A 56,150-nucleotide genomic window follows, 5' to 3' on the forward strand; every position below is an offset into this window, starting at 1 on the left:
AATTCGTGTATGACGACAGGGAGTGTGTGAAGACAGGAATTGCCGGTGAACCGATGACTTCTCAGGACAAAAACAAGCCGCAAGTGGCAAACCCGACCGCCGATCTCGACGAACAGGCGCTTTTCTATCACCGCTATCCCCGTCCCGGGAAATTGGAAATTCAGGCCACCAAGCCGCTCGGCAACCAGCGCGATCTGGCCCTCGCCTACTCGCCCGGCGTCGCAGCACCCTGTCTTGCGATCAGGGACGACCCGGCCGCCGCCGACGATTACACGGCGCGCTCCAACCTCGTCGCAGTCATCTCCAATGGCACTGCGGTTCTGGGTCTCGGAAACATCGGGCCGCTCGCCTCCAAGCCCGTCATGGAAGGCAAAGCCGTTCTGTTCAAGAAATTCGCCGGCATCGACGTCTTCGACATCGAAATCGATGCACCTAGCGTCGATGATATGGTTTCGACCATCTCGGCACTGGAGCCGACTTTCGGCGGCATCAACCTCGAGGACATCAAGGCACCGGAATGCTTCCAGGTGGAAGACCAGCTCCGCGCCAAGATGAACATTCCGGTATTCCACGACGACCAGCATGGCACGGCGATCATCGTCGCGGCTGCGATCCTGAACGGCCTGGAACTGGCCGGCAAGTCGATCACGGACGTGAAGATCATCGCATCGGGTGCCGGTGCCGCAGCACTCGCCTGTCTCAATCTTCTCGTTATCCTCGGCGCCAAGCGTGAAAACATCTGGGTGCACGACATCGAAGGCCTCGTCTACAAGGGCCGCAACGAGTTGATGGACCCTTGGAAGGAAATCTACGCGCAGGAGACCGACAAGCGCACGCTGTCCGAGAGCATTGGCGATGCCGACGTGTTCCTCGGCCTGTCGGCTGCGGGCGTTCTGAAGCCGGAACTGCTGGCGCGCATGGCGCCAAAGCCGCTGATCATGGCGCTCGCCAACCCGAAACCGGAAATCATGCCGGAAGAGGCCCGCGCCGCCCGTCCCGACGCGATGATCTGCACCGGTCGTTCCGACTTCCCGAACCAGGTCAACAATGTCCTGTGCTTCCCCTACATATTCAGGGGTGCGCTTGATTGCGGCGCCACCACAATCAACGAAGAGATGAAGATGGCGGCTGTGCGCGCCATCGCCGCACTCGCCCGCGAGGAAGTTTCGGAGGTCGCTGCGAAAGCCTATACAGGCGAGACCCCGACCTTCGGTCCCGATTACCTGATCCCCTCGCCTTTCGATCCGCGTCTGATCCTGCGCATTGCTCCGGCCGTTGCCAGGGCCGCCGCCGACAGCGGCGTCGCGCGCCGCCCGATTGCCGATTTCGACACCTATCTCGACCAGCTGAACCGCTTCGTCTTCCGCTCCGGCTTCGTCATGAAGCCGATCTTTGCAGCCGCCAAGACCGCATCGAACAAGCGCGTGATCTTCGCCGAGGGCGAGGACGAGCGCGTACTGCGTGCAGCGCAGGTCCTGCTCGAAGACGGCATCGGCGAGCCGATCCTGATCGGACGCCCGCAGATCATCGAAACGCGCCTCCAGCGCTACGGACTGCGCATCAGGCCAGGCGTCGACTTCCAGCTGGTCAATCCGGAAGACGATCCGCGCTACCGTGACTATGTCGACGATTACTTCGCGCTCGTCGGCCGCGCCGGCATCAACCCGGAAGCCGCCCGCACCATCGTTCGCACCAACACCACTGTCATCGGCGCGCTGGCCGTCAAGCGCGGTGAAGCCGATGCCTTGATCTGTGGCGTCGAAGGCCGCTTCGACCGGCATCTGCGCGACGTGCGCCAGATCATCGGAAAACAAGAGGGCGTCCGGGACATCTCGGGCCTCAGCCTTCTGATTTCCCAGCGCGGCGCCATCTTCTTCACTGACACCTTCGTCACGGACGATCCATGTGCCGAGGAGATCGCCGAGATGACGATGCTGGCGGCGCAGGAAATCCGCCGCTTCGGCATCGCGCCCAAGGCGGCGCTTCTGTCGCATTCCAATTTCGGCTCCCGGCCCTCGCCCAGTGCCTCGAAGATGCGCAAGGCTCTGGAGATCATCCGCACCGAGGCACCGGACCTCGAGGTGGACGGCGAGATGCAGGGCGGCTCGGCACTGTCAGAGGTGCTGCGCAAGCGCGCCATGCCGGAGAGCACGCTGACCGGTGAGGCAAACCTTCTGGTCTTCCCGAATCTCGATGCGGCAAATATCTCGCTCGGGATCATGCGGACCATGATGGATGCCCTGCATGTGGGGCCGATCCTGCTCGGCGCAGCCATGCCTGTGCATGTCCTGTCGACCTCGGTCACGTCGCGCGGCGTCGTCAACATGGCGGCACTCGCCGTCGTCGAGGCATCCCAGCCAGCCGGCTGACGGGAACATCTCCGGCTACGCCTCCATATGCCGGTTGCCGCGAGATTTGCCATCTGGACAAGCCAAAGCGGCAACCCCGACACTGCCTCCCCTCGGAATCTAGGGGCGGCGAATGGTTCAGGCAGGCGCGTATTTCGACATCTTGGATTGGCTGGACCGGCGGGAGACATGGGATCCCCCGGCCTTTCTGGCACGGCTGCAGGCGGCCTATGGCACAGGGCCGATCACCTATCTGGACGCTGTGACCAGCAACGGCCGCTTGCGGCCACAGCGCATTCTCCACAGCCAGCGGCGCGATATCCAGCTGATCGCACGCAGCCTTCAACGCAAGCCGGCCCAGGAGCAACTGTTGCGGGTCTTTTCGGCGCTCGAGCCGATGCAGCTTGTATCCTGGCAGAACACCGGGAACTCCGACCAGGTAATGCTGGGCTATCCGCTGCCGAGCCTGCCAGGCCGGCACAACTGCCTTCTCGTGGAAAGCTCCGCTTCCAGACAGGACGTCTCGGCCTGGTGCCGCGTCCATGATCGCGACCTCCTGAGCCTGGGCGCCATCTTCAACGGCCGAATGGCCCGGTCCAAACGGCTGGCCCCTGGCGGAAAGGTCCGCAAACATCCACTCACCCGCCGTGAACGCGAGACGCTGGCCTGGATCGCGGCCGGAAAAAGCTACTGGGAGACCGCCGTCATCCTCGGAATTTCCGAGCGCACAATCCGCCATTTCATGGCCAATGCCCGCCAGAAACTCGACGTCGTCAACAATGCCCAGGCCGTCGCCGAGGCTGTCTGGCAAGATCTTATCCCCCGTCTTGCGGAGCACCAGCTGCCGTGAACCGAAACCAACCCGAAACAATATCATAGATTGCATTGTTGAAACTGGACGCCACCGCCAGTTTCAGACGCCTTTGCGGAACCGCATGCTGCCAGCTCCATTCAACAAGAAGGAGAACCGCATGATCAGGATCATCAACGGCACCCGGCGAAACCAGTTTCCCGAAGACATCGATGCCATGCACAGGCTGCGCAAGCGGGTCTTCCATGACCTCCTGGGCTGGGACGTCCAGGTGCGTGACGCCTGGGAGATCGATGACTATGACCGAGCCAATCCGCTCTATGTTCTCTCCTATGGCGAGGAGGGGCGGCTGCGTGGCGCGCTGCGCCTTTTGCCGACACTGGGGCCGAACATGCTCGATGATACGTTTCCGGTCCTGCTCGGCGACCGTCCTGAGATCCGCAGCGCCGAGATCTGGGAATCGAGCCGCTTCTGCATCGACCCGGAAATCTCGCAGGATCGCGCCAGCAACCAGGTGACGATTGCCGCCGCCGAACTCATGTGTGGCGTCGGCGAATTGGGGCTGACCTCCGGCCTCAGCCACATCGTGACCGTCACAGATGTTTTCCTGGAGCGCATGTTCAAGCGGATGGGCTGCCCGGGCATTCGCATCGGCGAGCCGAAGCGCATCGGCATCGTCCAGGCGGTCGCGGTTTCCTGGGAGGTCTCCCAGGACCTGCTCGACCGCATGAAGGCCATCGCCGCGATCGACGGCAGCGTGTTGGAGCACCGGATGACGCTGACCGCAGCCCAGGCCGCCTGACCGACGAAAGGCGGTCGCTGCACGGCAAGCCGCGACCGCCAACTCAACTGTCATTTTACTTTGGGGACCGCTCCGCTATCCTGCCGGCGATCAGGGTCGTTTCGTCCCTGCACGCGACAACGGAAATACGAATTTTGCCGATCAGAATAGTCAGATCCATCACGATGATCGTCGTTCTGGGCAGCCTGTTGCCGAACGCGGCAAACGCTTCGGCGCTGTGTGAGCGTCTGCGCGATCGGCTAGTCCTCCTCCAGGAGGGCGGCACCTCGCCAGAGATCAACAGCTATGCAAGTGCGATTGCCCAGCAGAACATAGAATTGCGCAAGGCGCACCAGGACCAGCGGCGTCTCCGCTGCCTGACCTCCTCAATCGTCCAGATCAGGCCCGACGGTGGCAATGACTGCAGCGAACTGGCGCGGGCGATTTCCCGGATGGAATCCAACCGCGACATCCTTGCGGCGAGACTGGCGGATCTTCGCGAGAACCGCGTATCCGATGCGCGTGCGGCTCTGGTAACCGCACTCGAGGCGAATGGCTGCGGCTCCGACGAAACAGCCTACCCGGAAGAGGCAGGGCGCATTCCCTATCTGGACACCTTGCCGGAACCCTATCGCCCGGACCGGCAAGCGGAAGCAGCATATTCCAACGAGCCACCCCAGATCTCGTTGATGCCCACCGGCAATGTCCGCACGCTTTGCGTCCGAACCTGCGACGGCGGCTTTTTCCCCATTTCGTCCCAGACATCGCCGATGAATTTTGGCCGGGACGCGGCCCAGTGTCAGCAGATGTGCCCCGGTACGGAGACCGAGCTCTTCTTTCACGCGCCTGAACGCAGCGAGACGCTCGATATGGTCTCGGCCGTCACCGGCCGCCCATATAGGGACCTGCCCAATGCATTTGTCTACCGCAACCGCCAAACGGGCACGGACCCATCCTGCAGCTGCAACATGCAGCTTTATTACCAGCGCATGACGCCACGCCAGGCGGTTCCCGACTACCAGTCGTCCATCCTGGAGATCAGCCCGAATAAGGCACCAGCACCGGCGGCGATACCACCTGCACCAGAGCGCGACCTGGACGAGGCGAGCCTGAGCGTGCGTCGGGTCGGACCGGCTTTTCTGCCCCCGGACAAGGGCACCATAGACCTCAGGAACCCTGCGGCGCCCGGCCCACAGCCGCTACAGGAGTAAGCGGCGCGGAGGCCCGCTCGCCCCAATGGTCCTCGAAGACGAGGTCTTCGAGTGCGAGGCGCTGGCGCCATCCCTTCACCTCCAGTTCGGGCGCCGAATAGAGTTCATCGACATATCCAAGGCAGAGATAGCCGATGATCTGGATCCGGTCCGGAACGCCGAGGATGACCTTTAGCTCTGCCTCGTGGAAAATGCTGACCCATCCGAGGCCGACACCTTCCGCCCGCGCAGCAAGCCAGAGGTTCTGGATTGCGCAGACGGTCGAGAAAGCGTCCATCCGGGCATCATGGGTCCGCCCGAGAACCACAGGCCCGGCGCGTTCCGGATCGCAGGTGACGCAAATGTTGAGCGGTGCCTTGCGGATGCCTTCGAGCTTCAGGGCGCGATAGGCGCTGCGACGTTCCTCGGGAAACATTTGCTCTGCCTCGGCATTCGCGCGGGCGAACGCCTCCCACACCGCAACGCGCGTTTCCGGGCTCCTGATCAGCAGGAAATTCCAAGGCTGCATGAAGCCGACCGACGGCGCCGCATGGGCCGCCCCGAGCAGCCTTTGCACCACGTCATCCGGCAAGGGATCGGGCAGAAACTGGTCGCGAACGTCGCGCCGCGTATGGATGGCCCGGTAGACAGCGGCCTTGTCTTCCTCGACAAAACCCGCTGCCCGGACGAGAAATTCGTTCGGATCGTCGTGCATCGCAATCCCCACAATGCGCAACCGCCCGCCGTCCGCGCAGGCTCGGTCTATCTTGCCAGGCCGGTCTTCTGACTGGGCATCATCCAGGACGCACACCTTCCCGGATCGCTCCAGTGGTCGGGTTTCCCCTTGCGCATCATGTCCGCCTCACAGCGTTGGGCACGTGCCGGAATTGCGCCGGCTTCCCGATTCTCCTGCCTTCGGCAGGCACCTGACTGATGGCTTGTATCCCGAAGCGGCAAGCTTCGACAGGCCAAAAACGACAGGGTCAATCCTCGATGGGGAAGTAACGGACGAACGCGAAGGCCGTCCCGTCCGGCGACCAGTTCGGAACGTTGATCGAACCCTGCCCGCCGAAGAACTCGAACAGCGTCTCGACATTTCCGCCATCGGCATCCATCAGCCGAAGCCGGACCTGCTTGTCGCGGGGATGGCCGGATACATCGGCGTCATAGGAGAGGAACAGGACCTTGCTTCCGTCTGGCGAAGGATGCGGGAACCAGTCGCCATAGCCATCGGAAGTAAGCTGCTCCAGTTCCGTGCCATCGGTGCGCATCCGCCAGATCTGCATGGTGCCGGTGCGGCTGGAATTGAAATAGATCCACTGGCCGTCGGGCGAATAATCGGGACCGTCATTGTGTCCCTCGCCAAATGTCAGCCGCTGCTCAGACCCGCCCTTGGTCGGGATCGTGTAGATGTCGAAGGCCCCGTTCCGTTCGCCGCAATAGGCAAGTACATTCCCGTCCGGTGACCAGCCGTGCCAATAGGACGGCATATTCGCCGTCACCTGACGTGGCTCGTCATCGCCATCGCCGAGCAGATAGATGCAGGACTTGCCATGGAGTGTATGGTCGGAAAAGACGATCGAAGCGCCGTCAGGTGAAATTCCGTGGTCGTTGTTGAGCCGGACGGCAAAACCGGTATCGATCAGTTCGGGTGCCGGATCATCTTCGTCGAGCGGCAGTGCATAGATGAGACCGTCGCCATTTATGACGAGGAAATCACCGTCGCGCGACCAGTTGGGCGCCTCGACGAGGTCTTCCGTCTCCCAGACAACCTCGCATTCGCGTGTCGCCATGTCGTAGATTTCGACCGAACTGCGCATCCTGGACTCCCTGTTCGCCGTAAAGCCAGCTTCAGTGGCTACGACAAATAAACTCGCTTACCCGCGCAGCGCACGTGGGCAATGTTGATAAAGGGCCGCAAAAGCCAACAATTTAACGCTCACGCGCGATCCCGGAAGCGGTTCGTGATCGGATAGCGACGATCGCGTCCGAAATTCTTCTTGGTGATTTTGACGCCCGGCGCCGACTGGCGGCGCTTGTATTCGGCGAGATAGAGCAGGTGTTCGACCCGGTGCACCGTCCCAAGGTCGTGGCCGCGCGCGACGATCTCCTCAACGCCCATTTCCTTCTCGACAAGGCATTCGAGGATGTCGTCAAGGACGGGATAGGGCGGAAGCGAGTCCTGGTCGGTCTGGTTCGGACGCAGCTCCGCAGAGGGCGCCTTGGAGAGGATGTTCTGCGGGATCACCTCGCCAGACGGCCCCAGAGCGCCCGGCGGCACGTTCTGGTTCCTCCAGGCCGAGAGTGCATAGACTTGCATCTTGTAGAGGTCCTTGATCGGATTGAAGCCGCCATTCATGTCGCCATAGAGCGTGGCATAGCCGACAGACATTTCCGACTTGTTGCCCGTTGTCACGACCATCGAGCCGAACTTGTTGGAGACCGCCATGAGGATCGTGCCGCGTGTACGGCTCTGCAGGTTTTCCTCGGTGATACCGCTCTCGGTGCCCTCGAACATCTCGGAGAGCGACGACAGGAAGCCTTCCACCGGCTCCTGGATGGGCACGATGTCGTAGTGGCAACCCAGCGCCTTGGCGCAGGCCTCGGCATCGGCAAAGCTCTCCTGCGAGGTATAGCGATAGGGCAGCATGATCGTGCGCACCCGCTCCTCGCCGAGCGCATCCACGGCAATGGCCGCACAGATGGCCGAATCGATGCCGCCAGACAGTCCGAGCACCACGCTCTTGAACCCGTTCTTGTTGACGTAGTCTCGGAAACCCAGCACGCAGGCTCGGTAGTCTGCCTCTTCCTTCTCGGGTATGCGCGACATCGGACCCTGGTCGCAGCGCCAGCCGTCATCTGAGCGTTTCCACGTGGTGACGGAGAGCGTCTCCTCGAATTGGCTCATCTGAAAGGCGAGCGACTTGTCGCCGTTGAAGGCGAAGCTCGCGCCGTCGAAAACAAGTTCGTCCTGGCCGCCGAGCTGATTGGCGAAGATGAGCGGCAGCCCGGTTTCGATGACCTGACGCAGCGCCACCTGATGGCGCACGTCGACCTTGCCGCGGTAATAGGGCGAACCATTCGGCACGAGCAGGATTTCGGCACCCGTTTCGGCCAGTGTCTCGCAGACCCCGAGATCGTTCCAGATCTCTTCGCAGATCGGCACGCCGATGCGCACGCCGCGAAAATTGACAGGACCGGGCATTTCGCCTTCCACGAAGACGCGCTTCTCGTCGAACTCTCCGTAATTCGGCAGGTCGATCTTGTCGCGGAAGGAGAGGATGCGGCCACCATCGAGAATGGCGACGGAATTGTGCCGTCCCGCCTCGCCCTGGCGCGGAAACCCGACGATCACCCCCGGGCCGCCATCAGCCGTGTCGTTGGCGAGCGCTTCCACGGCCTGCAGACAGGCGGCGAGAAAGGCGGGCTTCAGGACGAGATCTTCCGGCGGATAACCGGAAATGAAGAGCTCCGTCAGCAGCAGCAGGTCAGCCCCCTGCCCGGCGGCATCGGCGCGTGCCGCACGCGCCTTGGCGAGATTGCCGGCGACGTCGCCGACAACAGGATTGCACTGTGCCACCGCGATACGCAGGACGTCGGAGATTTTCTTTGCTTCGCTCATGACACCGATTTAGCCCCTCGCAGATCGGATCGCAACGTCGCTTCTCGCAGTCGTCATCTGCCATGTCCGCAGCGGCTGACCAATCCCCCCGGAATTGTGGGAACCAAGCTTCATGCGTCACGGTTCATGTAGCATTCATGACGTTTGTGTGACACCTATGCGAAGCTTTCATGACACCGCCCATGCCCCGGAGTTCGACGTGGTTCAGACCAACCCGAAATCGATTGTTGCGAACATGTTCAACGCCGTGGGCGCGACCCGTGAACGGGAGTCCGGCGCGTCCATTATCGTGCAGTTGCTCATTCAGTGGGTCAACACGGCGCTGATTGCTGTCGCGATCGTTTTCATCAGCGAGGTCCTTGCCCGCGGAAGCGTGACCGACATCATCGAATACATGACCTCGTTCAACCGACCGGGTCTGGTCGCCACAGGCGTAGTCTTCCTCGTTCTCCTCTTTGCCGACGCCATGATCGGCAAGGCCCATCAATCGGCGCTCTTCGTCGGCCCCCTTCTGCTCCTGCCTGCCTTCTTTTCCGGACAGAAGCAGCAGTTCCTGTCGGACCCGCTCTTCCCGAGCGATCTCCTTTTCGGCCGCCAGATCCTGGAACTCCTGCCAGCCATGGTCGCAGCCGAGCCCTTGAAGGCCGTTGGCCTGGCGGTCGGATGCGTTGTTTTCATCGTCGCCTTCGCGGCACTGATCTGGAAGAGCCGCAAGGTCTTTCCCAAGCTGAACCTGTCGGGCCGCGGAACGCGCCTTGCCCTGTCCCTCCCGCTTCTCATCGGGTTTGCATCCCTAATGGATCCGATGACGTTTTCGGCTTTCCGCGATCGCCTCAACATCGTGCCCATGATGTGGGACCAGAAGGAAAACTATCGGCACAACGGCTTCCTCATGGCGTTTGCCTTCAACGTGCCAATGGCAAACGTCAGCGCGCCCGACGGCTACAGCAACCTGGCCATCACCGACATGCAGACCGATCTCTTGCCGGCTTCCTTCTTCTCCGGACGCCAGGCCGATGTGATCGTCGTCATGAGCGAGTCCCTCTGGGATCCGACCAGGATGAGCAGCGTGCGCTACTCCGCCGATCCCATGCCGACCATCCGCGCGGCTCAATCGGGCCAGGTCTTCTCGCCCGAATTCGGCGGCATGACCGCCAATGTCGAGTTCGAGTCGCTGACCGGCTTCTCGAATGCCTTCCTGCCCTATGGCAGCATTCCCTATCAGCAGTATATTCGTCGACCGGTTCCCTCGCTCGCCACGTTTTTCCAGTCCAAGGGCTACGTGACCAAAGCCTTCCATCCCTTCCAGGGCTGGTTCTGGAACCGCACCAACGTCTATCAGTCGCTGGGCTTCGAGGAGTTCCACTCGCAAGACAACATGCCGGCCATGAGCAAGCGCGGCATCTTCGCCTCTGACGAAGACCTGACGCGCTTCATCATCAAGGAAGCAGACAATACGGATCAGCCGTTCTTCTTCTTCGCGGTCACCCTTCAGGGCCACGGCCCCTACGAGCATAACCGCTACAAGAAGAACACGATCGCGGTCGATGCGCCCACACTCTCCGAGGCCAGCACCAACTCGCTTGCGACCTATACGCAAGGGGTGAAGGAAGCCGATCAGAGCCTCAAGGCGTTGATGGACTGGGCCAAGAAGCGCCGTCGAGAGACAATCATCGTGCTCTTCGGCGACCACCTGCCGCCGCTGAATGCCGTCTACACGGAAAGCGGCTACATGGCGAACGTGGTCGCGACCCGCAAGGCATCGGTTGCCACCATGAAGCGCGAGCACGAAACGCCGCTCGTCATCTGGTCATCCAAGCGCGGCGCACAGAAGGATATCGGCTCGGTGAGCCCGTCGCAGCTGCCCTACTACATCGTCCGCATGGCTGGCTATCGTCACCCCTACTATACCGGCATGCTCGGTCGTGTCGCGGAACGCTATTCGGTCATCGACCGGCACCAGCTGATCGGCCGCAACAACAAGGCTCAGGCCGACTGGGCGATGTCCGGTCAGGTGGATCCGCTGATCCGTGACTACCGCCTGCTGCAGCACGATGTCATGTTCGGCGAGGGCTACGGAGTGGAGAGTTTCTTCCCCGAGCACACCAATCGCCAGCAGGCAGCACCGAGCAGCTGAGCTCGCGCGGCTCCCGGTCGCGGATATCCATAGACATGATTTGATGGGGGGCGCTATTGCAGCACTCCCCATATTTGGCGTAGACTTTTTTTATTGACCCAATCCGACCGCTGGACAGTATTTGCCCAAACTGTTCTTGGCATGGCCAAGCAGTTTACCCAAGTCCTTGATCAAATTCGAAGTTTTGAGCCGAGCCGTTACCATGCAGCTAATGACGCGTGCTGAAATTGCAGCACATCCCCTCTACCCGGACATTGAAAAGCAGATCGCACAACATCTCATTGGCATCCACATCCGGACTCCACGCATGTCCCGCCTCAAGGCTTCCCATCGGAAATGGCTGATGACACAATCCGTCTTTGCACTGGCGCTTCGCCGGAGCGAAGATGACCCGCTGTCCGGCCTGACGGCGACGCGTTTCGTTGAGACCGTGATGCGCCTGGGTGCTGCCAGCCGCAACACCGCCACCGGCTACCTCGCCGAGCTGGTCGCCTACAAGTTCCTGCGGGACGTGCCGGATGTACCGGACAAGCGAGTGCGCGTTCTGGAGCCAACAGAGCTCAGCCTCAACGGCATGCGCAGCTGGTTCAACGGCCACCTCGCCTGCCTTGACAGGCTCGATGGCGGCAATCGTGAAATGACCTCTCTGGCCGAGGAGAGGATATTCCTGATCGCCCAGCCGATCGGAGCCGACATCATGGTTTCGGATCCCCTCTGGCTGGCCCCCCCTGACACGATTGGCCATTTCCTCTGGTCCGACCTCGGTGGCATCATCCTCCACGACCTCTTCTCGCGCCTCGACAATGTCGACCGGACCGCACCCGCCATCTCCTGTGGCCCGGTGACGCTGGTGGAACTGAGCGAGATGTATCAGGTCTCGACGACCAACTTGAAGCGCATGTTCAAGAAGGCCGAAACCGACGGCCTGCTCGCATGGGAGCAGCCGCGCCGACGGGGCGAGCTGCTGCTCACCAGCCGCTTCATCGAAGACTATTTCACCTGGCAGTCTGCAAAGTTCGTGGCCATCGACCAATCCTACCATCTTGCTCTGGCGCAACTGGGCAAGATCGAGAACGCAGCCGCCGCCTGACGCGCCTCAGCTGCTGCCCGCCGGGTATTGCGGTAATCCGTCGTCGATCTCGTAGAAATCGCCCTTGTCGGCGCAGTAGATGTGATAGCCTCCTTCGAGCCCTGTCGGATTGGGAAACAATCCGGCCATCAGCGACATCCTTTGCTCGCCGTCCGCCTTCCAGTAGAGTGGTGAGCCGCAATCCCGGCAGAAGGCGCGCTCGGCGCCGGGGCTCGCCCGGAACGCTCCGATCCTGTCGCGCCCGCTGATCTCGACCTCGCTCAGGGCGGCATCCGTCGTTGCATAGTAAAGACCCGTCTGCCGCCGGCATTGCGTACAATGGCAATAGCTGACTGGCCCGAGTTTACCCGTGACCGTGATCGTTACTGCGCCACACAGGCAACGCCCTGTCTTGTCTTCCGTCATGCTCACCTCCAAAACGAGAACCGGGCGAGCTTCGATGAAGCCCGCCCGGTCGTCAAACTCGGATTACTGAACCTATGTGTCAGCCGTTCGCAACCATCATGCGCTTCTCGTCACGACCGCTCTTCATCCGCTCGGCGAGCAGGAAGGCGAGTTCAAGCGCCTGGTCGGCATTGAGGCGCGGATCGCAATGGGTGTGGTAACGATCGGCCAGATCATTGCCTGTCACGGCACGCGCACCGCCGGTGCATTCGGTGACATCCTTGCCAGTCATTTCGATATGGATGCCGCCCGGATGCGAGCCTTCCGCACGGTGAATCTGGAAGAAGCTCTCGACTTCCGACAAGATCCGCTCGAACGGGCGCGTCTTGTAGTTGTTGAGGGTGATCGTGTTGCCATGCATCGGATCACAGGACCAGACGACCTTGCGGCCCTCGCGCTCGACGGCGCGGATGAGGCGCGGCAGGTGCTCTGCGACCTTGTCGTGACCGAAGCGGCAGATCAGGGTCAAGCGGCCGGCTTCGTTCTGCGGGTTCAGGATGTCGATCAGGTTCAGAAGATCGTCCGCCTGGAGAGACGGGCCACACTTCAGACCGATCGGGTTCTTGATGCCCCGGCAATATTCCAGATGTGCATGTTCCGCCTGGCGGGTACGGTCGCCGATCCAGATCATGTGACCGGACGTTGCATACCAGTCACCGGACGTGGAATCGACGCGCGTCAGCGCCTCTTCATAACCGAGAAGCAGGGCTTCGTGGCTGGTGAAGAAATCGGTCTCGCGCAGGCTCGGATTGTTCTCCGAGGTGATGCCCACGGCCTTCATGAAGTCCATGGTCTCGGAAATGCGGTCGGCGAGCTTGCGGTAGCGCTCGGCCTGTGGCGAGTCCTTGATGAAACCGAGCATCCACTGATGCACGTTCTCAAGATTGGCATAACCACCCATGGCGAAGGCGCGCAGCAGGTTCAGCGTGGCCGCCGACTGGCGATAGGCCATCAACTGGCGTTCCGGATTCGGAATGCGTGCGTCTTCGGTGAATTCGATGCCGTTGATGATATCGCCACGGTAGCTCGGCAGCTCGACATCACCGATCTTTTCCATGTCGGACGAACGCGGCTTGGCGAACTGGCCGGCGATACGCCCGACCTTCACCACCGGCAACTGCGCACCGAAGGTCAGGACGACGGCCATCTGCAGGAAGGCGCGGAAGAAGTCGCGGATGTTGTCGGCGCCATGTTCGGCGAAGCTTTCGGCGCAATCACCGCCCTGCAGCAGGAAGGCTTCGCCTTCAGCGACCTGGGCCAGCGACTTCTTCAAGCGACGGGCTTCGCCCGCAAAGACCAGCGGCGGATAGGTCGAAAGCTGATGCTCGGCAGCCTTCAACGCGTCGAGGTCCGGATAGGACGGAACCTGCTTGATCGCCTTCTGTCTCCAGCTGCTCGGGGTCCAATTCTGCGCCATGGTCGTCACCTGTCTAATACTGGTTGCGGCAACCTCCCGGCCGCATGGGATGGGGGCTTATAAACGGTTAATCACCGCTTGGAAAGGCGTTGTTTAGGCTCTTCGGAACCTCATGGGCCACCTGCGACGACTGGGAATGCTTTGCAAAAGCAGGCGCAGTCTCGTGACTTGGAAACCCGAGATTGAATTTACCTTCACGTAAACGTAATCTCCGAACCGGCATTCGGAACGGGAGGTTCGACATGAGACCGCATCATATGGAACGATCGGACATTGCCTTCGAGGCGTCGGACCGCTTTCCGTTGCACGCAACGCTTTTCCGCGGATCAGGGGATGGCCCCCTCGCCCTGATTTCCTCCGCCGCGGCCGTGCCGCGCGGCTTCTATGCCAAATTTGCAGAGCACCTCGTCTTGCGCCACGGCTTCCGGGCGGCATTGACCTATGACTATCGCGGCGTCGCCGGCTCCCAGGCGCCGAGCAGTTGGAAACGCCCGCTCCTGATGCGCGACTGGGCCCATTTTGACATGCCGGCCGCCCTTCATCGGCTGGAACTTGAAGCACCGGACCACCGCATGGTCGGCATCGGCCAGTCCTTCGGCGGCCAGGTTCTGGCGCTGGGCGGACGGGCCGAGAGATTTTCCCGCTATCTGATGGTCGCGACAATGACCGGCTACTGGGGCAATACCAAGCCGCGCTTCCGGGTCTTCAGCCAGATGAATCTCGTCGGCGTGCCCTTGGCAGTCCTACTCGGCAAGGTGCCCGGTCGGGCTGGTCTCGGGCAAACGCTGCCCGGCAGCGTCTATCGCGAATGGGCACGTTGGGGTCGGCATCCCGACTATTTCTTCGCCGATCCAACGATGGATGCGGCGCGCCGTTTCGCAGAGGTCCAGACGCCCATTCTCGCAATCGGCCTCACCGACGACCCCTGGGGCACGCCGAAAGCACAGCATGCCCTGCTGAAGTACTACAGCCGGGCACCGACCGAGATTCGCTGGATTTCACCGATTGAGGCCGGCGGGGCGGTCGGCCATCTCGGCTTCTTCCGCTCAGCCTTCCGGGACACATTGTGGGACCCCGCGATCGACTGGATCAAGCAGAGCTGACTACCGCAGCGCAACACGGTTACCCACACAATTCACAGCCTGCAACCCGGCCGTCCTTCAGCAATATCTTGCAAAGCGCGGCCTTCATGACAGCATGCGATGTCAGCAGGCGCACCGCCATAGCACCGTGCCCGCACATGCCAGAGGTTAGCTCCGCGCAAGCCTCGCCCTCTACCTCGATCCACGGGGGCGTAATGTTGTGTTTGGGAAGACTTTGTAGCTTCCCGTGTGATCATGAGGATCGTGTGATGGCGTATGATTGGACCGGCGTCCAAACCCGCAAAAACCGCAGGCTTCGTATAGCACTGCTTTCTTTGCTGACCCTTGCTGCGCTATCGGCACCTGTCCTGGGTCTGGATCTCATCTCGATACTCTGATTTCACCCGGCGGACCTCCGTCGAGGCCCGCCTGACCAGGCTCGGTTCGGATGAAACGGCGACGGGTCAGACCCGCTCGCCGTTCCGGACCCGATAGCTCGGATTGTACATGGTCACCAACTCCTCCGCGGCGGTCGGGTGTACCGCCATGGTGCGATCGAAGTCGTCCTTGGTGCAACCAGCCTTGAGCGTGATCCCGAGAAGTTGCGCCATTTCGCCGGCGTCGTGGCCGAGAATATGGGCGCCGACGACCTTGCGGTCGGCAGCATTAACGATCAGCTTCATGATCATCTTTTCGGCCCGACCGGAAAGTGTCGCCTTCATCGGGCGGAATTGGGCGCGATAAACCTCGATCTCCTCGAATTTCTTCGCGGCGGCCTCTTCGGAAAGTCCAACAGTGCCGATTTCCGGCTGCGAAAAGACCGCGGTTGCGATCAGCTCGTGATCCGGCGAGGTCGGATTGTTCTTGTATTCCGTTTCGATGAAGCACATCGCCTCGTGGATCGCGACAGGCGTGAGCTGCACCCGATCGGTCACGTCACCGAGTGCAAAGATGCTCTGCACGTTCGTGCGAGAATACTGATCGACCACGATCGCGCCACGTTCGTTCGTCTCGACGCCTGCGGCCTCGAGCCCGAGCCCCGTCGTGTTCGGATCGCGTCCAAGCGCCAGCATCACCTGTTCGACCACGAGACGACCATTGTTGATCGTCTCAACTTCGAGGTTCCCCGCAGCCGACTTCGACACCTTCTGCACATGGTCATGGCAAAGGATGCGGATGCCCTTGTCGACCATGGCCTCGTGCAGCCCACGGCGCATGTCCTGATCGAAGCGGCTGAGGATCTCCGCGCCGCGATAGATCAGCGTGGTCTCGACGCCGAGCCCGTGAAAGATGTTGGCGAATTCCACCGCAATATAACCACCCCCAGCGATCAGGATGGACCGCGGCAATGTCTCGAGGTGGAAGGCTTCATTGGAGGATATGCAGTGCTCATAGCCCGGCAGCGCGGCATGCGGGTTGGGGGCGCCACCAACGGCGACCACGATGCGTTCGGCCGTCACCTCCCGGCCGGACTTGACCAGACGAATGCTGTTCGGGCCGGTGAGCTCGGCGCGTGTCTCCAGGATCTCCACACCGGCACCATCCAGCCCCTTGCGGTAGAGGCCCTCCAGACGATCGATTTCCTTGTCCTTGGCCGCGATCAACGACGGCCAGTCGAACGAGCTCTTGCCGACGGTCCATCCGTAGCCGACCGCATCCTCGAAATGCTCGTGGAACTGCGAAGCGTAGACGAACAGCTTCTTCGGCACACAGCCTCTGATGACGCAGGTTCCGCCGAAACGGTACTCTTCCGCGATCGCCACCTTCTTGCCGAGCGAAGCGGCCACGCGGGCACTGCGAACCCCGCCTGAGCCACCGCCGATGACGAAGAGGTCATAGTCGTACTGGCTCATGGGATCTCCTTGCCCGCTCGGGCGCTTGCTGAAACTGCATCTGATATAGGAAGTGGAACCACAAAAAGAAAAGCCCGGGACGACGCCCGGGCTCGAATATCCAATCGGATTCTATTAGGGCTTCGGCGCTTCGGCCGCTGCCGGCTGCTCGGCCTGAACCTGGGCAAGCAGGGCGGCATTCGCCTGCTGCTCGAGATCGCGGGCAATGCCGGCGGTCCAGATATCGGCAGCTTTCAGAAGTTCACGCGTCGCGATCGGGCCGTCCTTCAGAAGCTTCTTGCCGGTTTCGCTACCGTAGAACGCCGTGATCTGGTTCAGTTCTTCAGCCGTGAACGCCTTGGCGTAAACAAGCGCTGCTTCGCGTTCCAGGTCGGCACGGCGAGCGGCGAGCTTGAGGGCTTCTTCCTCGACCTTGACAGAGATGACGTCCTGCAGGTTCGGGTAGGCCTGGATGAGCTGGGCCGTCAGCCGATCCATGATGCTTGGCAGGATCGCGTCGAAGCGGTTCGTGACGCCGAGCGCGCTGATCGCCTCGCGTGCCGACTGCAGGTGCTCGGCCGGCACGTCCTGTGCCTTCGCCGAAACGGCACCAAGCGCAAGGCTACCGGCGATGACGGTGATCGAGGCGAGGCGGCCCATACCCGTAAAGCTGATCATGAAATTCAATGCTCCTGTTAGTTCTTCGGCTCCATCACCCTTGCCCCCGCCGGTCCGGCGATGATCGCGAGCGATGCCAAGTTTATGAAAAGGCCGTGTTCCACCACGCCGGGGATTTGATTGAGCCGGCTTGCAAGAGCGTCTGCATCAGGAATGCGGCCAAAAGATGCGTCAAGAATGAGGTGTCCACCATCGGTCATGAACAGGCTTTCGTCGGAACGGGTCCGGAGCATCATCGGCCCGCTGAGACCGAGATCCGCGGCGAGCCGTTCGATTGCAAGCCGGGTGGAGGCCTGCCCGAACGGGTTGATCTCGATCGGCAAAGGGAAGGCGCCGAGCGTGTCGACCAGCTTTGTCTCGTCGGCGATGACGATCATGCGCTTTGAAGCCGCAGCGACGATCTTTTCACGCAGCAGCGCACCACCGCCGCCCTTGATCAGCCTGAAACCGGTATCGATCTCGTCGGCGCCATCAATGGTCAGATCGAGCTCGGGCAATTCGTCCAGTGACTTCAGCGGCACGCCGAGTTCGACGCAGAGACGCGCGGTGCGCTCCGACGTCGGCACGCCTTCAACATTCAGGCCCCCGGCAACCTTTTCCGCCAGCAACCGAACGAATTCTTCCGCGGTTGAACCAGTTCCGATCCCGAGACGCATGCCGTCTTCGACATGCTCCAGCGCCGCAGCTGCGGCCTTGATCTTCATTTCGCGGGCGTCCATGCGCCGAAAGCTCCCGTCCGTTTCGTTGGATGCTGTTTACACGCCTCCTTGGCCGAGTGAAAGCCCCGCATCGCCATGCGGCGTTGCCTTTTCAGAGGATTTCCCCTACCCCCGGCGGCACTGATCAGTTCGCAAGGGAGCTTCGTCTTGACCGCAACGACCATCGTCTTCGACCTCGACGGAACCCTGATCGATACGGCACCCGATCTTGTCGAAAGCCTCAACCACACGATTGCAACGCGTGACCTGCAGCCGGTGGGCTACGAAGACCTCACCCATCTCGTTGGCCAGGGCGCACGCGTTATGATCCAGCGCGCATTTGCTTTGCGCGGTGCGCCATTGCCGGACGAAGATATCCCTGCCCTGCTCGATTGCTTCATCGATCACTACGAAGCCGGCATGCCGGGCAAGAGCCGCCCGTATCCGGGCCTCGTCGAAGCCCTCGACCGATTGCGCGCGGCAGGCTTCAGGATGGCCGTCTGCACCAACAAGATGGAACGCCTGGCGCTTCCCCTGGTCGAGCGCCTGGAGCTCACCTCCTATTTCACGGCAATCGCGGGCGGCGACACTTTCGCCTTTCGCAAGCCAGACCCGGCGCATATTCTCGCGACCGTCGAGCGGGCTGGCGGCACGCCCGACAAGGTGCTGATGATTGGCGACAGCATCAACGACATCCTGGCGGCCCGAAATGGCGACATCCCCTCGATCGCCGTGGATTTCGGTTATTCGGACGTGCCGGTGGAAGAACTCGGCGCCTCTCATGTGATCGGGCATTTCAACGAACTGACCGTCGAACTCGTTGAGCGGCTGACCCGCTGAACCATTCTCGAAAACGAGAAATGGCGGACCAGCGGCCCGCCATTTCATGTTTTCGGCTTTCGTCCGGTACAATCAGGCGCGCGGCGCGCGTGCATCCGTCGTCGCCTTGAAGGCCTTGGCAGTGTAGCCGTCACGGCCGTAGACATCGTCGAAATACTCGACGACACCGTCACCGTTCGGCCAGGCCGTGAAATAGGACACATAGACCGGGATCTTCTGCGGCACTTGGACGGCGCGGTTCTGACCCGATGCGATCTGCTTGCCGATCTCCTCGACCGTCGTGCCCATGACGGCCGCCGCCATCACGCGCGGCTCGGCCAGACGAACGCAGCCATGGCTGAGTGCCCGCATATCCCGACTGAAATAGCTCTTCGACGGCGTGTCATGCATGTAGATGGCATGTTCATTGGGGAAGAGGATCTTCAACTCGCCCAGCGCATTGTCGCCACCCGGCGGCTGGCGGACATCGACGGCATGGGTGGCATTCCAGTCAATCTGGCTCGACGCAACCTTGCGGCCTCCATAGGACACTTCATAGCCCAGACGGTCGAGATAGGACGGATCGGCCCTGAGCTTGGGCAGCATTTCGTTGACGATGATCGACTTCGGAACGCCCCAATAGGGATTGAATTCGACAGTCTGGATCTGGTCCTGGAAGAAATAGGTCTGGTTGGCCCTCGACCCGACGACCACCCGCATCGAAACCTCTTCCTTGCCTTCGTTGAAGTAGGAGGCACGGAAGGAGGGTGCGTTGATGAAGACGTAGCGCGATCCGAGATCGGCCGGCAGCCAGCGCACGGCTTCCATCGCGACCTGCAGCTTAGCGATCTTCTCGGCATTGCTGTGTCCGGTCATGGCGCGAATGGTGGCAGGTCCGACGACACCATCCGGCTTCAGCCGCTTTTCCTTCTGGAACGCTTCGATCAGCGCCACCAGTTCGGGCGTGTATTCCGGTGTATTGGTGTAGGCAGAAAGCGTGGCCGCGTGGCCGGTCAGGATAGCATCGGACGCCACCTGCTTCAGGGCACCCACCACATTAGCGAGTTCCGGATTGCTCTGCCCGGGCTTCAGCAGCGTGCCCGGCGCAATGGTGATCCGCTGCGTCGAGGCCTGCGCATCCTCGACCCGCAGGCGGGCCAGCTCGTCGCGCAGGGCAACGAATTGCGGGCTCTTCGGATCGCGATTGCGCAGATAGGCGGCGACATCGGGGCTCTTCCGCAGCATGTCGAGCACCGGGGCAAGGTTCACACTCTTGCGCTTGAAGTCGTAGTACCCGGAGATTTTATTGGGATCGATCCGGCCGCGCCCCGTATCTTGCACATAGGTCAGGACCTTTGCCGAAAGGGCGATCTCGAACGCCATCAGCTCGCGCTGACGCTTCTCCGGATCGGCGGCATCGACTGTCTCGGACGGCAGGGTCACCGCATAGTCATCGGGAGAAAGACCAACCGCATCGGCCGAAGCGAGCGCCTCGATCATCGCATGGCCGCGCTCGGAAACGACCTCGCCATCCGTCCAGATCAGCGGCGCATTGGCCTTGCCATAATAGGCCTCGACGGTCTTTGCGACCTCGTCCGTGGCCCGCACGGAAACCTCGGAAAGGAAACGACGTGCGCCCAGGACCTCTTGGGTCGCAGGTGCCGCAGCGGTGCCAGCGCCAGGCTCCGCAGCCGGCAGCTTGATCTTGATGGCGCGCTGCGCCTCCGGCTTATAGGTGTGGTACTGCGGGCCAGTCACCTTCGGCAACGGCTCGGGATCTCCCATCTCGAGCCCGCCGCGGGCCTGTTGCTCCAGCGAGGCGGGAGCAGACTGCTGCTTGGTCTGGCGACCCGGGCCGCCGCGGAGCAGATCGAGAAGCGTCGTAGCAGTGGCCTCACCCGGCAAGGTCCCGACGGCAGTCGTCGCAGCGAGGAGCGCTGTGACTACGAATTTTGTCTTTCTCGTCATTCTCTGTTCCATTTCCCGGTCGAAGTCTCGACGGACTTGCGGCACATGCGGATGTTGCGCGGATCACTAGCCCATCGGCTTTTCATTGAAAAGTTGAACGGTGACATAGACCTCCGCCCGGCAACGGCAACCTAGCGTAACCCGACCCGTGATCGCAGCCACCGCCGCGACGCAAACTAAATGGAAACATTCGTTAAATTTTGATTGATGTTAACAAGGCCTGTACCGTGCCGCCCCGTATGCCCCCAGAAATCGGCAGACAATTTGTCGTGACACGTGCTGAAAACGACACAGCTGCAGGTCAAGAACGCCCCCGCCGACTCGGCGCAGAATTACTTGACACCGACAGTCCAATTATATTGATCGGCTTGCAAGCGGCCTGCAGCCACCTAAATGCAGGAAGAATTCGCGGCGCCAGCCAGAGCAACTGTCAAAGGCAGGACATCAGATGAAAAACCGTACTGAAACCGACACTTTTGGCCCGATCGAGGTCTCCTCCGATCGCTATTGGGGCGCCCAGGCGCAGCGCTCACTCGGCAACTTCAAGATCGGCTGGGAGAAGCAGCCTCTGCCGGTCGTTCGCGCACTCGGCATCGTCAAGCAGGCAGCCGCACGCGCAAACATGGCGCTCGGCAAGCTGGACCCGGCCATCGGCGACACCATCGTCGCGGCGGCGCAGGAGGTGATCGACGGCAAGTTGAACGAGCACTTCCCGCTTGTCGTCTGGCAGACCGGTTCCGGCACCCAGTCCAACATGAACGCCAACGAGGTGATCTCCAACCGCGCGATCGAGATGTTGGGCGGTGAAATGGGATCCAAGAACCCGGTTCATCCCAACGACCATGTCAACATGAGCCAGTCGTCGAACGATACCTATCCGACGGCCATGCATATCGCCGCCGCCGAGCATGTCGTCCACCACCTGCTGCCGGCCCTGAAACACCTGCACGCGGCTCTTGACGCCAAGGCCAAGGCCTTTGACCACATCATCAAGATCGGCCGGACCCACACGCAGGATGCAACGCCGCTGACGCTCGGCCAGGAATTTTCCGGCTACGCTGCCCAGGTCGCGTCGTCGATCAAGCGGATCGAGATTACACTGCCGGGGCTCTACGAGCTCGCCCAGGGTGGAACTGCCGTCGGAACAGGGTTGAATGCACCCATCGGCTTTGCCGAAAAGGTGGCCGAGGAAATTTCGAAGATCACTGCCCTGCCCTTTGTCACCGCACCGAACAAGTTCGAGGCGCTCGCGGCCCATGACGCCATGGTCTTCGCCCATGGGGCAATCAATGCGGCGGCCGCCGCGCTCTTCAAGATCGCCAACGACATCCGCTTCCTCGGTTCCGGTCCCCGGGCCGGTCTCGGCGAACTGGCCCTGCCGGAGAACGAGCCCGGCTCCTCGATCATGCCCGGCAAGGTCAACCCGACCCAGTCGGAGGCGATGACCCAGGTCTGCGCGCACATCTTCGGAAACCAGGCGGCCATTACCTTTGCCGGCAGCCAGGGCCATTTCGAGCTCAACGTCTACAATCCGATGATGGCCTACAACTTCCTGCAGTCGGTCCAGCTCCTGGGCGATGCCGCGGTCTCCTTCACCGACAACTGCGTCGTCGGTATCGAGGCCCGCGAGGACAATATCCGCAAGGGCGTGGAGAATTCGCTGATGCTGGTGACCGCGCTCAACAGCCGCCTCGGCTATGACACCTGCGCCAAGATCGCCAAGACCGCCCATAAGAACGGCACGACCTTGCGTGAGGAAGCGGTCGGCGGAGGTTACCTCACCAACGAGGAGTTTGACCAGTTTGTGCGTCCGGAACTGATGATCGGACCGCAGTGACAAAACGGCAATGCGGCGGCGATATTCGATCTGCCGCATTCGCGCGCCCGCTCAGCGCTGCAACACTTCAAGACCTGTCCGGCGAATATCCTTTGCCCGGAAGAGCGCCATGTCCGCCTGATGCAGCAGGTCGGCCATGGCCTCGTTGCCGCGGCGAATGGCAATCCCGAACGTGACGCGCAGAGTACCGCGTGCCAGGGAGCCGACCTCCAGCTCGGCCACGTCGCGCCTGATGGTCTCGCAACAGGATGAAACAGTGGCCGGCGCATCTCCCGCGAAGACCAGCACGAAAGTCTTGTCGGACATCCGTGCCGCCACCTGCCGGGGTGCAAAATGCTGGCGCACCACATCGCCCACGGCGACGAGCGTGAGATCGATGGTTTCGCGCTCAAGCCCCGCCAGCGGTGCATTGGTTGCTTCCAGCTCGAAAACCGCAACCACGACTTCCGCGCCGCCACCGATCTGTCGTGCAAGATTTGCCAGTTGCATGCCATAGGCGGCACTGCCGTTCAGGAGGCCCGTCAGGGGATCGAGCCCCGGCTGGCCGTCGACGCGTTCGGCGAGCGCCGAGATCTCTCCGACCATGCCGCAGACGGCCCGTGTCACGACCGCGATTTCGTCGTCGCCATGTTTGTTGAGGTGTTCGTCCACGAAGGGGCCACCGATACGATAACGGCTGATCGCGAGCGCCAGATTGCGCAGTGGCCGCGTCAGCCACCACATGGTCACGAGACAGGCGATGGTGCCGGCGAGCGTGGCGCCGAGCACGACGAGTCCGATCGTCAGCGCATCGGATTGCGGCGCCGTTCCGAAATTGATCAGGAGCGCTATCAGCGGAACATGGATGCAGACAAAGCTGATCAGGAATATCTTGGCGACGATCGACCGATGCCATTTCGCTCGGTTGGCGTAGTCCATTGGCATGCCTTGTTTCGCTCCTGCTCTGTCGAACCCAATGACGCTGTTTGCGCGAAGGCGCTTTCCCAGAAGGTCACCCGTCCTGTCAATGCGCAGCGTAAGGCTTTCGGCGCATTGAAATCTTAAGCCCTTGCCCGTAAACCACCGGAATTTCCAGCTTATGCCGCGAAAGGCCCCGTGATGGCAGACGATCTGTTCCCAATTGGCGAAGACCTGACCCCCTATCGCAAGATCACCTCCGACCATGTTTCCGTCGAGACCTTCAAGGGTCAGGAAATGCTGACCGTCGAACCCGAAGGCTTGCGCCTGCTGGCCGAGACCGCGCTATCGGACATCAACCATCTCCTGCGTCCCGGCCATCTGAAGCAACTGGCCTCGATCCTCGAGGACCCCGAGGCGACCGACAACGACCGTTTCGTCGCATTCGACCTCCTGAAAAACGCCAACATTGCCGCCGGCGGCATCCTGCCCATGTGTCAGGACACGGGCACCGCAATCGTCATGGGCAAGAAGGGTCGTCGCGTCTGGACCGACGGGCAGGACTACGCGGCACTTGCCGAAGGCGTACGCGACGCCTATGAGCGCCGCAACCTGCGCTATTCGCAGCTGGCACCGATCAAGATGTTCGAGGAAAAGAACACCAAGACCAACCTGCCGGCCCAGATCGACCTCTATGAAGAGGGCGAGGATGCCTACAAGTTCTTGTTCATGGCCAAGGGCGGCGGCTCGGCCAACAAGACCTTCCTTTATCAGGGCACGCCCTCGCTTCTGACCCATGACCGCATGATCGACTTCCTCAAGGAGAAGATCCTCACGTTAGGGACGGCAGCCTGTCCGCCCTACCATCTGGCGATCGTCATCGGCGGCCTCTCCGCCGAAATGACCCTGAAGACGGTCAAGCTGGCCTCGGCACGGTATCTCGACGACCTCCCGACCGAAGGCTCGGAAAGTGGCCATGCCTTCCGCGACATCGAGATGGAACAGGAAATCCACAAGCTCACCCAGTCGATGGGTGTCGGCGCCCAGTTCGGCGGCAAGTATTTCTGTCACGACGTCCGTGTCATCCGCCTGCCCCGCCACGGCGCCTCTCTGCCGATCGGCCTCGGGGTGAGCTGTTCCGCCGACCGGCAGGCCAAGGGCAAGATCACCAGGGATGGCATCTATATCGAACAGCTTGAAACCGATCCGTCGAAATACATGCCCGACATCGACGATACCGCGCTCTCCTCATCGATGGTCAAGATCGACCTGAACCAGCCGATGAGCGCGATCCTCGCAGAACTGACGCGGCATCCCGTCAAGACACGCCTGTCGCTGACTGGGACGATCATCGTCGCCCGCGATCTCGCCCATTCCAAAATCCGCGAGCGGCTGGAAAAGGGTGAAGGCATGCCCGACTACATGAAGAACCATCCGGTTTACTACGCGGGCCCCGCAAAGACCCCGACCGGTTACGCCTCCGGCTCCTTCGGCCCGACGACAGCCGGCCGGATGGACAGCTATGTCGACCAGTTCCAGTCCTTCGGCGGCTCCATGGTGATGCTTGCCAAGGGCAACCGCTCGCGCGCCGTGCGCGAGGCCTGCAAGACCCATGGCGGCTTCTATCTCGGCTCGATCGGTGGCCCGGCAGCCCGCCTCGCCCAGGACTGCATCCGCAAGGTCGAGGTTCTGGAATATCCCGAGCTCGGCATGGAAGCCGTCTGGAAGATCGAGGTCGAAGACTTCCCGGCCTTCATCGTAACCGATGACAAAGGCAATGATTTCTTCCAGGAATTCAATCTCGGCTGATTTTTCGACAATGACGAGAGAACTGCCGTTGCGGAGGGCAAGCGCCGCAATGGCAGTTATTACTTGTTTCGCAGATACTTAAGGAAAGAAATCGTCAATCGCCCATTTCGAACCGACGACTTATCATTGCGCGACAGTTAAACATTTTCCAATCATTTACCCCTACTTTTATCCAGGCTCTTCACGGGCTGAGTGACGATCACTGGAGTTGGCCGAATGACGACGGCGCCACCGCCAAAGACGCAGGCACCTGACGTTGCGGCACACATCACCTACGCCATGCGCTCGATGGGGGTTGCCCCCATTCCGCGGAACTATGAGCTGTTCTACGAAGCTTATATCGGCTCCAACCCGTCGCTCACCCGCGAACTTGCCGCTCTTGGCGGCAAGGCAACACAAGACGAACTCGACGCCATCGGCGAGCAGTATTTCGGCCATCACCAGACGCGTGTAATCGAAAACGCCCATGGCAAGCTGATCGGCGAACTGGACGGGCTCTTGCGGACCCTGCAACAGGAACAGAACTCGCTGCAGAGCTACAACCGCCTGCTGGGCGAAACCTATCACCGCATCAATTCGAAGAGTGCCAACAGCACCGACATCCTGCGGAGCGCCATCAATATACTGACGGAAGCCACCGGCTCGACCATGGCCCACGGCCAGGAGACAGTGGTTCAGATGTCGCAGCGCTCTCAGGAAATGGACGAGGTCCGGCGCGAACTCGACGAATACAAGCGCATTGCCAATACGGATTCGCTGACCCGCATCGCCAATCGCCGCGCCTTCGACGAGAAATTCGCCGCCGTCTACACGAGCGGCGCCAGACCTCTGGCCGCACTCGTCCTGGCCGATATCGACAATTTCAAGAAGGTCAACGACGCCTACGGCCATCCCGTAGGCGACAAGATCCTGGCAACCGTCGCCACCGTCATCCGGAACAATGTCCGCAAGGACTGTTTCGTCGCAAGAACCGGTGGGGAAGAATTTGCCATCATCGTCGAGGGCAACACCGCTGACGAAATGTTCCAGATATGCGAGCGCATCCGCACCGCTCTGGAAACGACACCCTTCAAGAATTCGAAAACCGGGGTCAATTACGGCCCGATCACCATATCTCTGGGCTTCGCCATGGCTGCGGATGCCGAGGATGCCGGCGAACTTTATTCCAGGTCCGATATCGCCCTCTACTGCGCCAAGAATACCGGTCGCAATCGCACGAAGGCTTATGAGGACGGCATGAAAAAGGAATTCGCCAAGAGCTGGCTGATCTATAAGCGCTGAGCGACGGCGGCGCTACCACATGGTCTTGGCCGCTCGCGCGGGCCACTCACGATCATAAGTCTCACGATCGAAGTCCGCCTGGGCTGCCTTCAGCATGTCCCCCGGTGTCGGGAGATCGGCTGCAGCGACCTGTCGCTCCACATTCCAGAGTTCGGCGCGCAGAACCGCCCGAGCACATTGAAAATAGGCCTCGTCGATCGTCACCAGGACGACACTGCGCGGATGGCGTCCCTCCATCTCGAAACTGGCAAGCAGATCAGGCGCGACCGAGACGACGGCTCGCCCGTTGATCCGCATGACGCTGCTGGAGCGGGGAATCAGGAACATCAGCGCCACCCGCGGGTCCCGCACGATGTTGACCAGCGAATCGACGCGGTTGTTGCCGCGCCAATCCGGCAGCGCCAGCGTCTTCTCGTCCTCGATACGAACAACTGCATCGCGGTCGCCCCGAGGGGAACAATCCAATCCCTCCGGCCCGACCGTCGCCAGCGCGACGAAAGGCGACATCTCGATCATCTGCCGGTAGGCGGAAGTCAGATATGTCGTGACCTTGGCGGTCGAGGCTACCGTGACCTCACCATAGATCGCCTTCAACTCCTCGACACTGCTGATGATCGTCATGACGCGCTCCCACTGTTACCGGACGGACTATTTCCGATGAACGCGGCTTAGGGAAGTCGCATGACGGCTCTATGACACGGCTCGGGCATCCAAGCGGCCCAGGCTGTCGGCTTCCGTCAGGAAAGACGCGACCGCTCGGATAACCTCGGGCGCACTGACGATCCGGCGGTGACCGTGTCCGTTGGCCCAGAGATGGCGCACATGTGGTGACACACCGATATAGCGCTGCGCATGGCCAACATTCACCTCCTTGTCGTCCTCGGCATGAACGACCAGCAATGGCCTGTCGATCCGCCGCGCCACCCCGACACCGTCGAGATCTTCCACACGGGCACCGACCAGTTCCATCGCCCTGCCCCGCATTGCACCGATACTGCCGTGCCCGAGGCCGACCATCGCAGCGAAGCCCTGGAATACCTCGCCCATGCTGGACGGCGAGCCGATGAGTGCGATGCGTCCAGGCTGAAACTGGCGAAGATCGGGAAACACGCGCCCCGCAGCCATCATTACCGCAGCCCCGCCGAAGGAATGGCCGACGACACCGTCGAAATGCCCGAAATGCCGCTCGGCCGCCACGATCGCTTCGGCAGCGATCTTCAGATCGAGCCGCCGTCCGCTCGATGCCCCATGACCGGGAAGATCGAGGACGACGACTTCCGCGCCGGTCTCCCGGATGCCGAGGGCAAGATCGGTCAAATATTCCGCCCGCGAACCCCAGCCATGAACGACCAGAACCCGCTTCGTCTCCCCGGTGCTCGGGTCCGAGGGCAGATGATGCGCCGCGGCCATCCCCCGTGTCAGGGCGAGACGCACGGTGGATGCCTGCCGCAGGCGATTGCGCCCCTTGAGAAAGACCTCCGTCGCCTTTGCGCCTTTCGGGCGGCGGGTAGGCGTCCGGCAGAAGAGCTCGAAGGCGAGGCGCCCGGCGAAAGCAGGAGAGAGCTTCTCCATCTGCGCGAAAGCCAGGCGGGTGACCTTGAGAGGAAAGGATGGCATAGTCAGAGTCCCATCAAATGTTCAATGCTGAACAATAAAGTACAAGAATGAACAAAAAACAAGCCCTCCCCTGGGACCATCCTCGATTTCGCAGCTGGATATCGGTCGCCCGAGCCTGTCAGTTGATGCAGCAAGCCCTGGCCCGTGCCCTCGCGCCCCTCGACATCAAGCCGCCGCATCTCGACATCCTCGTCAACCTCTACCGGTTCGAGGGGATCTCCCAGCAGGAACTGGCCCGCAAGCTGCTCGTCGGACGCTCGAACATGAGCATGTTGCTGCCGCAGATGGAAAAGCGAGGATTGCTGCAGCGTCGGCCCGACCAAAAGGACAAGCGAGTATTGAGGCTTTCCCTGACAGACGAAGGACGGGCCCTGAGCGAAGAGGCCATGCGCATCCAGACGGAACTCATCGAGCGCACCTTGTCGGCGACACCAGTCGACGAGTGCCAGCGGCTCGCCGACAACATGGACCTGCTCGTTCAGCGCATGCTGTCATCGGATGACATGCAGGATCTGGAAATCAGCGAGGATCGCGGCTGAGGTGCTTCTCGGCGAGTTCCACCTCATAGGCAGCGAATTTCTCGGCACCGCTTTCGCCCAGTTCCCGAAGGTAGAGCCAGGTGAAGATGCCGGTATCATGCCCGTCGTCGAAGCCTATCCGCACGGCATAGTTTCCAGTCGGCGTCATCTGCCTGATGCCAACATTGCGCTTGCCAGGCACGGTTACCTTTTGCCCGGGGCCATGCCCCTGAACCTCGGCGGAAGGCGACAGGACCCGCAACATCTCAGCCGGAAGCAATGCCACGACGCCGTCGTTGAAAGTCACGGTCAGGTGACGTCTGTCTTTCGACACTTTCAATTCACTCGGCCAGATCTCGCTCATGCGACCCTCGTCTTGCTTGGTGCGGCTGGTGCAGACCTAGGGCCAACGGCAGGCGTTTGCAATCGGATATCGACGCTGCGCCCGGTGTCAACTTGACGCTTCAAGGACTTGGCCCCACATTGGCTGAAACGGACAGGAGAACCCGGTTGGACCACACACCCGCCGATTGGCGCAATGCAGAGCCGCTCGTCGACCGAGCCGCCCCGATGATCGACCCCTTCGGACGGGCCGTCACTTATCTGCGTGTTTCCGTCACGGACAGATGCGATTTCCGCTGCACCTATTGCATGGCGGAGAACATGACCTTCCTGCCGAAGAAGGATCTCCTGACGCTGGAAGAACTCGACCGGCTCTGTTCGGCCTTCATCGCCAAGGGCGTGCGCAAACTGCGCCTCACCGGCGGCGAACCCCTGGTGCGCAAGAACATCATGCATCTGGTGCGCGGCCTGTCGCGTCACATCGGAAGCGGACTGGACGAGTTGACGCTGACCACCAACGGCTCCCAGCTCGCCCGTCATGCGGCCGAACTCGCCGACTGCGGTGTGCGCCGCATCAACGTGTCGATCGACACGCTCGACAAAGACAAGTTCAAGACCATCACCCGTTGGGGCGAGCTGGACAAGGTCATGGAAGGCATACGCGCCGCACAGGCCGCCGGCATACACGTCAAGCTGAACGCGGTAGCACTGAAGGACTTCAACGAGTACGAAATCCCCGAACTCATGCGCTTCGCACACGGCGAGGGCATGGATCTGACCCTGATCGAGACCATGCCCATGGGCGAGACCGATGAGGATCGCACGGAGCAGTATCTGCCTCTTTCTCTGGTGCGACAGCGGCTTGAAGAACAGTTTACGCTTGATGACATTCCCTATCGGACCGGCGGGCCGGCCCGGTATGTCGAGGTTCGGGAGACCGGAGGAAAGCTCGGCTTCATCACGCCGCTCACCCATAATTTCTGCGAAAGCTGCAATCGCGTGCGCCTGACATGCACGGGCACGCTCTACATGTGCCTCGGCCAGGACGACGCCGCAGACCTGCGCACGGCGCTCAGGGCCTCCGATGACGACGCCTATCTGTCGACGGCCATAGATGAAGCCATTTCACGCAAGCCCAAGGGCCACGACTTCATCATCGATCGCAATCACCGCAAGCCGGCCGTGGCGCGGCACATGAGCGTCACCGGCGGCTGAGCGCCGCCGGTTATCTCGCTCCGCCTCAAGCGGACCGACGGAAGCCCGGCGCTTCGGCGCGCTGGGTTTCGGTGCGAAAACGCGAGATCTTGTGCATCAGGATGTCGACGCGCTGGCGAAGCCCCTGGATCTCGGCATTGTTCTCCTCGACCATGGCAGCGTTCTGCTGTGTGATCAGTTCAACGTCACGCACGGCCGACGTAACTTCGCTGATGCCCGTCGCCTGCTCGCGTGTGGCAGCAGAAATGCCCTCCACCAGCGACTGGACCTCTTCGACCTGATCGATGATCGACTGGAGCGCAGCGCCGGTATTTTCCACCAGCTCGACACCCGAACGCACTTGGCCGCCACTCACGGAGATCAGCGTCTTGATCTCCTTTGCCGCATTGGCGCAGCGTTGCGCAAGATCGCGCACCTCCTGCGCAACGACCGCGAAACCGCGACCCGCCTCACCCGCACGGGCTGCCTCGACGCCGGCGTTGAGGGCCAAAAGGTTGGTCTGGAAAGCGATCTCGTCGATGACACCGATGATCGTCGAGATCTTGTCTGACGAACGGCTGATCTCCGCCATCGCCTCTACAGCCTTCCTGACCACCACGCCGGACTGCCGGGCATGGTCACGAGCCGACTGTACGGACTGGGCCGTGCGCCCTGCCCCGTCGGCCGTCGTCCTGACGACATCGCTCAGATGCGAAAGCGCGCGGACGCTCTCCTCGAGCGCCGCCGCCTGCTGCTCGGTCCGCCGCGCCAGATCGTCGGCGGACACGGCCAGGTTCTCCGTGCCGGCATTGATGTCGCTGCTGGCGGCCCGCACGTCTTCGAGCGTGGCACGCAGTGCCTCGACCGCCTCGTTGTAAGTGGATGCCATGGCAACGAAGTCCGCCGGCAGATCGTCGTCCATGGAGACGTTCAGCTGCCCGTTCGCCAGCGCCTCGAGGACGGACGACAGCGCTTCCAGGGCCGAGCGTTGGTCGGCCTCGACGCGCGCCCTCTCATGGGCGCGCTGTGCACTCTCATGCTCGGACTGCGCACGGGCGGCTTCCGCCTCGCCCTCGAGCCGCTTGTTTTCGAGCGCTGCATCGCGGAATACGGTGACCGAACGCACCATGTCGCCAATCTCGTCGCCGCGATTGCGTCCCTCAATCGGCACCGAGAGATCACCACTCGCCAGCCGCGACATGACGCTGGTGATGCGCTTTAACGGCGCCCGTAGCGTCTCGATCAACATCAGGCCGCCGATGATCGCGAGCAGCGTGCCCACAACCATGGTAATGACCGAGATCGTGGCTGATCTTTCACTGTCCTCGCGCCCGATTTCCTGGGCCTGGCTGACAAAATTGCGCAGCGATTCCATTGCGGCAGAGACCGAGGCATTGGCGGCCAGACGATTTTCCCGCCAGTCACGGGCGGCATCGAGACGGGCCTGCGAGTTCTCTGTGATCGAGGCGAGATGCGGCGCGATCTTCTGCGGAAAGTCACGCAGGGCGCTGTTCTTCGCGCCCAGTTCCGAAATGCGCGCCGCGACGTTCTGAAGCCGGCCCACATCGCCAATCACCACTGCGCGGCTCTGGTCGTCGAGGGAACCGAGCATCTGCTGAACGCGGAGCTCAAGCGTCGCGATGTCGAGCGCCGCTGTATCGACCAGCGCCATCAGTTCTTTTTGCTCGCCGACGAGCTTGTCGAGACTGACGAAGCGGTCGGCAGCGATGTCGCTGTTCTTCGCCGCCTGCAGGGTAATTTTCTGTTCGATCTCGACCAGTTCGGCAAGCACCCGTCCGAGCTCTTGCGCCCTGGCATCGTCAGGACCGGAATTCGCGAGAATCGCCTCAACCTTCTGGATCGCAGTGGCAACGTCAGCGACAAGCACTTTGCCCTTGCTGGATGCGATCTCCTCGGCCTTGGCCAGATCCTTCTTCATCGGACCGAGATACAGCTTGGCCTCGGACAGCTGCTCCTCAGGCGTAAACGCCATCTGCACGCCAACACGCAGCTTGCCCAGACGATCGAGCAGAGACTTGAAGGCGGAGGCGTCGAACAGCAACTCCTTGGCGAAGCGCTCCTTGCCCGAGAGATCGGTACGGACGAAATCGACCTGCTTGACGATCTGCTGGCTCTCCGACTGCAGTGCAGCAACAGCAGCAGTCAGCCCGGCGTCGAGTTCCTCCCGCCGCATCTTGCCATCCCAGAGTATATCAGTCTGCCCGCGCATCTCGGTCGGCAATCCCGTCAAGGCGGAGAGATCGGCCGTTTGCGCCTGCCCTGCCAACACGCCGTTGAGCACGGCGAGCCCTTTTTCCTGCCCTTCGATTGCCGCGACGAGAGCCTGCCGGCTCTGTTCGGTCGGATCGAGACTGAATTCCTGCAACCCCTGCTGAAGGGCCTCCAGGTCACTGATATTGCCGATCGTGGCGCGGGTGACCGTCATGTGACCGTTGAGGGTGGTGGCAGTCCAGTAGCCCAGAAGACCGACACCGGCCATGAGCAGGACGAGAGGAACGACAAAAAGCAAAACCTTGGTGACGATCCTGCGGCTTTGCAGGAGGCGATCGATAAAACTCATGAGACTCTCTGAAAGGCCGACGCCCGCGAAATCATCGCGCAGGTTGAAGTATGGGGCAGAGCCACCTCATGCGGCACCGGTTCCATTCTTGTCTTCGGGAGCTTGAACAAAGGTTAACCCTGTAACCGCCTTTTGGCAGTGCAGCATGTTTTGCCGTCCGGGACAGCGGAATTCCGGTTTCTACGGTCCCCGGCTTGGGCTAGAACCAGCGCACAGGCACGGGAATCGAGCATGGCATTATCCGAGAACACCCGAGGCGCCCTTCTGATGGCGGTCTCGATGGCTGGCTTCACCATCAACGACGCTTTGACGAAATCGGTGACTGCGGACCTGACCGTGGCGCAGATCATGTTCGTGCGCGGGGCCTTCACGGCCATCCTTGTTTACATCGTCGCCCGCCGCATAGGGGGACTGGACCACGTCAGGAATATCCTGCAGCCGATGATCCTCCTGCGCATCCTCTTGGAGACGATCGCAGCCATCGCCTTTCTGGCGGCGCTGGGACAGGTGCCGCTCGCCAATGCCTCCGCGATTCTTCAATCGATGCCCCTCGCCGTGACCTTGGGGGCTGCGCTCTTCTTTCAGGAGCCTGTCGGCTGGCGGCGCTGGACAGCAATTGGCGTCGGCTTTCTGGGCGTGCTGGTCATCATACAGCCAGGCCCGGAAGGGTTCACGCTGGCCTCGCTCTACGTCGTCCTGTGCGTCTTCACCGCCGCTGCGCGCGACCTTGTCACCCGCAGGATCGATCCGAAAGTCTCTTCGGTGACCGTGACATTGTTCACGGCCGCCTCGATCTCCTTTGCCGGCCTGCTGCTGATTCCCGCCTTTGGTGGCTGGGAGCCGGTATCGGCGACGGCATACGGGAGGCTGGCCTTCGCCTCGGTCTTCCTCTTTGCGGGCTACCAGGCGATCATCATGGCGATGCGCACCGGTGAAATCTCCTTCATCGCCCCGTTCCGCTATACCAGCCTGCTCTGGGCGATCCTGCTCGGCATCCTGTTTTTCGGAGAAACCCCTGATATCTGGATGATCGTCGGCGCCAGCATCGTCATCGGCTCCGGCCTCTACACATTCTATCGCGAGAACAAGAAAAAGGCGGCGCTCGCCCGCCTCTCCGATCCGTCCTCTCCGGGCTGATCGCGGTCGCCAGCCAAGGACAAGTTCGCGTGCCAGAGCCCTCCCGCTTCCTCGACCCGACAACCGCGCCGCATATCGTCAGCCTCGTGGCGATCGCGGGCCTGTCGGCGTTGACGATGAACATCTTCCTTCCATCGCTTCCGGCAATGGCCACGGACCTCGGCGTTGGCTATGACCGCGTCCAGATTCTTGTTTCCGGCTACATCGCCATGACGGCCTTGGTTCAGCTGATCATTGGCCCCCTTTCGGATCGATACGGGCGACGGCCGGTCATGATCGGCGCACTGCTCATCCTGATCGCCTCCTCCCTTGTCTGCGTCATCGCGACATCAATTGAGATCCTGACACTCGCCCGCATGGTCCAGACGGCAGTCGTGGCGGGCCTTGTCCTGTCTCGGGCCATCATTCGCGACATGGTGCCGATGGAAGAGGCTGCCTCGATGATCGGTTATGTCACGATGGGCATGACACTGATTCCGATGATCGGCCCGACGCTGGGCGGGCTTCTGAGCGACGCCTTCGGCTGGCGCTCCAACTTCGTGGCGATCCTCATCGCTGCCATTCTCGTGCTGATCCTCGTGCAGCGCGATCTCGGGGAAACCAACCGGCAGAAGAGCGGCAGCTTTTCGGAACAGTTTCGGGCCTGGCCGCGGCTGCTCGCCTCGCCCCGTTTCTGGGGCTACACCATGGCCGGCACCTTCACGTCCGGGGCCTTCTTCGCCTTTCTAGGCGGCGCGCCCTTCGTCGGTGGCACGCTGATGGGCCTGACACCGAGTACGCTTGGCCTGCAATTCATGTTCATCGCCTCCGGCTATATCGCCGGCAACTATCTGTCGGGCCGCTTCGCTCGGCGCGCCGGCATCGACATGATGATGCTCATCGGCGGTGTCGTCGCTCTCGCAGGGGCGACCATCCCCATCCTCTTCTACTCCCTGGGTTTTGTCTCCTCGCTGGCCTTCTTCGCACCGCAGGTCGTCGTCGGCTTCGGCAACGGCTTGTCCCTGCCGAGCACCAATGCGGGCATCGTCAGCGTCCGGCCGGAACTCGCCGGCTCCGCTTCCGGACTGGGCGGCGCGATCACCATGAGTGGCGGCGCCGTCGTCTCCTGGCTCGCCTCGCGCATCCTGACCGTCGAAACAGGTGCCATGCCTCTGCTGCTTGTCATGCTGGCCTGCTGCGTTCTGGCATTGGTGGCGGTAGTGCTCCTGCGCTTTTCGCCGGGAGAGGAAAGGTGAACTGATGGCCGAGTCCGCACGCCTTCCGGGCATCATTCTGGCCGGCGGCCTGTCACGCCGGATGGGTGAGGACAAGGCATTGATGCGGCTGGAGGGCACGCCACTCGCGCTGCATGTCGCCTCACGCCTCACCCCTCAGGTGACAACCGTGCTTCTGAACGCGCCGGAGGGACATGCCCTATCCGACAGCCTGCCCCTTTTACCCGACGCGAAGCCGGACAGGCCAGGGCCACTTGCCGGCGTGCTGGCGGGCCTCAAGATCTTTGCCGCCCTGCCGGACGCCCCGACCCACATTCTGACCACGCCCTGCGACACGCCCTTTTTACCCCGTGACCTCGTTTTTCGCCTAGCGGAGCAGGCAAGCAGCGGCATGATCGTGATGGCCGCCTGTGCCGGTCGGACCCATCCGGTCACGGCCCTCTGGCCCCTCGCGCTGGAAAAGGATCTGGACGCATGGCTGGACGATCCGGCACATCGCCGGGTCTTCGATTTCGTTGCACGACATCAAAACAGAACGGTCGAGTTCACGCCCCACGACGGCCCGCTCGGACCGGTCGATCCCTTCTTCAATATCAACACGGCAGAGGATTTGGCGCTTGCCGGCGCAATCCTCAAGCGAGGTGCCCTGTGACGACGAACCCGCGCATCTTCGGGATTGCCGGCTGGAAGAATTCCGGCAAGACCGGCCTGGCCGTGCGGCTTGTCGAGGAATTCACCAGGCGTGGCTACCGGATTTCGACGATCAAACACGCCCATCATGACTTCGACATCGACAAGGTCGGTGCCGACAGCTATCGCCACCGCGAAGCCGGCGCCCATGAAGTCGTCATCGTCTCCGGCACCCGGTATGCCATCATGCATGAGTTGCGGGGCGCGCCCGAACCGAGCTTCGAAGAAATCCTCTCCCGCATCGGCCCGTCCGACCTCGTGCTGATCGAGGGCTACAAGCGCGAACCGGTACCGAAGATTGAGGCCCGCCGCGCGGGCGCGAGCAATCGCGAGCCACTCGCCCCGACCGATCCCCATATCCGTGCCATCGCGGCGGACCATGAAGTGACGGACACGGACCTGCCCGTCTTCGATCTCGACGACACCAATGCGATCGCCGATTTCATCGCAGACGTCACGGGTCTGCCGCCGAAAGCCTGAAACACCTCGACAAGGAAAAGGGCCGCCGGATTGCTCCAGCGGCCCTTCTTTTGGTCAGCGATTCTGCCGTCGATCAGTCGTTGCTCGATATGCCGGCAGGGCGAACCAGCGTCGTGACGCGGCGGATGGCCACGCGTCGGTTCTGCTGTTCGGCGGCTTCCGTCCGGATCTTCAGGAAGCGCTCGCCATAACCCTGGACCGACATGTTTTCCGGCGGAATGCCGTAGACTTCGGTCAGGAGGTTGGCGACCGTCTCGGCGCGCTGATCCGAAAGAACCAGGTTCGAACGATCCGAACCGACCGCATCCGTATGGCCTTCAATCAGGAAGACTTCGCCCGGATCGTTTTCAAGCAGCTTCTCCATGGCCTCGGCAACCTTGCGCAGGGTCCGGGCCTGTTCCAGCGGAACCTCGGCCGAGCCCGACGGGAAGGTGATCGTGTCGAGGTCGATACGACGAACCTTGTCACGGATACGGGCAGACGACTTGACTTCATCGATGGAGTAGACGCGCTCGACACGCTCGACCGGCGGCTGCCCCAGGAATTCGTAGTAGTCGCGATCGGGTGAGCGAGTCGTGCTGACGATGTAATCGTTGACCGGAATGGTCAGACGCATCGGCGGCAGGGACAGACCGACATCGACATACATGGTCGGACGTTCGCCCTCCGCTTCCGGCGAATACATCAGGACATATTCACGACCGCGCGGAGAAATGCGCGAGCGAATGATGATGTCGCCGTAACGGTTGTAGACCGTGACCAGCTTGCTGCCGTCGGCACGCTCGATGGTTTCGCGGGTCCGACCGCGCGGCAGTTCCTCGTAGTAGGTCTGTTCCGCATCGTAGCGCAGCCGCTCGCGGTCGTCGCTGCGCACGACGATCTGGTTGCCGACATTGATGACCGTACGATTGTCGACCTGCTCGATCACCCGGATCTCGGTGACCTGATTGACCACGTTGTTCTGGACGATGTTGTTGTTGGTGACATTGTTCGTGACGTTGGTGGTCACCGTGCTGTTCGACACGTTGTTGGTGACAGTGGTCGGCACTTCGAAGGTCGGCGCAGCCTCAAGCGTGGTGCCCTGCTCCGTGATGTTGGCCTGCATGGCCTGCTGATCGACCTTGATCGAATCAGCCTGCGCGGCAGCATCATTTTCCGGCGGCGGAGCGGCTTCTTCCTGAGCACGGAGTTCGCTGCGCTGCTGACGGACTTCCTGGCCACCGCTGTTGTCGGCGTCCTTGTCGCTGTCGAGAACGGCTGCACCGTTGTCGACCGGCAGAACGACAGTCTCGGAAGACTGGGACGGATCTTCCGCGATCGCCTGCTTTTCTTCAGTGGTCCGCGTGTCGGTGATCTCCTGAACCGGCTGGTCTTCCTGTGGTTCGACGGCGGGCACGACGACCTGTTCGCCTTCCGGCTGGGCGCCAGCCGGAACATCGTTACCGGTCGCCTGCTGGTCGGCAGGTTGCTGGCCGGCGGGCTGCTCCGCCTGATCGGCCGGAACTTCGCCTTCTGTTGCCGGCTGTTCGCCGGCAGCGTCCTGACCTGGGCGCAGTTCTTCTTCGGCAGCCGGAGCCTGCTCCCCGGTCGGCTGCGGTGCGGCCTCCTCTGGCGCAGGCTGCTGTTCTTCGGTCGGCTGCTCGGTCACAGGTGCCGGGCATTCTGCCTCGGTGGCAGCTTGCGAGCCATCGGCGCACGTCACGTCCTGCGGCTCTGCTGCTGGCTGGGCCTCTTCAGCCTTCTGTTGCGCCTCTGCCTCGGCTGCACGCTGGGCCTCCGCTTCCGCCTGGGCCTGAGCTTCGGCTTCGGCCGCACGCTGGGCGTCGGCTTCCGCCTGGGCCTGTGCCTCCGCTTCAGCCGCACGCTGGGCTTCGGCTTCCGCCTGGGCTTGCGCTTCTGCTTCAGCCGCACGCTGGGCGTCGGCTTCCGCCTGGGCCTGAGCCTCTGCTTCAGCCGCACGTTGGGCTTCGGCTTCCGCCTGAGCCTGAGCCTCTGCTTCGGCCGCACGCTGGGCTTCGGCTTCCGCCTGGGCCTGAGCCTCTGCTTCAGCCGCACGTTGGGCTTCGGCTTCCGCCTGAGCCTGAGCCTCTGCTTCGGCCGCACGCTGGGCTTCGGCTTCCGCCTGAGCTTGCGCTTCTGCTTCGGCAGCACGCTGGGCCTCGGCTGCGGCCTGGGCCTGCGCTTCGGCTTCCGCCGCGCGACGCTGCTCTTCCTCGGCAGCGGCCTGCGCATCGCGGGCGGCACAGGTGTCCGCATCCGGAGCCTCGGTGCCGTCGTTGCAGACGACGGCCTGGGCAAGCTGGATCAGTTGCTCTTCGGCCTGGCGGGTCTGGCTCTGCCGTTCCGGGTGTCCGATGACCGAAGCCGCGACAGGCTTTGCGAGCACCGCCACCGACAGCACCGGTATCGCCACCGTGGCCAGCAATCTGTTCTTGAACATATCTTGCGTTTCCTTCCCTCTGCATGGCCACCGATGAAATCATCCGTGCCACACCATTGAATGCGTGCTCGATTACGCGAACCGAAACTGCCGCCAAGCTAGATGTCGCATAATTAACCGTGCCTGAACGGTTGGGAACGACATTTGCTCCATCCGCCGACGCAGAATGGAACAAAAAACTCCCTCTCGCCTGCTAACCGGGCAATTAGCAGCAAATTTTGTCGGGCACGCGGTTTGTTGTTGATTTCGGTGCAAAAACCGGACGAATATTGGGCCAAGTGCTGCCATCAACGCTGCACGATCATGGACAGCTGCATCAAAACAAAAAGCGGCGTCCACCAACAGAGAGGATCTCATGCGTATTCCGACACGTTTTCTGGCCGCAGCTTCGATTGCTGCCCTGTCGCTTTTTGCCGGTTCGGCCATGGCGCAAGAAAAGCTGATCATCGGCACTGAGGGCGCATACCCGCCATTCAACAACCTTGAAGCCGACGGTTCGCTGGTCGGTTTCGACATCGACGTCGCCAAGGCGCTCTGCGAAGAGATGAAGGTGACTTGCGAATTTGTCACCCAGGATTGGGACGGCATCATCCCGGCTCTGCAGGCGAAGAAGTTCGACGCGATCATTGCATCCATGTCGATCACGCCCGAGCGTCTGGAAAAGGTCGACTTCTCCAAGAAGTACTACAACACCCCGCCGGCCGTCGCCGTGCCGAAGGATTCGGACATCGCGGACGTTGCAGGTCTCGCTGGCAAGACCATCGGTGCCCAGTCATCGACGACCCACGCCAACTATGCCGAAAAGCACATGGCCGAGTCGGAGCTGAAGCTCTATCCGACGGCTGACGAGTACAAGCTTGACCTCGAAGGTGGCCGCGTCGATGCCGTCGTCGACGACATCGTCGTTCTCTCCGAATGGCTGAAGTCGGACGCTGGTAGCTGCTGCAAGATCCTGACCCCGCTTCCGGTCGACGTCGAGATCAACGGCGAAGGCGCCGGCATCGCGGTCCGCAAGGGCGAAACCGCACTGGCCGACAAGTTCACGGCCGCCATCGCCGCGATCCGTGCGAACGGCAAATACGACGAAATCAACAAGAAGTATTTCGATTTCGACGTTTACGGCGAGTAATCGCACCATCACCTGACAAACGAGTGGCGGAAGTCGAACACTTCCGCCATTTTGCATTTGGACGGCATGACGATCAAAAAGGCGGGAAAAACCGCCAAGGGGGAATGGCATGGGCGGATTGTCTTCCGCGCTCGGCTCGCTCTGGGCCTGGATCAGCTACACGTTTGATCCACTCTGCGGCCCGGTCGGGCTTTTCCGGCTTCTGGCGTCGGACACTCTGGTCAGCTGTGGCGACACGGGCTGGGGCGACGAGATCGCCTTTGGTGTGAAGGTGACGATTTCGCTGGCACTTGTGACCCTGCCGGTTGGCCTTGCCATCGGCTTCCTGATCGCCCTGGCGCGGCAGTCCGACGAATGGAGTCTGAGGGCAGCCACCGGCGTCTACACCACCATCTTCCGCGGCCTGCCCGAGCTCCTGACGCTCTTCATCGTCTATTTCGGCTTCCAGATCCTGGTCCAGTCGGTCCTTACCTGGTTCGGCAGCGAACAGCGGGTCGAGATCAACGCCTTCATCGCCGGCATGATTGCCCTGTCGGTGGTATTCTCATCCTATGCATCCGAAGTCCTGCTCTCGGCCTTTCAGGCAATCCCGCGCGGACAGTACGAAGCCGGCAGCGCCGTCGGTCTCTCGCGACGCAAGACGATGTGGCTGATCATCGTGCCGCAGCTGATCCGGATCGCCCTGCCGGGCTTGAGCAATCTCTGGCTCGTGCTGCTGAAGGATACGGCGCTTGTCTCGGTCATCGGCCTTGCCGACATCGTTCGCCAGACCGGTGTTGCTGCCCGCGTGACCAAGGAAGCCTTCCTGTTTTACGGCATCGCCTGCCTGCTCTACCTGATCCTGGCCAGCGTCTCGTCCATCGGACTGAATGCGATTTCCAAATGGGCGAACCGCGCGGAGGTGGGCCGATGAGCCATGCTCTGGAGATCATTCCGGCCCGCCCTGCGCCTCCAGCAAGAGTGATCCGCATCACTGCCGCTCGTGTTTTCGGCTATGCTGTTCTGACACTTTGGGCCGTGCTCGGACTATCCCTGGCCTGGTACCTCGTATCGAGCTGGGACCCCGAGAAGATCGCCCGCTACGGCTGGCGCTATATGGACGGCCTCGCCACCACCCTGATGCTGACCTTCGGCTCCATCACCCTGGGCGCCGTCCTGTCCTTGCCGGTGGCCTTCGCGCGCATGGCGAAGAACAGACTGCTGAACGCCATTTCCTATGCCTATGTCTACGTCTTCCGCAGCACGCCCATGCTGCTGCAGATCTTCATGATATACTATGGCCTCGGCTCGTTCCGCGCTGAGATCGATGCCGTAGGCCTGTGGTGGTTCTTCCGCGAAGCCTGGTATTGCGCGCTCTTCGCCATGACGCTGAACACGGCGGCCTATCAGGCGGAGATCCTGCGTGGCGCAATCGAAAGCGTCCCGCGCGGCCAGACGGAAGGCGCCAAATCGCTCGGCCTGCCGACGTCGATCACCTTCTGGAAGATCATCATGCCCCAGGCGCTGATCGTGGCACTGCGTCCCTATGGCAATGAAATCATCTTCATGATCAAGGGCTCGGCTGTCGTCGCCGTCGTCACGGTCCTCGATCTCATGGGCCAGACGCGATACGCCTTCTCGCGCACCTTCGACTACCAGACCTATCTGTGGGCCGCGATCTTCTACCTCGCGATCGTCGAGGCGCTCCGTCACACCTGGGGCGCTATAGAGACGCGCCTGACCCGTCACTTGAAGCGATAGTGGCTTTGCGGGCGGCATCTGCCTTGGTGTCGCTCGCCCCCCGCTAAGAAATCATTTACCAAACGGTGTTTCCATCATGTCAGGGCCCGCGTTGGTCGCGCCCCCGGTCGGTCGCGGAAGCGTGACGCCGTCCGCACCGATCCCTTGCAACGGGAAACGGAGCAATGGACATGAACAGCGAAATGGAACTGATGCTGAAGGGTTATGGGTTGACCACCGCCCAGATCCTCTACCGCCTGCCGGACCACCCGTCGCTGCTCCAGACCTACATCTGGCAGCACTACGACCTTGCCCCGGACTTTCCAGAGATGCGTGGCTTTTTGCGCTTCTGGCAGGACAAGATTGAGGGCCCTCTCCACTCCGTCACCTACGTGCACAAGAAGATGATCGCGGCCAGCGAATGGCGTTCGCTGAAGGGTGAGTTCATCCTGCACTGAGGTCAGATCTCCAATCAGACATGCACCTCGCCATGGGCGAACTCGCCGTCGTCGGGGTTTCGGTGCACGATGGCAAAGAGCAGCGACCCGTAAAAGGCGGCGACCAGCGCCAGCACAATGCCGCCATGCAACGGCCCAAGATGCGCATTCACGACAACCTGCCAGACGTCGCTGACAAACTCGGCCGGCAGTTCACCCTGCTGCAACTTGGGGCTGGAGATTTTCAGCGCCCAGGCGAGAAGCAGGATCAGGTACATCCAGATATAATTTCGCCGGATACGCCGCCGGAGCGCATCTCCATACTCGATCAGGAAGACGGGCTTCCGCAGGCTCGCCGCGATCGCCTCGGCCCAATCGGCCTTGAGCTCCGCCTGCGGGTAGAGCGCCTGGGCAAAGTAGTGCCGCTCCAACTGCCGGACGCGGGCTCGGTAGACATCGAAAAAGCGATAGCGCCGCGCCTCGATCAGCAGAAAGACCGAAATCAACAGCATGGCGAACAGCACCACGCCATGATGCGAGGCGGGGGTGGAAAGGGACACCGACAAGAGACCGGCGACAACCGTCATCGCCCAGTTCGATGTGCGGTCGATCCGGTCGCGCCAGCTGGTCATGCGACCGATTTCGCCCCGATAATAATGGATGATCATGTTGGCCTTTTCGGCCGAACTGGCCGGCAAGGCCGGCGCCTGACGTGCGGGCTCGGCGCTTTCCAACGGCAGGATGCCTGCTTTGTCGTCTGTCGTCTGTTCCATGCGTGGCTCCCTGCCCTGAAAACACTGGAAGACCCTGCACGGTTCCGTTTTCATTGCCAAGCCCGTCACGACGGGCTAGACGAGCCGCAAAGGCTGGCAAGAACAGCCGCGCAAACAGGAGCCTGACATGGCCAAGATCGACGAAGAAGCCCTGGCGGAAGCCTATAACCGCGCCCTGGCACTCGAAAAAGCCGGCGATATCGAGGCGGCCGTAAACGCCTATCTGGAAGTGCTGGCCATCGATCCCGACGACCACGGTGGCGCCTCGGTCCGGATCGCAGCACTTGGCCGCGGTGAAGCCCCGCCCAAGGCACCTGACGCCTATGTCGAAACACTCTTCGACCAGCATGCGGACGCATTCGAGGATATTCTCGTCGAGCAGTTGGGCTATACTGTGCCGATGATGGTGCGCCAGCGGCTGCAGGCCCTCAACCTGGGCCCCTTCAAGCGCCTGCTCGACCTCGGTTGCGGGACCGGCCTGACCGGCGGCACCCTGCGCGACATGGTCGACGACATGACCGGTATCGACATCTCCGAGAAGATGGTCGAAATCGCCCATGAGAAGGATCTCTACGAGACGCTCTACGTCGCAGAACTCGAGGACTTCCTCGAAGACAACGACGACGAGACCTTCGACCTCGTGACCGCCACCGACGTCCTCCCCTATCTTGGCGCTCTCGAGCCGCTGTTCTTCGGCACAGCCGAGAACATGTCCGACGGCGGCATCTTCGTGTTCTCCTCCGAGACGAGGCCCGCGGACGTGATGGCCGGCCGTCCCTTCATGGTCGGGCCGCACCAGCGCTTCGTTCATGCCGAGGCCTATGTGCGCGAACGCCTGACCGCCACGGGCTTCGAAATCGTCGAAATCACCGACATCAATGTTCGCATGCAGGACGGAGAACCATCGCCGGGGCATCTCGTCGTGGCGAAAAAGACAGCGGCTTAAATCCAAGGTTGAATTTTCAACCCTGGACTGCATTCGATTAGTAGCAGCCCACCTACAAGAGAATAGGCTTTCCCCAACAACAGGGGGAAGCCATGCAGACAGAAGTTGCCGCCCAAGCTGCCACCGACCCGTCCCTGGCATGGACGGTCGTGGTCGCATTTGCCATATCCCTCATCACCGTATTCGCCCTGATCTTCGGGCGCTACGAAATCAGGCTGCGACGCCTGCGGCTCATTCGCGACTACGTGAAGACCTTTCCTGTCATCGATCTGGGGGAAGAAGGCACCAGCCCATCATTCGAGTTCGTTCGCAGCAAATATGCAGCCGACGTGAGGAGCAAGGGCGAGAGAAGAACGGACGAGGGGATCGAGGAATCGCGCTCGGCCGAGGGTATCATCAGGGAAATCAACGATACGATTTCAAGAACGCGCTTCTTTCTGAACCGTGGCGACCTGCGGCTTTTGGTGGCGGCCCTGCCCTATATGCTCGTGATCACAGCGGGTTTCATCCTCGCCTTCTCCGGATTCGGCTGCTTTGAAACCGCGGCAACCTGCCTGGACGGTACGACCTTCAATCTGCTCACGGTCGGCGGCATGAAATTTTCCGAGCAGACGACCTCCGCCGAGTTCAGGCAACTCGCGGAGAACGTCCTGACGGTTGCCGCGATCACGTTCATTGGCGCTTATCTCTCGTCCTTGCGATACCTCGTCCAGGCGCTCGCGGTCTTCGACCTGAACGGCTACACGATGATCCGGCAGGCAGCGATGACCGTCATCTCCGTACTGGCTTCGGCGACGCTTTACCGCGCATTGCCGGATTTGAGTGCCTTGCAGGCGGTGGTGAGCATCGAAAGGACGACGCCCATCGGGGAGCTGCCGGCTCTCTGGATCCTTCTCGGCCTCGCCTTCGGCCTGCTCCCGGGCAGCGTCCTGCAGTTCATCTTGGTGAAGATCGGGACCCAGATCAATTGGATCAAGCAGTCGGACAACCGCTTCATCGACTGGACGAGGGTCGTCCCACTGGACGCCATCGACGGCATCGATTTCTTCACGCGCTTTCGCCTTGAGGAATGCGGGATCTCCGACGTCCAGTCGCTCGCCACCTACAATCCGATCATGCTGCATATCGAGACGCCCTATGGGATCTACCAGACCGTCGACTGGATCGCGCAAGCGCAATTGTGCTGCGTCGTCGGTCTCGACAGGTTCCTGCTGCTGCGACAGTTCAACGTGCGCACGATCTTCGACCTCGAACGAGCCTTGAAGCAGAACCGCAAGGATGACACCGAGGCTGATCAAAAGGCCATCGATGCCTTTGATCGCATCTATGCGTCGGTCCTGTTTGCACCGACTGGTCCGATGAAACATGTCCAGGAGAAGAGTACCGCAAAGTTTCTGATCCCGGGCACAGACGGCCAGATCAAGGAAGTCGATGCCAAGGACTTCAGCATCTGGGCGCTCACGACCATCAGTGAAACCAAGGAAATGTCATCACGCGCGATCGAGCACCTGATGGACTGGATCGGTGACGATCTTCATGTCCGCCGCTTGAGACGCCTGTGGAACGAGATTTCGAGCCGTCTCGGACAGCAGAGCGTCGAACTGACGCCGGACCACAAGATCGGCGCCAAACCGGACACCCAGGCTCCGGCTGAATGACCGTCAGGAGACCTTTCGTCCTCTGCTGCCATCGATTATGCATGTCGCATCGCGAATGGCAGGAGAGACGAAATGGCAAAGGTCGCATTCATCGGTTTGGGCGTGATGGGTTTTCCCATGGCAGGCCACCTGAAAGTCAAGGGTGGTCACGAGGTGAAGGTCTATAACCGCACCACGGCCAAGGCCGAAGCCTGGGTCGAAAAATTCGGCGGCAACCTGGGACACACACCGGCGGAAGCGGCCGCCGATGCGGATTTCGTCTTCACCTGCGTCGGCAATGACGACGACCTGCGTTCGGTGACAACGGGCGAAAACGGGGTGATCGCGGCGATGAAGCCGGGTGCGATCCTGATCGACAACACGACGGCCTCCGCCGAAGTTGCACGGGAACTGGCAGACGCGACGGCAGCCAAGGGCTGCGGCTTCATCGACGCCCCGGTTTCCGGGGGGCAGGCCGGCGCCGAAAACGGGGTCCTCACCGTCATGTGCGGCGGCGAGCCGGAGACCTTCGAGACGGCACGGCCGGTGATCGACGCCTATGCCCGCATGATCGGTCTGATGGGCCCGGCCGGCGCCGGTCAATTGACCAAGATGGTCAACCAGATCTGCATCGCTGGGCTCGTCCAGGGGCTCGCCGAAGGCGTTCACTTCGGAAAGAAGGCCGGCCTCGACATCGAAAAGGTGATCGAGGTCATCTCCAAGGGTGCTGCCGGATCCTGGCAAATGGAAAATCGACACAAGACCATGAACCAGAGCAAATACGACTTCGGCTTCGCCGTCGACTGGATGCGCAAGGATCTCGATATCGTCCTGACCGAGGCACGCTGCAATGGCGCCAACCTTCCGGTAACGGCACTTGTCGATCAGTTTTACGGGGAAGTGCAAAAGCTCGGCGGCAATCGCTGGGACACGTCATCCCTGCTGGCAAGGCTGGAAAAGTAAAGGTCTAAAAGGGGCGCTAAGGCGCCCCTCAGTCTTCCTGGGACTTCTGATTGTCGATCATCATATAGTCGAGCGGAAGCTCGGTCGTGTATTTGATCTGCTCCATGGCGAAGACAGACGACACGTCGCGGATCTCGATCTTGGCGATCATGCGCTTGTAGAATGCGTCGTAGGCCGCGATGTCTGGCACCACGACGCGCAGCAAATAGTCGACATCCCCGCTCATGCGATAGAATTCGACCACTTCCGGAAATTCCGAGACCACCTCGGAAAAGCGCTTCAACCATTCGATCGAGTGGCTGGAGGTGCGGATCGAGACGAAGACGGTGACCTTGGTATTGACCTTGGCTGGGTCGAGCAGCGCCACACGACGGCGAATGACACCGTCTTCTTCCATCTTCTGGATACGCCGCCAGCAGGGCGTCGTGGACAAGCCGACCTTCTTGGCGAGATCGGCAACAGCGAGCGTGGTGTCTTCCTGGAGAATGCGAAGAATTTTACGATCGAGGCGGTCCATGGGGCATCCTGATAAGACTGAATTTTCCTGATATAGCCGATCTGCTAAGATTTATGGAAAATCATTTCAACCTATCAACAAGCAAACTTCGCGCTGCAGGACCGGCAGGACCTCCTCCTCGAACCAGGGATGACGCTTCAGCCAGCCCGTATTGCGCCAACTCGGGTGCGGCAAAGGCAACACACGCGGCCCCTCCCGATTGGCCAGCAGGAATTCCCGCCAGTGGCTTACGGTCTCCGTCATCGTCTTCCGCCGACGGGTCCCGAGATGCCAGGCCTGCGCATACTGGCCAATCGCGAGGATCAACTCGACCTGGGGCATCGCCTCCATCACCGTCTGTCGCCAGTGCGGCGCGCACTCCCGGCGTGGCGGAAGGTCATGTCCGTCTTCATTGTAGCCGGGAAAGCAGAATCCCATCGGCGCGATCGCAAATAGACTGCGATCGTAGAAGGTCTCGCGATCCACGCCCAACCATTGCCGCAAGCGGTCCCCGGAAGCGTCGTTGAACGGAATGCCTGTCTCATGGACCCGCAGGCCGGGCGCCTGCCCCGCGATCAACACGCGTGCGGTCGCCGAGAGATAGGCGACAGGTCGAGGCTCATGCGGCATGCGCCGCTCCGGTCCGCCCGCTGGGCAGTCGCGACAGATACGGCAGCGCGCGATCGCCAACGACAATTCATCGATCGGCGGCGGGACAGTATTGGACGGCATTGCCGGAGGCCTCTGGGCGTCAAGTGGCATTCTCTGTCATTCCCCCAACCAGGTCAGAATCCAATGCGGAACTAACGTCCGGACCCAGGCCGTCTGTTCCGCCCCTTCGAGCTTTCGCATTCTTCGCCAATCCGAAGGACGCTCGAAGCCACCGTTCCAGATGCCGCGGCCCTCCCGCCGTGCCAGCCCCTCCTCCGCAAGATAGCGGCCTTCTGCCAATGCCGCGCCGGAAGCGACCAGCAGCCGCCCGAGATCGTCGGAACCGCGCCGACAGATGACAAGCAACCGGCGATAGCGGTCGTGATCCGTCCCGCTGCATTGCCATGCACCGGCGCCGACCAGATCCGCCAGGATTTGTCGGGCATCCGCTCCGCAAGAATAGGGTTCACCGTCCGGCCGTGTGCAGGTCTGATCGAGCTCTGGCGCATCCACCCCTTCGAGCCTCAGCCGATCTCCCCCTGAAACCAGCGTATCGCCATCAATCGCCAGAAAGGAGCCCTCGAACCGCTGGGCCTGATCGCTCTCCAGCTTGGCGATGATCAGGAGCGAGAGCGCGAGTATGGCGATTGCAACCACCCAATCGCGCATGTGGCGAAGAATTTTGGTCACATTCCGACCCATTTCAAAAACGAATCCTTTTCACACATGGCAAACAAATCCTTCCGAGACAGGATCTTCTTAAGAATTCGCCGCTAGGGTTTACCCGAGGCGTGGAAGACTGCAACGCAATGAGTAACGGCGTAGACACATCAGCGGACAAGAACGTTCTGGACCTGACGCGGAACACCCGCAACAGGGCAACGACGCGTGCTGTCCGCGCCACCCGCGATCGCCTGCAATCTCCCCAGGGGTCCTCACCGGCATTCGACGTCGAGATGCTCGCCATGCATGTGGCGGCCTCACTGCAGGGTGCCGCCGTCGTCCCCATTATCACGCTCCTGATCGCAGCATCCGGAGCCTACTTCACCGCACAGCCGCATTTCCTCGTCTGGGGCCTCTTCGCGCTGACCATGCACGCGATCGGCATTTTGCTGGTCAGGCGCGCTTCGAAGCACGACATTACCGTCGAGAACCAGCACAATTGGCGCCGTATCCTGCTGCTTTCGCAGGTCGCCATGGGCATGTCCTGGGCCATCTTTGCCCTTCAGGACTGCGCCACATGCAATCCGACTGCCTTCATCTTCTACAAGAGCGCGGTTCTGCTCCTGGCTCTCTCGATCACCGCCATGGCGAGCATGCTTCTCCGCCAGGCCGTGCTGTTCGGCTTCCTGCCGACGGTCGTGGCGCTCAGCTATGTCGCCAGCACGAGCCGCAACATGCTGGATCTTGGCCTGACGGCGGTCTTCACCACGGCACTCATCTTCTTCATCTACATCACAAGCCGCCTGCATCAGGCCAATCTGAAGCTCCTCTCCTACCAGACGGAGAAGGACGATCTGATCGCGGAGCTGGAAGTCGCGAAATCGCTTTCGGATGAAGCACGCCGCCGCGCAGAAGAAGCCAACATGGCGAAATCGCGCTTCCTCGCATCGATGTCGCACGAACTGCGCACACCGCTCAACGCCATCCTGGGCTTCTCCGAGGTGATGGCGACCGAAGTGCTCGGACCGCTGAACAATCCACTCTACAAGGAATATGCTGGCGACATTCACCGCTCTGGCAGTCACCTGCTCGAACTGATCAACGAGATCCTCGACCTTTCGCGCATCGAAGCCGGAAAATACGAGTTGAGCGAGGAAAGCGTTTCGCTGCTCGAACTGGCCGAAGACTGCATCGGCATGATCCAGCTGCGCGCCAAATCCAAGAATATCCGCATAGAGGAACAGTTCGAACGGGACCTGCCCTCGCTCTGGGCCGACGAGAAAGCCCTGCGCCAGGTCATCCTGAACCTCCTGTCGAACGCCGTGAAATTCACGCCACAGGGCGGCGAAATACTGGTGAAGGCCGGCTGGACGGCAGGTGGCGGACAGTACGTCTCGATCCGCGACAACGGACCGGGCATCCCCGAAAACGAAATTCCGGTCGTGCTCTCTGCCTTCGGTCAGGGCTCGATCGCGATCAAGAGCGCCGAACAGGGAACCGGCCTCGGCCTGCCGATCGTTCAGGCGATTCTCGCCAAACATGGCGGTGAATTCAAACTGAAGTCCCGGCTGCGTGAGGGCACGGAAGTCGTCGCAATCCTGCCGTCGAGCCGTGTCCTGGAAAGCCTGCCCGCGATCAGCGAAGTGAAGGCCGTCGAGCCGCGCCGCCGGCAGTTCGCCTGATCAGAAGAAGACCAGCCGGTTTCCCACAACATAGATCGCGAAGGCAGCATTCGCGATGATCAGGCAGAAGACCGCGAAGGAACCGAGGTCCTTCGCATTTCGCCCGACCGTTGATATTTCCGGCGATATGCGGTCGACCAGCTCTTCAATCGCCGTGTTCAATGCTTCGACCGAGAACATCAGCATCATCAGCACGATGAAGCCGAGGAATTCGAACAGGCTCGCGCCGACCACGGCGAAGACGACGAGCCCGCCGACAAAGCCCAGCAATTCGTGCCGGAAGGCGGATTCCTGGATCAGGCGCTTGAAGCCCTGCGCCGAATATTGCGCCGCCGCGAACAGATGCGCGACGCCGGTCTTCTTCTTGATGACGGTCGATGCGAGCGGCCTGGCACCCGGGTTCTTAGTCTTGCGATCACTCATGTGACTTGTTGGATACCCCTGCCTGCTCGAACGTCGCCATGCCGGAATGGCAGGCAGCAGCCGCCTTGACGATGCCGGCCGCAAGGGCGGCACCCGTACCTTCGCCGAGCCGCATGCCGAGCGCCAGAAGCGGCGTCTTGCCGAGCCTTTCGATCGCCCGAAGATGTCCCGGTTCGCCGGAGACATGGCCGATCAGGCAGTGATCGAGCGCCGACGGATTGGCGGCCTTCAGGATCGAGGCTGCCGCGGTCGCCACATAGCCGTCGATCAGCACGGGGATCTTCTCAATGCGCGCCGCCAGAATGGCGCCCGCCATGGCGGCGATTTCGCGCCCACCCAGACGGCGCAACACTTCCAGCGGGTCCGACAGGTGTTCCCTGTGGAAAGCCACGGCCTGCTTCACGGCGGCCACCTTGCGCGCCAGCACGTCGCCTTCGGATCCGGTGCCAGGCCCGACCCAGTCTTCCGCCTCGCCGCCGTAGAGCGCCAGATTGATGGCGGCCGCGATTGTGGTGTTGCCAATGCCCATCTCGCCGATGCAGAGCAGATCGGTACCACCGGCGATCGCCTCCATGCCGAAGGCCATGGTGGCGGCGCAGTCGCGCTCGGAGAGCGCCGGCTCGCAGGTAATGTCACCCGTAGGGTAATCGAGCGCGAGGTCGAAGATCTTCAGGCCAAGATCATGTGTGACGCAGATCTGGTTGATCGCAGCACCGCCGGCCGCGAAATTCTCGACCATCTGCTGGGTGACCGACGGCGGGAACGGCGTGATGCCGTGTTTCGTCACGCCATGATTGCCGGCGAAGATTGCGACCAGTGGACGATTGACCGCCGGCGCACGCCCACTCCAGGCCGCGAGCCACATGGCAATCTCCTCGAGGCGGCCGAGTGCACCCGGCGGCTTCGTCAATTGCTTGTCACGCTCGCGCGCGGCGACCAGCGCTGCGGTATGAGGTCCCGGCAGGTCGCGCAGCAGGGCGCGAAAATCGTCGAATGGCAGGCCGGTGACGCTCATGGATCGGGCTTCCTTGTATTCTTCCAGCAAATCAGGCTTTGTGGCCTCTCTCATACTGACCGGACCGGTGCCGCTCAACTCAAAAAACGACGCTGACGGTCGAAGGCGCAACGGAATGCTGAAATACGGAAAATGGGGATCATGCAGGTCATCGAGAACCTTCTGACGGAAACGCTGCGCGCCATTTCCTTTTTGAGCCGTCTCCCCGTGCCGGATCGCCATTTTAACGGCCATGACGGAAGCCTGCGCCGAACCGTCGCGGCCTTTCCCCTTGCCGGTCTCGTGATCGCCCTGCCCCCGACCCTGATGATCGGCTTGCTGTCTGCAGCCGGTGCCAAAGCCGTGCTCGTCGCGCTCATTGCGGTGACCATGCAGATCATGCTGACGGGCGCTCTGCATGAAGATGGCCTGTCCGATACAGCCGACGGCCTGGGCGGCGGCGGCAGCCGCGAAAAGGTACTGTCGATCATGAAGGACAGCCGCATCGGCACCTATGGCGCGCTCGCCTTGATCCTGTCGGTTGCGATCCGTGTCGCGGCGCTTGCGATTCTTGTCGAGGCTCTGCCGCCGCTCGCCGCGGCATTGTCCTGGCTGGCGGTTGCGGCCCTGTCCCGGACGCTGCTGGTCTGGCACTGGTCATCGCTACCCTCGGCGCGCACGGATGGCGTCGCCGCTTCGGCTGGCATGCCTGACACCGAGGCTACGAGGACAGCCTATGTTCTGGGCGCGGCAAGCACGGTTGCCCTCAGCATCGTCGCATTGCCGTTTCACGCCTGGTTTCTTGCCTCCGCCTTCGCGCTGGCAAGTGTGTTCATCTTCACCCGACATTGCCGCACGCGCCTCGGCGGCCATACGGGCGACACGATCGGGGCCAGCCAACAACTCTGCGAGATCGCCTTCCTCATCACCCTTGCCATGGTAGTTTAGGGACACGATATAAGAGCGAAACCAAGGGGCTCGTGATGGAATCACCCTGCATTCTCGTCTGTTCGATCGATGACAAGACCGGCTTTTGCTTTGGCTGCGGGCGCACGCGCGACGAGATCGGGCTTTGGACGACCTATAGCAGCCTCGAACGCCGGACGATCATGGCCGACCTGCCGGCGCGCATGGAAAACATGGAGCGCAAGCCGCGCCGCGAGACGCGCCGGTCACGCATGGTCCGCGAGCGCGAGGGCGGCTGATGCGCTTCGTTGTCGGGCTAGCCATTCTCGCCGTCGGCCTGGCCATCCTCGTCGTCAATCATGACAGCGGGCAGAGTTTCGGCGTAAACAACGAAGACTTCGGCCGGATGGTCGTGGCGCTGCCGATCCTGCTGATGATCTCGGCCGGCATTGTTCTGGGCAGACGCTCCCTCGGCCAGAGCTTGCGCCAGATGGCGGTCTGGGTGCTGATCGCGCTCGCGCTCGTCACGGGCTACCTCTATCGCGGCGATTTCCGCAGCATCGGCGAACGCGTCCTGGCGGGCTTGATGCCGGGTCGCGCGGTCACAGTCACGACCGAAGACGGCCGGGTGGAAGTGGTTCTCCACAAGACGCTCGGCGGCCACTTCGAAACATCCGTCGGCATGGGCCCTGTCTCGGTCCCCGTCCTCATCGATACCGGGGCAAGTTCGGTCGCCCTCCGCTACGAGGACGCGATGCGGATGGGCATTGATCCCGGTGACCTGAACTTCACCCGCACGGTGCTCACGGCAAATGGTCGGGCTAACGCTGCGCCCCTCCGCATTCCGGAAATCCGGCTCGGGTCCATCGTAAGAACCAATGTGGAAGCCGTGGTGCTGGAAGAAGGCCTGCTCGACCAGAGCCTCCTCGGCATGAGCTTCCTGTCGACCCTCAGCTCGATGCAGATGCAGACGGACGAGCTGAGGTTGCGGGATTGACCGTCAATCAGGGCCGGAGCTTGTATCCTGTCTTGAAAATCCAGACGAGGAAACCAAGGCAGGCAGCCAGGAAGCATCCAATCATGGCCACGCTGATCAAGGGATGCACATCCGAGGTCTCGAAGAAGCTCCAGCGGAACCCGCTCACGAGGTAGAGAACCGGATTAAGGTGGCTGACCGCCCGCCAGAATGGCGGCAGCATATCGATCGAATAGAATGTTCCACCGAGGAAGGTGAGCGGCGGCACCACGAGCGACGGCACCAGGTTCAACTGCTCGAAATTCTTCGCCAGGATGCCGATGATGAAACCGGCGAGGCTGAAGGTGACGGCCGTCAGCACCATGAACAGCAGCATCAGAACCGGATGGGCGATCTGCAGATCCACAAACGCCATCGCAGTGAACAGGATGATGATGCCGATCATCATGCCCTTGGTCGCCGCAGCGCCGACATACCCGATCAGAATTTCGCTCATGGCGATGGGTGCTGACAGGATTTCGTAGATGGTCCCGGTGAATTTCGGGAAATAGATGCCGACGGACCCGTTGGAAATGCACTGTGTGATCAGCGCCAGCATGATCAGCCCGGGCGTGATGAAGCCACCATAGGAGACACCCTCCACTTCCTGCATGCGCGACCCGACCGCAGCGCCAAAGACGATGAAATAGAGGGCAGTGGACAGCACCGGAGAGATCACGCTCTGCAGGAGAGTACGGCGGGTCCTCGCCATTTCGTAGAAGTAGATCGACTTGATCGCTTCGATGTTCATGCGGCATCTCCGATCAGCGAGACGAAAATGTCCTCGAGGGAGGTCTGGCGGGTCGACACGTCGTCAAATCTCAGACCGGCGGCATCGATCGCCAGCAGAAGCCTTGCTATCTCGCCGTCCTCACTTCCCAGTTCATAGTCGTAGACCAGCTCCTTGCCCCCGTCGCCGAGTGTCAGCGAATAGCTGTCGAGGCTCGCGGGAATGGCGCCGATCGGCTCGAGCAGCTCGATCGTCAGCTGCTTGCGGCCGAGCTTGCGCATCAGGGCGTTCTTTTCCTCGACGAACAGCAGTTTTCCCCTGTTGATGATTCCGACACGGTCGGCAATCCCCTGCGCTTCCTCGATGTAATGCGTGGTCAGGATGATTGTGACACCCGTCTTGCGCAAGCGCCCGACCAGCTGCCACATGTCCTTGCGCAGCGCCACGTCCACGCCAGCCGTCGGCTCGTCGAGGAACAGGATGCGTGGCTGGTGCGACAGTGCCTTGGCGATCAGCACGCGCCGCTTCATGCCGCCGGACAATTCCCGCAGCGTATTGTCACGCTTGTCGAACAGGCTGAGGTCTTTCAGGACCTGGTCGATATAGTCGGGGTCAGGCGACTTGCCGTGCAGGCCCCGCGAAAAGCTCACCGTGTTGAAGACGGTTTCGAACATGTCGGTGGTGAGTTCCTGCGGCACCAGGCCGATCTCGCCGCGCGTCTTGCGAAACTCGGTGACAACGTCATGGCCGGACACGGTCACCTGCCCGCCGCTCGGATTGGTAATGCCGCAGATGATCGAGATCAGCGTCGTCTTGCCCGCACCATTGGGACCGAGAAGCGCGAGGATCTCGCCCTCCTCGATGTCGAAACTGACATTGTCGAGGGCCTTGAAACCATCGGAATAGGTCTTGGAGAGGCGATTGATGGATATGATGGGAGCCATGTGGGCACTCCGGTCTGCGGAAGGTCGCACAGATATAGGCACACGTTGCCGGCAGAACCAGTGCACAACCTGCGTCTGTTCAGGAAAGCATGGCCTCGGAGTAGACGCGGTTCCGGCCATAGCTCTTTGCGAGATAGAGCAACTGGTCGGCGGCCGCGAGGTAGTTGCTGAAACTCTCGCGCCCAGCGATCTCGGCAAGGCCGATCGAAATCGTGACGTTCAGATCCTGATCATCAAGTGCGACACGCAGAGATTCGATCTCGCAGCGGAGCGTTTCGCAAAGCGCAGTTCCCTCCTCGACGCCAAGGCCGACCATGAGCACGCTGAACTCCTCGCCGCCGAGGCGCGCCAGGAGGTGACCACTGCCTTCCAGCCGACGCGCAAGCTTCGCGCCCACGGCCTGCAAGACACGGTCACCGATTTCGTGACCATAGGTATCGTTGAGCTTCTTGAAATGGTCGATATCGAGCATGGCGATACAGCAAGGCTCGCTTCGCTCCAGCCGCCCGGCGACCTGTGCTGGCCCTGCATCGAAGAAATAGCGCCGATTCGGCAAGCCTGTGAGATAGTCACTGAAGGCCGCGACACGCAGCTGCCGAAGCTGTGTCAGGGTCTCAATATTGTGCTGGATCCGGCACTGCAGCTCTTCGATCACATAAGGCCGATAGACGAAATCATTGGCGCCGGCCTTGAGGAAACTCGCCGACAGAAGCCGGTCAGCGGACGAGGAGATGCCGATGATGCGAAGCCGGTCGCTGTTATGCTCGCGCCGGATTCGCCGTGTGAGCTCGTACCCGTCCATATCGGGCATGTGGTAGTCGGTAATGACCAGCTCAATGTGCGGCTGGCGGGCAAGGATCTCCATCGCCTGGAAACCCGTCGAGGCTTCATAGACCTGGAATTTCTGCACCCGCAGAAGGTCTGCCAGCATCGTGCGGGCGGAAGGCTGGTCATCAACGACAAGCACGCCGACATCGCGATTGCTGAGCAGCCTGACGACGGACGACAGAACGAGATCGATCGCATTCTCGTTGTTCTTGACATGGTAGTCGGCGACCCCCTTCTGCAGCAGGCGATCACGCAGGTCG

52 protein-coding genes and 1 riboswitch (1 of these 53 only partly in view) are annotated in these 56,150 nt (G+C 61.5%); of the genes, 28 read left to right on the forward strand and 24 right to left on the reverse strand.

Going from position 1 to position 56,150, the window contains the following annotated elements:
* Positions 1-53: 53 nt before the first annotated feature.
* The 4 genes from LJE98_RS13200 to LJE98_RS13215 all read left to right on the forward strand — a co-directional run bounded on the left by LJE98_RS13200 (position 54) and on the right by LJE98_RS13215 (position 5,151).
* A complete protein-coding gene (locus tag LJE98_RS13200) occupies positions 54-2,369 on the forward strand; it encodes an NADP-dependent malic enzyme (RefSeq protein ID WP_229575672.1) in 2,316 nt (771 codons plus the stop codon).
* A gap of 112 nt (positions 2,370-2,481) precedes the next feature.
* Positions 2,482-3,198: a helix-turn-helix transcriptional regulator gene (locus LJE98_RS13205; protein ID WP_229575673.1), complete on the forward strand. Its 717-nt coding sequence runs from the start codon at positions 2,482-2,484 to the stop codon at positions 3,196-3,198.
* A gap of 121 nt (positions 3,199-3,319) precedes the next feature.
* Entirely contained in the window at positions 3,320-3,961 is a 642-nt protein-coding gene (locus LJE98_RS13210) for an acyl-homoserine-lactone synthase (RefSeq protein WP_229575674.1), read from the forward strand.
* 164 nt (positions 3,962-4,125) lie between these two features.
* Positions 4,126-5,151: a DUF2865 domain-containing protein gene (locus LJE98_RS13215; RefSeq protein ID WP_229575675.1), complete on the forward strand. Its 1,026-nt coding sequence runs from the start codon at positions 4,126-4,128 to the stop codon at positions 5,149-5,151.
* Here LJE98_RS13215 and bluB read toward each other — a convergent pair.
* The 3 genes from bluB to LJE98_RS13230 form a co-directional block, all read right to left on the reverse strand.
* Entirely contained in the window at positions 5,108-5,845 is a 738-nt protein-coding gene (gene bluB, locus LJE98_RS13220) for a 5,6-dimethylbenzimidazole synthase (RefSeq protein WP_229575676.1), read from the reverse strand. The genes LJE98_RS13215 and bluB overlap by 44 nt on opposite strands.
* Positions 5,846-5,885: 40 nt before the next feature.
* Positions 5,886-6,075, reverse strand: a riboswitch (cobalamin riboswitch).
* Between the two features lie 38 nt (positions 6,076-6,113).
* Positions 6,114-6,950 carry a TolB family protein gene (locus tag LJE98_RS13225; RefSeq protein ID WP_229575677.1) on the reverse strand — a complete coding sequence of 279 codons (837 nt, stop codon included), beginning with the start codon at positions 6,948-6,950 and terminating at the stop codon, positions 6,114-6,116.
* A gap of 119 nt (positions 6,951-7,069) precedes the next feature.
* Positions 7,070-8,752 carry an NAD+ synthase gene (locus LJE98_RS13230; RefSeq protein ID WP_229575678.1) on the reverse strand — a complete coding sequence of 561 codons (1,683 nt, stop codon included), beginning with the start codon at positions 8,750-8,752 and terminating at the stop codon, positions 7,070-7,072.
* A gap of 199 nt (positions 8,753-8,951) precedes the next feature.
* Between LJE98_RS13230 and LJE98_RS13235 the strand changes: the two genes are divergently transcribed.
* Together LJE98_RS13235 and LJE98_RS13240 are read left to right on the forward strand one after the other, a co-directional pair.
* Entirely contained in the window at positions 8,952-10,889 is a 1,938-nt protein-coding gene (locus LJE98_RS13235; RefSeq protein ID WP_229575679.1) for an LTA synthase family protein, read from the forward strand.
* Positions 10,890-11,232: 343 nt separating this feature from the next.
* The gene (locus LJE98_RS13240; protein ID WP_229575680.1) at positions 11,233-11,979 is read left to right on the forward strand and encodes a hypothetical protein; all 747 of its coding nucleotides are present in this window, start codon (positions 11,233-11,235) and stop codon (positions 11,977-11,979) included.
* Between the two features lie 6 nt (positions 11,980-11,985).
* Here LJE98_RS13240 and LJE98_RS13245 read toward each other — a convergent pair whose 3' ends face one another.
* Both LJE98_RS13245 and LJE98_RS13250 read right to left on the reverse strand, forming a co-directional pair.
* Positions 11,986-12,384 carry a GFA family protein gene (locus LJE98_RS13245; RefSeq protein WP_229575681.1) on the reverse strand — a complete coding sequence of 133 codons (399 nt, stop codon included), beginning with the start codon at positions 12,382-12,384 and terminating at the stop codon, positions 11,986-11,988.
* A 79-nt stretch (positions 12,385-12,463) separates the two neighbouring features.
* Positions 12,464-13,840, reverse strand: a complete 1,377-nt coding sequence (locus tag LJE98_RS13250; RefSeq protein WP_229575682.1) for a class II 3-deoxy-7-phosphoheptulonate synthase — start codon at positions 13,838-13,840, stop codon at positions 12,464-12,466.
* Between the two features lie 242 nt (positions 13,841-14,082).
* Here LJE98_RS13250 and LJE98_RS13255 point away from each other — a divergent pair, with 242 nt between their 5' ends.
* Complete coding sequence (locus LJE98_RS13255) at positions 14,083-14,943, forward strand: hypothetical protein (protein ID WP_229575683.1); 861 nt, start codon at positions 14,083-14,085, stop codon at positions 14,941-14,943.
* A 443-nt stretch (positions 14,944-15,386) separates the two neighbouring features.
* Here LJE98_RS13255 and gor read toward each other — a convergent pair whose 3' ends face one another.
* The 3 genes from gor to rpiA all read right to left on the reverse strand — a co-directional run bounded on the left by gor (position 15,387) and on the right by rpiA (position 18,151).
* Positions 15,387-16,775 carry a glutathione-disulfide reductase gene (gor, locus tag LJE98_RS13260; RefSeq protein WP_229575684.1) on the reverse strand — a complete coding sequence of 463 codons (1,389 nt, stop codon included), beginning with the start codon at positions 16,773-16,775 and terminating at the stop codon, positions 15,387-15,389.
* 114 nt (positions 16,776-16,889) lie between these two features.
* Positions 16,890-17,432, reverse strand: coding sequence for a DUF2059 domain-containing protein (locus tag LJE98_RS13265; protein ID WP_229575685.1), 543 nt, complete (start codon positions 17,430-17,432; stop codon positions 16,890-16,892).
* A gap of 17 nt (positions 17,433-17,449) precedes the next feature.
* Positions 17,450-18,151, reverse strand: a complete 702-nt coding sequence (gene rpiA, locus LJE98_RS13270; RefSeq protein ID WP_229575686.1) for a ribose-5-phosphate isomerase RpiA — start codon at positions 18,149-18,151, stop codon at positions 17,450-17,452.
* Positions 18,152-18,298: 147 nt separating this feature from the next.
* Between rpiA and LJE98_RS13275 the strand changes: the two genes are divergently transcribed.
* Entirely contained in the window at positions 18,299-18,970 is a 672-nt protein-coding gene (locus tag LJE98_RS13275) for an HAD family hydrolase (RefSeq protein WP_229575687.1), read from the forward strand.
* Positions 18,971-19,042: 72 nt separating this feature from the next.
* On the opposite strand, the gene LJE98_RS13280 is transcribed toward LJE98_RS13275, so the two are convergent.
* Positions 19,043-20,917, reverse strand: coding sequence for a L,D-transpeptidase family protein (locus LJE98_RS13280; RefSeq protein ID WP_229575688.1), 1,875 nt, complete (start codon positions 20,915-20,917; stop codon positions 19,043-19,045).
* A 448-nt stretch (positions 20,918-21,365) separates the two neighbouring features.
* On the opposite strand from LJE98_RS13280, the gene fumC reads away from it, so the two are divergent.
* Positions 21,366-22,754, forward strand: coding sequence for a class II fumarate hydratase (gene fumC, locus LJE98_RS13285; RefSeq protein ID WP_229575689.1), 1,389 nt, complete (start codon positions 21,366-21,368; stop codon positions 22,752-22,754).
* A gap of 51 nt (positions 22,755-22,805) precedes the next feature.
* Here the strand turns inward: fumC and LJE98_RS13290 are convergent, their stop codons facing one another.
* Positions 22,806-23,678 carry a diguanylate cyclase domain-containing protein gene (locus LJE98_RS13290; RefSeq protein WP_229575690.1) on the reverse strand — a complete coding sequence of 291 codons (873 nt, stop codon included), beginning with the start codon at positions 23,676-23,678 and terminating at the stop codon, positions 22,806-22,808.
* Positions 23,679-23,852: 174 nt separating this feature from the next.
* On the opposite strand from LJE98_RS13290, the gene LJE98_RS13295 reads away from it, so the two are divergent.
* Both LJE98_RS13295 and LJE98_RS13300 read left to right on the forward strand, forming a co-directional pair.
* The gene (locus tag LJE98_RS13295; RefSeq protein ID WP_229575691.1) at positions 23,853-25,460 is read left to right on the forward strand and encodes a fumarate hydratase; all 1,608 of its coding nucleotides are present in this window, start codon (positions 23,853-23,855) and stop codon (positions 25,458-25,460) included.
* Between the two features lie 216 nt (positions 25,461-25,676).
* On the forward strand, positions 25,677-26,741 hold the full coding sequence (locus LJE98_RS13300) for a GGDEF domain-containing protein (protein ID WP_229575692.1): 1,065 nt from the start codon (positions 25,677-25,679) through the stop codon (positions 26,739-26,741).
* A gap of 12 nt (positions 26,742-26,753) precedes the next feature.
* Here LJE98_RS13300 and LJE98_RS13305 read toward each other — a convergent pair whose 3' ends face one another.
* A complete protein-coding gene (locus LJE98_RS13305; protein WP_229575693.1) occupies positions 26,754-27,362 on the reverse strand; it encodes a pyridoxamine 5'-phosphate oxidase family protein in 609 nt (202 codons plus the stop codon).
* A 69-nt stretch (positions 27,363-27,431) separates the two neighbouring features.
* The gene (locus tag LJE98_RS13310; protein WP_229575694.1) at positions 27,432-28,358 is read right to left on the reverse strand and encodes an alpha/beta hydrolase; all 927 of its coding nucleotides are present in this window, start codon (positions 28,356-28,358) and stop codon (positions 27,432-27,434) included.
* A gap of 47 nt (positions 28,359-28,405) precedes the next feature.
* Here LJE98_RS13310 and LJE98_RS13315 point away from each other — a divergent pair, with 47 nt between their 5' ends.
* Positions 28,406-28,897, forward strand: a complete 492-nt coding sequence (locus tag LJE98_RS13315; protein ID WP_229575695.1) for a MarR family winged helix-turn-helix transcriptional regulator — start codon at positions 28,406-28,408, stop codon at positions 28,895-28,897.
* Here the strand turns inward: LJE98_RS13315 and LJE98_RS13320 are convergent.
* Positions 28,878-29,240, reverse strand: a complete 363-nt coding sequence (locus tag LJE98_RS13320; RefSeq protein ID WP_229575696.1) for a gamma-butyrobetaine hydroxylase-like domain-containing protein — start codon at positions 29,238-29,240, stop codon at positions 28,878-28,880. The two genes, LJE98_RS13315 and LJE98_RS13320, sit on opposite strands and share 20 nt — an antisense overlap.
* A gap of 206 nt (positions 29,241-29,446) precedes the next feature.
* On the opposite strand from LJE98_RS13320, the gene moaA reads away from it, so the two are divergent.
* Positions 29,447-30,433 (forward strand): GTP 3',8-cyclase MoaA, encoded by a 987-nt coding sequence (gene moaA, locus LJE98_RS13325; protein WP_229575754.1) that lies wholly within the window; start codon positions 29,447-29,449, stop codon positions 30,431-30,433.
* A gap of 25 nt (positions 30,434-30,458) precedes the next feature.
* Here moaA and LJE98_RS13330 read toward each other — a convergent pair whose 3' ends face one another.
* On the reverse strand, positions 30,459-32,993 hold the full coding sequence (locus LJE98_RS13330) for a methyl-accepting chemotaxis protein (RefSeq protein WP_229575697.1): 2,535 nt from the start codon (positions 32,991-32,993) through the stop codon (positions 30,459-30,461).
* 231 nt (positions 32,994-33,224) lie between these two features.
* On the opposite strand from LJE98_RS13330, the gene LJE98_RS13335 reads away from it, so the two are divergent.
* Genes LJE98_RS13335 through mobB form a run of 4 tightly spaced genes read left to right on the forward strand, consistent with a single transcriptional unit; the run spans position 33,225 to position 36,514 of the window.
* On the forward strand, positions 33,225-34,130 hold the full coding sequence (locus tag LJE98_RS13335; RefSeq protein WP_229575698.1) for a DMT family transporter: 906 nt from the start codon (positions 33,225-33,227) through the stop codon (positions 34,128-34,130).
* 29 nt (positions 34,131-34,159) lie between these two features.
* The gene (locus LJE98_RS13340; RefSeq protein ID WP_229575699.1) at positions 34,160-35,365 is read left to right on the forward strand and encodes a multidrug effflux MFS transporter; all 1,206 of its coding nucleotides are present in this window, start codon (positions 34,160-34,162) and stop codon (positions 35,363-35,365) included.
* A 4-nt stretch (positions 35,366-35,369) separates the two neighbouring features.
* Positions 35,370-35,996 (forward strand): molybdenum cofactor guanylyltransferase MobA, encoded by a 627-nt coding sequence (gene mobA, locus LJE98_RS13345; RefSeq protein WP_229575700.1) that lies wholly within the window; start codon positions 35,370-35,372, stop codon positions 35,994-35,996.
* Positions 35,993-36,514 carry a molybdopterin-guanine dinucleotide biosynthesis protein B gene (mobB, locus tag LJE98_RS13350; protein WP_229575701.1) on the forward strand — a complete coding sequence of 174 codons (522 nt, stop codon included), beginning with the start codon at positions 35,993-35,995 and terminating at the stop codon, positions 36,512-36,514. The genes mobA and mobB overlap by 4 nt, the downstream gene beginning before the upstream one ends.
* A 73-nt stretch (positions 36,515-36,587) precedes the next feature.
* On the opposite strand, the gene LJE98_RS13355 is transcribed toward mobB, so the two are convergent.
* Complete coding sequence (locus tag LJE98_RS13355) at positions 36,588-38,954, reverse strand: OmpA family protein (RefSeq protein ID WP_229575702.1); 2,367 nt, start codon at positions 38,952-38,954, stop codon at positions 36,588-36,590.
* A 355-nt stretch (positions 38,955-39,309) separates the two neighbouring features.
* Here LJE98_RS13355 and LJE98_RS13360 point away from each other — a divergent pair, with 355 nt between their 5' ends.
* The 4 genes from LJE98_RS13360 to LJE98_RS13375 all read left to right on the forward strand — a co-directional run bounded on the left by LJE98_RS13360 (position 39,310) and on the right by LJE98_RS13375 (position 42,260).
* Positions 39,310-40,083, forward strand: a complete 774-nt coding sequence (locus LJE98_RS13360; protein WP_229575703.1) for an ABC transporter substrate-binding protein — start codon at positions 39,310-39,312, stop codon at positions 40,081-40,083.
* Positions 40,084-40,192: 109 nt separating this feature from the next.
* Positions 40,193-40,996, forward strand: a complete 804-nt coding sequence (locus tag LJE98_RS13365; protein ID WP_229575704.1) for an ABC transporter permease — start codon at positions 40,193-40,195, stop codon at positions 40,994-40,996.
* Positions 40,993-41,823 carry an ABC transporter permease gene (locus LJE98_RS13370; RefSeq protein WP_229575705.1) on the forward strand — a complete coding sequence of 277 codons (831 nt, stop codon included), beginning with the start codon at positions 40,993-40,995 and terminating at the stop codon, positions 41,821-41,823. Before LJE98_RS13365 ends, LJE98_RS13370 begins: the two co-directional genes overlap by 4 nt.
* Before the next feature lie 170 nt (positions 41,824-41,993).
* On the forward strand, positions 41,994-42,260 hold the full coding sequence (locus LJE98_RS13375; RefSeq protein WP_006726048.1) for an usg protein: 267 nt from the start codon (positions 41,994-41,996) through the stop codon (positions 42,258-42,260).
* A gap of 14 nt (positions 42,261-42,274) precedes the next feature.
* On the opposite strand, the gene LJE98_RS13380 is transcribed toward LJE98_RS13375, so the two are convergent.
* Positions 42,275-43,012 carry a DUF2270 domain-containing protein gene (locus tag LJE98_RS13380; RefSeq protein ID WP_229575706.1) on the reverse strand — a complete coding sequence of 246 codons (738 nt, stop codon included), beginning with the start codon at positions 43,010-43,012 and terminating at the stop codon, positions 42,275-42,277.
* A gap of 127 nt (positions 43,013-43,139) precedes the next feature.
* Here LJE98_RS13380 and LJE98_RS13385 point away from each other — a divergent pair, with 127 nt between their 5' ends.
* The 3 genes from LJE98_RS13385 to LJE98_RS13395 all read left to right on the forward strand — a co-directional run bounded on the left by LJE98_RS13385 (position 43,140) and on the right by LJE98_RS13395 (position 46,558).
* Positions 43,140-43,958: a methyltransferase domain-containing protein gene (locus LJE98_RS13385; RefSeq protein ID WP_229575707.1), complete on the forward strand. Its 819-nt coding sequence runs from the start codon at positions 43,140-43,142 to the stop codon at positions 43,956-43,958.
* Positions 43,959-44,050: 92 nt separating this feature from the next.
* On the forward strand, positions 44,051-45,616 hold the full coding sequence (locus tag LJE98_RS13390; protein ID WP_229575708.1) for a hypothetical protein: 1,566 nt from the start codon (positions 44,051-44,053) through the stop codon (positions 45,614-45,616).
* Between the two features lie 72 nt (positions 45,617-45,688).
* Positions 45,689-46,558: an NAD(P)-dependent oxidoreductase gene (locus tag LJE98_RS13395; protein WP_229575709.1), complete on the forward strand. Its 870-nt coding sequence runs from the start codon at positions 45,689-45,691 to the stop codon at positions 46,556-46,558.
* A gap of 28 nt (positions 46,559-46,586) precedes the next feature.
* Here the strand turns inward: LJE98_RS13395 and LJE98_RS13400 are convergent, their stop codons facing one another.
* From LJE98_RS13400 to LJE98_RS13410, 3 genes are all read right to left on the reverse strand, one after another.
* On the reverse strand, positions 46,587-47,075 hold the full coding sequence (locus LJE98_RS13400) for an Lrp/AsnC family transcriptional regulator (protein WP_229575710.1): 489 nt from the start codon (positions 47,073-47,075) through the stop codon (positions 46,587-46,589).
* Positions 47,076-47,141: 66 nt separating this feature from the next.
* Positions 47,142-47,786, reverse strand: a complete 645-nt coding sequence (locus tag LJE98_RS13405; protein WP_229575711.1) for a uracil-DNA glycosylase family protein — start codon at positions 47,784-47,786, stop codon at positions 47,142-47,144.
* A gap of 36 nt (positions 47,787-47,822) precedes the next feature.
* Positions 47,823-48,395, reverse strand: a complete 573-nt coding sequence (locus LJE98_RS13410; protein ID WP_229575712.1) for a thermonuclease family protein — start codon at positions 48,393-48,395, stop codon at positions 47,823-47,825.
* 119 nt (positions 48,396-48,514) lie between these two features.
* On the opposite strand from LJE98_RS13410, the gene LJE98_RS13415 reads away from it, so the two are divergent.
* Complete coding sequence (locus LJE98_RS13415; protein WP_229575713.1) at positions 48,515-50,050, forward strand: sensor histidine kinase; 1,536 nt, start codon at positions 48,515-48,517, stop codon at positions 50,048-50,050.
* On the opposite strand, the gene LJE98_RS13420 is transcribed toward LJE98_RS13415, so the two are convergent.
* Positions 50,051-50,473 carry a diacylglycerol kinase gene (locus tag LJE98_RS13420; protein WP_229575714.1) on the reverse strand — a complete coding sequence of 141 codons (423 nt, stop codon included), beginning with the start codon at positions 50,471-50,473 and terminating at the stop codon, positions 50,051-50,053.
* Positions 50,466-51,488, reverse strand: a complete 1,023-nt coding sequence (cobT, locus tag LJE98_RS13425; RefSeq protein ID WP_229575715.1) for a nicotinate-nucleotide--dimethylbenzimidazole phosphoribosyltransferase — start codon at positions 51,486-51,488, stop codon at positions 50,466-50,468. The genes LJE98_RS13420 and cobT overlap by 8 nt, the downstream gene beginning before the upstream one ends.
* 141 nt (positions 51,489-51,629) lie before the next feature.
* Here cobT and LJE98_RS13430 point away from each other — a divergent pair, with 141 nt between their 5' ends.
* From LJE98_RS13430 to LJE98_RS13440, 3 genes are read left to right on the forward strand one after another with little or no spacing between them, the layout of a single operon-like run.
* A complete protein-coding gene (locus LJE98_RS13430; RefSeq protein WP_229575716.1) occupies positions 51,630-52,415 on the forward strand; it encodes an adenosylcobinamide-GDP ribazoletransferase in 786 nt (261 codons plus the stop codon).
* Between the two features lie 35 nt (positions 52,416-52,450).
* On the forward strand, positions 52,451-52,672 hold the full coding sequence (locus LJE98_RS13435; RefSeq protein WP_229575717.1) for a DUF1289 domain-containing protein: 222 nt from the start codon (positions 52,451-52,453) through the stop codon (positions 52,670-52,672).
* The gene (locus tag LJE98_RS13440; RefSeq protein WP_229575755.1) at positions 52,669-53,370 is read left to right on the forward strand and encodes a TIGR02281 family clan AA aspartic protease; all 702 of its coding nucleotides are present in this window, start codon (positions 52,669-52,671) and stop codon (positions 53,368-53,370) included. The genes LJE98_RS13435 and LJE98_RS13440 overlap by 4 nt, the downstream gene beginning before the upstream one ends.
* Before the next feature lie 7 nt (positions 53,371-53,377).
* Here LJE98_RS13440 and LJE98_RS13445 read toward each other — a convergent pair whose 3' ends face one another.
* From LJE98_RS13445 to LJE98_RS13455, 3 genes are all read right to left on the reverse strand, one after another.
* Positions 53,378-54,139 carry an ABC transporter permease gene (locus LJE98_RS13445; protein WP_229575718.1) on the reverse strand — a complete coding sequence of 254 codons (762 nt, stop codon included), beginning with the start codon at positions 54,137-54,139 and terminating at the stop codon, positions 53,378-53,380.
* The gene (locus LJE98_RS13450; RefSeq protein WP_229575719.1) at positions 54,136-55,062 is read right to left on the reverse strand and encodes an ABC transporter ATP-binding protein; all 927 of its coding nucleotides are present in this window, start codon (positions 55,060-55,062) and stop codon (positions 54,136-54,138) included. The genes LJE98_RS13445 and LJE98_RS13450 overlap by 4 nt, the downstream gene beginning before the upstream one ends.
* Before the next feature lie 79 nt (positions 55,063-55,141).
* On the reverse strand, positions 55,142-56,150 hold the 3' portion of the coding sequence (locus LJE98_RS13455) for a response regulator (RefSeq protein WP_267499037.1). It continues 314 nt past the right edge of the window; 1,009 of the gene's 1,323 nt are visible here — the last part of the coding sequence; its start codon lies off the right edge, out of view; its stop codon occupies positions 55,142-55,144.

This window comes from Rhizobium sp. 'Codium 1' (genome assembly GCF_020889605.1).
Classification (GTDB): domain Bacteria; phylum Pseudomonadota; class Alphaproteobacteria; order Rhizobiales; family Rhizobiaceae; genus Allorhizobium; species Allorhizobium algae.

What these genes read in the sequence shown, in the direction of transcription:
- LJE98_RS13200 (WP_229575672.1), top strand. Translation starts at nt 54, where the DNA reads ATGACTTCTCAGGACAAAAACAAGCCGCAAGTGGCAAACCCGACCGCC.
- LJE98_RS13205 (WP_229575673.1), top strand. Translation starts at nt 2,482, where the DNA reads ATGGTTCAGGCAGGCGCGTATTTCGACATCTTGGATTGGCTGGACCGG.
- LJE98_RS13210 (WP_229575674.1), top strand. Translation starts at nt 3,320, where the DNA reads ATGATCAGGATCATCAACGGCACCCGGCGAAACCAGTTTCCCGAAGAC.
- LJE98_RS13215 (WP_229575675.1), top strand. Translation starts at nt 4,126, where the DNA reads ATGATCGTCGTTCTGGGCAGCCTGTTGCCGAACGCGGCAAACGCTTCG.
- bluB (WP_229575676.1), bottom strand. Translation starts at nt 5,845, where the DNA reads ATGCACGACGATCCGAACGAATTTCTCGTCCGGGCAGCGGGTTTTGTC.
- LJE98_RS13225 (WP_229575677.1), bottom strand. Translation starts at nt 6,950, where the DNA reads ATGCGCAGTTCGGTCGAAATCTACGACATGGCGACACGCGAATGCGAG.
- LJE98_RS13230 (WP_229575678.1), bottom strand. Translation starts at nt 8,752, where the DNA reads ATGAGCGAAGCAAAGAAAATCTCCGACGTCCTGCGTATCGCGGTGGCA.
- LJE98_RS13240 (WP_229575680.1), top strand. Translation starts at nt 11,233, where the DNA reads ATGACACAATCCGTCTTTGCACTGGCGCTTCGCCGGAGCGAAGATGAC.
- LJE98_RS13245 (WP_229575681.1), bottom strand. Translation starts at nt 12,384, where the DNA reads ATGACGGAAGACAAGACAGGGCGTTGCCTGTGTGGCGCAGTAACGATC.
- LJE98_RS13250 (WP_229575682.1), bottom strand. Translation starts at nt 13,840, where the DNA reads ATGGCGCAGAATTGGACCCCGAGCAGCTGGAGACAGAAGGCGATCAAG.
- LJE98_RS13255 (WP_229575683.1), top strand. Translation starts at nt 14,083, where the DNA reads ATGAGACCGCATCATATGGAACGATCGGACATTGCCTTCGAGGCGTCG.
- gor (WP_229575684.1), bottom strand. Translation starts at nt 16,775, where the DNA reads ATGAGCCAGTACGACTATGACCTCTTCGTCATCGGCGGTGGCTCAGGC.
- LJE98_RS13265 (WP_229575685.1), bottom strand. Translation starts at nt 17,432, where the DNA reads ATGATCAGCTTTACGGGTATGGGCCGCCTCGCCTCGATCACCGTCATC.
- rpiA (WP_229575686.1), bottom strand. Translation starts at nt 18,151, where the DNA reads ATGGACGCCCGCGAAATGAAGATCAAGGCCGCAGCTGCGGCGCTGGAG.
- LJE98_RS13280 (WP_229575688.1), bottom strand. Translation starts at nt 20,917, where the DNA reads ATGACGAGAAAGACAAAATTCGTAGTCACAGCGCTCCTCGCTGCGACG.
- fumC (WP_229575689.1), top strand. Translation starts at nt 21,366, where the DNA reads ATGAAAAACCGTACTGAAACCGACACTTTTGGCCCGATCGAGGTCTCC.
- LJE98_RS13290 (WP_229575690.1), bottom strand. Translation starts at nt 23,678, where the DNA reads ATGCCAATGGACTACGCCAACCGAGCGAAATGGCATCGGTCGATCGTC.
- LJE98_RS13295 (WP_229575691.1), top strand. Translation starts at nt 23,853, where the DNA reads ATGGCAGACGATCTGTTCCCAATTGGCGAAGACCTGACCCCCTATCGC.
- LJE98_RS13300 (WP_229575692.1), top strand. Translation starts at nt 25,677, where the DNA reads ATGACGACGGCGCCACCGCCAAAGACGCAGGCACCTGACGTTGCGGCA.
- LJE98_RS13305 (WP_229575693.1), bottom strand. Translation starts at nt 27,362, where the DNA reads ATGACGATCATCAGCAGTGTCGAGGAGTTGAAGGCGATCTATGGTGAG.
- LJE98_RS13310 (WP_229575694.1), bottom strand. Translation starts at nt 28,358, where the DNA reads ATGCCATCCTTTCCTCTCAAGGTCACCCGCCTGGCTTTCGCGCAGATG.
- LJE98_RS13315 (WP_229575695.1), top strand. Translation starts at nt 28,406, where the DNA reads ATGAACAAAAAACAAGCCCTCCCCTGGGACCATCCTCGATTTCGCAGC.
- LJE98_RS13320 (WP_229575696.1), bottom strand. Translation starts at nt 29,240, where the DNA reads ATGAGCGAGATCTGGCCGAGTGAATTGAAAGTGTCGAAAGACAGACGT.
- moaA (WP_229575754.1), top strand. Translation starts at nt 29,447, where the DNA reads ATGATCGACCCCTTCGGACGGGCCGTCACTTATCTGCGTGTTTCCGTC.
- LJE98_RS13330 (WP_229575697.1), bottom strand. Translation starts at nt 32,993, where the DNA reads ATGAGTTTTATCGATCGCCTCCTGCAAAGCCGCAGGATCGTCACCAAG.
- LJE98_RS13335 (WP_229575698.1), top strand. Translation starts at nt 33,225, where the DNA reads ATGGCATTATCCGAGAACACCCGAGGCGCCCTTCTGATGGCGGTCTCG.
- mobA (WP_229575700.1), top strand. Translation starts at nt 35,370, where the DNA reads ATGGCCGAGTCCGCACGCCTTCCGGGCATCATTCTGGCCGGCGGCCTG.
- LJE98_RS13355 (WP_229575702.1), bottom strand. Translation starts at nt 38,954, where the DNA reads ATGTTCAAGAACAGATTGCTGGCCACGGTGGCGATACCGGTGCTGTCG.
- LJE98_RS13360 (WP_229575703.1), top strand. Translation starts at nt 39,310, where the DNA reads ATGCGTATTCCGACACGTTTTCTGGCCGCAGCTTCGATTGCTGCCCTG.
- LJE98_RS13365 (WP_229575704.1), top strand. Translation starts at nt 40,193, where the DNA reads ATGGGCGGATTGTCTTCCGCGCTCGGCTCGCTCTGGGCCTGGATCAGC.
- LJE98_RS13370 (WP_229575705.1), top strand. Translation starts at nt 40,993, where the DNA reads ATGAGCCATGCTCTGGAGATCATTCCGGCCCGCCCTGCGCCTCCAGCA.
- LJE98_RS13375 (WP_006726048.1), top strand. Translation starts at nt 41,994, where the DNA reads ATGAACAGCGAAATGGAACTGATGCTGAAGGGTTATGGGTTGACCACC.
- LJE98_RS13380 (WP_229575706.1), bottom strand. Translation starts at nt 43,012, where the DNA reads ATGGAACAGACGACAGACGACAAAGCAGGCATCCTGCCGTTGGAAAGC.
- LJE98_RS13385 (WP_229575707.1), top strand. Translation starts at nt 43,140, where the DNA reads ATGGCCAAGATCGACGAAGAAGCCCTGGCGGAAGCCTATAACCGCGCC.
- LJE98_RS13390 (WP_229575708.1), top strand. Translation starts at nt 44,051, where the DNA reads ATGCAGACAGAAGTTGCCGCCCAAGCTGCCACCGACCCGTCCCTGGCA.
- LJE98_RS13395 (WP_229575709.1), top strand. Translation starts at nt 45,689, where the DNA reads ATGGCAAAGGTCGCATTCATCGGTTTGGGCGTGATGGGTTTTCCCATG.
- LJE98_RS13400 (WP_229575710.1), bottom strand. Translation starts at nt 47,075, where the DNA reads ATGGACCGCCTCGATCGTAAAATTCTTCGCATTCTCCAGGAAGACACC.
- LJE98_RS13405 (WP_229575711.1), bottom strand. Translation starts at nt 47,786, where the DNA reads ATGCCGTCCAATACTGTCCCGCCGCCGATCGATGAATTGTCGTTGGCG.
- LJE98_RS13415 (WP_229575713.1), top strand. Translation starts at nt 48,515, where the DNA reads ATGAGTAACGGCGTAGACACATCAGCGGACAAGAACGTTCTGGACCTG.
- LJE98_RS13420 (WP_229575714.1), bottom strand. Translation starts at nt 50,473, where the DNA reads ATGAGTGATCGCAAGACTAAGAACCCGGGTGCCAGGCCGCTCGCATCG.
- cobT (WP_229575715.1), bottom strand. Translation starts at nt 51,488, where the DNA reads ATGAGCGTCACCGGCCTGCCATTCGACGATTTTCGCGCCCTGCTGCGC.
- LJE98_RS13430 (WP_229575716.1), top strand. Translation starts at nt 51,630, where the DNA reads ATGCAGGTCATCGAGAACCTTCTGACGGAAACGCTGCGCGCCATTTCC.
- LJE98_RS13435 (WP_229575717.1), top strand. Translation starts at nt 52,451, where the DNA reads ATGGAATCACCCTGCATTCTCGTCTGTTCGATCGATGACAAGACCGGC.
- LJE98_RS13445 (WP_229575718.1), bottom strand. Translation starts at nt 54,139, where the DNA reads ATGAACATCGAAGCGATCAAGTCGATCTACTTCTACGAAATGGCGAGG.
- LJE98_RS13450 (WP_229575719.1), bottom strand. Translation starts at nt 55,062, where the DNA reads ATGGCTCCCATCATATCCATCAATCGCCTCTCCAAGACCTATTCCGAT.